56 protein-coding genes and 6 pseudogenes (2 of these 62 running past the window's edge) are annotated in these 55721 nt (G+C 62.5%); 37 read left to right on the top strand and 25 right to left on the bottom strand.

Features of this window, described 5'->3' with window-relative positions; translation table 11 throughout:
- The 4 genes and pseudogenes from LPA45_RS32425 to LPA45_RS32410 all read right to left on the bottom strand — a co-directional run.
- Positions 1–294, bottom strand: the start of a protein-coding gene (locus LPA45_RS32425; protein WP_116323492.1) for a BON domain-containing protein. The gene continues 360 nt to the left of window position 1, outside the view; only the first 294 of its 654 coding nucleotides appear in the window; it begins with the start codon at positions 292–294; its stop codon lies beyond the left edge, outside the window.
- Positions 295–388: 94 nt separating this feature from the next.
- A pseudogene (locus tag LPA45_RS32420) lies at positions 389–1035 on the bottom strand (BON domain-containing protein).
- A 68-nt stretch (positions 1036–1103) separates the two neighbouring features.
- Positions 1104–1568 (bottom strand): cyclic nucleotide-binding/CBS domain-containing protein, encoded by a 465-nt coding sequence (locus LPA45_RS32415; RefSeq protein ID WP_317922312.1) that lies wholly within the window; start codon positions 1566–1568, stop codon positions 1104–1106.
- Between the two features lie 26 nt (positions 1569–1594).
- Positions 1595–2017, bottom strand: coding sequence for an Hsp20/alpha crystallin family protein (locus LPA45_RS32410; RefSeq protein ID WP_116323490.1), 423 nt, complete (start codon positions 2015–2017; stop codon positions 1595–1597).
- Between the two features lie 361 nt (positions 2018–2378).
- Between LPA45_RS32410 and LPA45_RS32405 the strand changes: the two genes are divergently transcribed.
- The 4 genes from LPA45_RS32405 to LPA45_RS32385 all read left to right on the top strand — a co-directional run bounded on the left by LPA45_RS32405 (position 2379) and on the right by LPA45_RS32385 (position 5971).
- Entirely contained in the window at positions 2379–3173 is a 795-nt protein-coding gene (locus LPA45_RS32405; protein ID WP_116323489.1) for a helix-turn-helix domain-containing protein, read from the top strand.
- Between the two features lie 78 nt (positions 3174–3251).
- Positions 3252–4766, top strand: coding sequence for a thymidine phosphorylase family protein (locus LPA45_RS32400; protein WP_317922317.1), 1515 nt, complete (start codon positions 3252–3254; stop codon positions 4764–4766).
- 203 nt (positions 4767–4969) lie between these two features.
- Positions 4970–5434 carry a universal stress protein gene (locus LPA45_RS32390; RefSeq protein WP_116323487.1) on the top strand — a complete coding sequence of 155 codons (465 nt, stop codon included), beginning with the start codon at positions 4970–4972 and terminating at the stop codon, positions 5432–5434.
- Positions 5435–5485: 51 nt separating this feature from the next.
- On the top strand, positions 5486–5971 hold the full coding sequence (locus tag LPA45_RS32385; RefSeq protein WP_116323486.1) for a carboxypeptidase regulatory-like domain-containing protein: 486 nt from the start codon (positions 5486–5488) through the stop codon (positions 5969–5971).
- 97 nt (positions 5972–6068) lie between these two features.
- On the opposite strand, the gene LPA45_RS32380 is transcribed toward LPA45_RS32385, so the two are convergent.
- On the bottom strand, positions 6069–6608 hold the full coding sequence (locus tag LPA45_RS32380) for a flavodoxin family protein (RefSeq protein WP_116323485.1): 540 nt from the start codon (positions 6606–6608) through the stop codon (positions 6069–6071).
- 233 nt (positions 6609–6841) lie between these two features.
- Between LPA45_RS32380 and LPA45_RS32375 the strand changes: the two genes are divergently transcribed.
- The 8 genes from LPA45_RS32375 to LPA45_RS32340 all read left to right on the top strand — a co-directional run bounded on the left by LPA45_RS32375 (position 6842) and on the right by LPA45_RS32340 (position 12869).
- On the top strand, positions 6842–7294 hold the full coding sequence (locus LPA45_RS32375; RefSeq protein ID WP_116323484.1) for a universal stress protein: 453 nt from the start codon (positions 6842–6844) through the stop codon (positions 7292–7294).
- Between the two features lie 39 nt (positions 7295–7333).
- Positions 7334–7612 carry a DUF1488 domain-containing protein gene (locus tag LPA45_RS32370; protein ID WP_317922322.1) on the top strand — a complete coding sequence of 93 codons (279 nt, stop codon included), beginning with the start codon at positions 7334–7336 and terminating at the stop codon, positions 7610–7612.
- Positions 7613–8083: 471 nt separating this feature from the next.
- The gene (locus tag LPA45_RS32365; protein ID WP_317922324.1) at positions 8084–8923 is read left to right on the top strand and encodes a universal stress protein; all 840 of its coding nucleotides are present in this window, start codon (positions 8084–8086) and stop codon (positions 8921–8923) included.
- A gap of 1052 nt (positions 8924–9975) precedes the next feature.
- Positions 9976–10329: a hypothetical protein gene (locus LPA45_RS32360; protein WP_317922325.1), complete on the top strand. Its 354-nt coding sequence runs from the start codon at positions 9976–9978 to the stop codon at positions 10327–10329.
- Between the two features lie 71 nt (positions 10330–10400).
- The gene (locus tag LPA45_RS32355) at positions 10401–11087 is read left to right on the top strand and encodes a dienelactone hydrolase family protein (RefSeq protein ID WP_317922326.1); all 687 of its coding nucleotides are present in this window, start codon (positions 10401–10403) and stop codon (positions 11085–11087) included.
- Between the two features lie 106 nt (positions 11088–11193).
- Positions 11194–11526 (top strand): YqjD family protein, encoded by a 333-nt coding sequence (locus tag LPA45_RS32350; protein ID WP_116323479.1) that lies wholly within the window; start codon positions 11194–11196, stop codon positions 11524–11526.
- Positions 11527–11570: 44 nt separating this feature from the next.
- The gene (locus LPA45_RS32345; RefSeq protein ID WP_158577757.1) at positions 11571–12035 is read left to right on the top strand and encodes a ribose-phosphate pyrophosphokinase-like domain-containing protein; all 465 of its coding nucleotides are present in this window, start codon (positions 11571–11573) and stop codon (positions 12033–12035) included.
- 18 nt (positions 12036–12053) lie between these two features.
- Complete coding sequence (locus LPA45_RS32340) at positions 12054–12869, top strand: TraR/DksA C4-type zinc finger protein (RefSeq protein WP_317922329.1); 816 nt, start codon at positions 12054–12056, stop codon at positions 12867–12869.
- Between the two features lie 72 nt (positions 12870–12941).
- Here the strand turns inward: LPA45_RS32340 and LPA45_RS32335 are convergent, their stop codons facing one another.
- From LPA45_RS32335 to LPA45_RS32315, 5 genes and pseudogenes are all read right to left on the bottom strand, one after another.
- Positions 12942–13184, bottom strand: a complete 243-nt coding sequence (locus LPA45_RS32335) for a hypothetical protein (protein ID WP_116323476.1) — start codon at positions 13182–13184, stop codon at positions 12942–12944.
- 43 nt (positions 13185–13227) lie between these two features.
- A complete protein-coding gene (locus LPA45_RS32330) occupies positions 13228–13893 on the bottom strand; it encodes a SagB/ThcOx family dehydrogenase (RefSeq protein ID WP_116323475.1) in 666 nt (221 codons plus the stop codon).
- A gap of 184 nt (positions 13894–14077) precedes the next feature.
- Complete coding sequence (locus LPA45_RS32325; protein ID WP_116323474.1) at positions 14078–15607, bottom strand: bifunctional aminoglycoside phosphotransferase/ATP-binding protein; 1530 nt, start codon at positions 15605–15607, stop codon at positions 14078–14080.
- Between the two features lie 95 nt (positions 15608–15702).
- Positions 15703–15930 (bottom strand): annotated as a pseudogene (locus LPA45_RS32320) (lecithin retinol acyltransferase family protein); the annotation flags it as partial.
- A gap of 92 nt (positions 15931–16022) precedes the next feature.
- Positions 16023–18323, bottom strand: coding sequence for a heavy metal translocating P-type ATPase (locus tag LPA45_RS32315; protein WP_116323473.1), 2301 nt, complete (start codon positions 18321–18323; stop codon positions 16023–16025).
- A 482-nt stretch (positions 18324–18805) separates the two neighbouring features.
- On the opposite strand from LPA45_RS32315, the gene LPA45_RS32310 reads away from it, so the two are divergent.
- From LPA45_RS32310 to LPA45_RS32295, 4 genes are read left to right on the top strand one after another with little or no spacing between them, the layout of a single operon-like run.
- Positions 18806–19246 (top strand): universal stress protein, encoded by a 441-nt coding sequence (locus LPA45_RS32310; protein ID WP_116323472.1) that lies wholly within the window; start codon positions 18806–18808, stop codon positions 19244–19246.
- A 6-nt stretch (positions 19247–19252) separates the two neighbouring features.
- Entirely contained in the window at positions 19253–20005 is a 753-nt protein-coding gene (locus LPA45_RS32305; RefSeq protein ID WP_116323471.1) for an ABC transporter ATP-binding protein, read from the top strand.
- On the top strand, positions 19999–22365 hold the full coding sequence (locus tag LPA45_RS32300; RefSeq protein WP_317922335.1) for an ABC transporter permease: 2367 nt from the start codon (positions 19999–20001) through the stop codon (positions 22363–22365). The genes LPA45_RS32305 and LPA45_RS32300 overlap by 7 nt, the downstream gene beginning before the upstream one ends.
- A gap of 6 nt (positions 22366–22371) precedes the next feature.
- A complete protein-coding gene (locus tag LPA45_RS32295; protein WP_116323469.1) occupies positions 22372–23559 on the top strand; it encodes an efflux RND transporter periplasmic adaptor subunit in 1188 nt (395 codons plus the stop codon).
- A 3-nt stretch (positions 23560–23562) separates the two neighbouring features.
- On the opposite strand, the gene LPA45_RS32290 is transcribed toward LPA45_RS32295, so the two are convergent.
- Positions 23563–24684 (bottom strand): Xaa-Pro peptidase family protein, encoded by a 1122-nt coding sequence (locus tag LPA45_RS32290; RefSeq protein WP_233528444.1) that lies wholly within the window; start codon positions 24682–24684, stop codon positions 23563–23565.
- Between the two features lie 226 nt (positions 24685–24910).
- Positions 24911–25441 (bottom strand): hypothetical protein, encoded by a 531-nt coding sequence (locus LPA45_RS32285; protein ID WP_116323468.1) that lies wholly within the window; start codon positions 25439–25441, stop codon positions 24911–24913.
- A gap of 429 nt (positions 25442–25870) precedes the next feature.
- Here LPA45_RS32285 and LPA45_RS32280 point away from each other — a divergent pair, with 429 nt between their 5' ends.
- The gene (locus LPA45_RS32280; RefSeq protein ID WP_367395124.1) at positions 25871–26158 is read left to right on the top strand and encodes a methionine adenosyltransferase; all 288 of its coding nucleotides are present in this window, start codon (positions 25871–25873) and stop codon (positions 26156–26158) included.
- A 223-nt stretch (positions 26159–26381) separates the two neighbouring features.
- Here LPA45_RS32280 and LPA45_RS32275 read toward each other — a convergent pair whose 3' ends face one another.
- A complete protein-coding gene (locus LPA45_RS32275; protein ID WP_116323465.1) occupies positions 26382–26711 on the bottom strand; it encodes a hypothetical protein in 330 nt (109 codons plus the stop codon).
- A 170-nt stretch (positions 26712–26881) separates the two neighbouring features.
- Here LPA45_RS32275 and LPA45_RS32270 point away from each other — a divergent pair.
- Positions 26882–28020 (top strand): annotated as a pseudogene (locus tag LPA45_RS32270) (IS3 family transposase); the annotation flags it as partial.
- 381 nt (positions 28021–28401) lie between these two features.
- On the opposite strand, the gene LPA45_RS32265 reads toward LPA45_RS32270, so the two are convergent.
- From LPA45_RS32265 to LPA45_RS32255, 3 genes are read right to left on the bottom strand one after another with little or no spacing between them, the layout of a single operon-like run.
- Positions 28402–28833, bottom strand: a complete 432-nt coding sequence (locus LPA45_RS32265; RefSeq protein WP_022534825.1) for a DUF6691 family protein — start codon at positions 28831–28833, stop codon at positions 28402–28404.
- A 1-nt stretch (position 28834) separates the two neighbouring features.
- Positions 28835–29269 (bottom strand): YeeE/YedE family protein, encoded by a 435-nt coding sequence (locus tag LPA45_RS32260; protein ID WP_116323768.1) that lies wholly within the window; start codon positions 29267–29269, stop codon positions 28835–28837.
- On the bottom strand, positions 29263–29601 hold the full coding sequence (locus LPA45_RS32255) for a metalloregulator ArsR/SmtB family transcription factor (RefSeq protein ID WP_022534827.1): 339 nt from the start codon (positions 29599–29601) through the stop codon (positions 29263–29265). Before LPA45_RS32255 ends, LPA45_RS32260 begins: the two co-directional genes overlap by 7 nt.
- Before the next feature lie 84 nt (positions 29602–29685).
- Here LPA45_RS32255 and LPA45_RS32250 point away from each other — a divergent pair, with 84 nt between their 5' ends.
- The 6 genes from LPA45_RS32250 (at position 29686) to LPA45_RS32225 (ending at position 37260) form a co-directional block, all read left to right on the top strand.
- Positions 29686–30546 (top strand): MBL fold metallo-hydrolase, encoded by an 861-nt coding sequence (locus tag LPA45_RS32250; protein WP_116323769.1) that lies wholly within the window; start codon positions 29686–29688, stop codon positions 30544–30546.
- 249 nt (positions 30547–30795) lie between these two features.
- Complete coding sequence (locus LPA45_RS32245; protein WP_116323770.1) at positions 30796–31281, top strand: hypothetical protein; 486 nt, start codon at positions 30796–30798, stop codon at positions 31279–31281.
- A 1015-nt stretch (positions 31282–32296) separates the two neighbouring features.
- Positions 32297–32791, top strand: a complete 495-nt coding sequence (locus tag LPA45_RS32240) for a hypothetical protein (protein WP_116323772.1) — start codon at positions 32297–32299, stop codon at positions 32789–32791.
- 517 nt (positions 32792–33308) lie between these two features.
- A complete protein-coding gene (locus LPA45_RS32235) occupies positions 33309–34169 on the top strand; it encodes a c-type cytochrome (protein WP_116323773.1) in 861 nt (286 codons plus the stop codon).
- A 311-nt stretch (positions 34170–34480) separates the two neighbouring features.
- The gene (locus LPA45_RS32230; protein ID WP_116323774.1) at positions 34481–34948 is read left to right on the top strand and encodes a (2Fe-2S)-binding protein; all 468 of its coding nucleotides are present in this window, start codon (positions 34481–34483) and stop codon (positions 34946–34948) included.
- Complete coding sequence (locus tag LPA45_RS32225) at positions 34945–37260, top strand: xanthine dehydrogenase family protein molybdopterin-binding subunit (protein ID WP_116323775.1); 2316 nt, start codon at positions 34945–34947, stop codon at positions 37258–37260. Before LPA45_RS32230 ends, LPA45_RS32225 begins: the two co-directional genes overlap by 4 nt.
- Before the next feature lie 211 nt (positions 37261–37471).
- Here LPA45_RS32225 and LPA45_RS32220 read toward each other — a convergent pair whose 3' ends face one another.
- The 9 genes from LPA45_RS32220 to LPA45_RS32180 all read right to left on the bottom strand — a co-directional run bounded on the left by LPA45_RS32220 (position 37472) and on the right by LPA45_RS32180 (position 46273).
- On the bottom strand, positions 37472–37690 hold the full coding sequence (locus tag LPA45_RS32220) for a transposase (protein ID WP_116323776.1): 219 nt from the start codon (positions 37688–37690) through the stop codon (positions 37472–37474).
- Positions 37680–38483 carry a polyphosphate kinase 2 gene (gene ppk2, locus LPA45_RS32215; protein WP_116323777.1) on the bottom strand — a complete coding sequence of 268 codons (804 nt, stop codon included), beginning with the start codon at positions 38481–38483 and terminating at the stop codon, positions 37680–37682. The genes LPA45_RS32220 and ppk2 overlap by 11 nt, the downstream gene beginning before the upstream one ends.
- Positions 38464–40404, bottom strand: a complete 1941-nt coding sequence (ftsH, locus tag LPA45_RS32210; RefSeq protein WP_116323778.1) for an ATP-dependent zinc metalloprotease FtsH — start codon at positions 40402–40404, stop codon at positions 38464–38466. The genes ppk2 and ftsH overlap by 20 nt, the downstream gene beginning before the upstream one ends.
- Positions 40405–40564: 160 nt before the next feature.
- Complete coding sequence (locus LPA45_RS32205) at positions 40565–40831, bottom strand: DUF5676 family membrane protein (RefSeq protein ID WP_116323779.1); 267 nt, start codon at positions 40829–40831, stop codon at positions 40565–40567.
- A gap of 36 nt (positions 40832–40867) precedes the next feature.
- A complete protein-coding gene (locus LPA45_RS32200) occupies positions 40868–41533 on the bottom strand; it encodes an isoprenylcysteine carboxylmethyltransferase family protein (protein WP_116323780.1) in 666 nt (221 codons plus the stop codon).
- A complete protein-coding gene (locus LPA45_RS32195) occupies positions 41533–41799 on the bottom strand; it encodes a DUF2933 domain-containing protein (RefSeq protein ID WP_116323781.1) in 267 nt (88 codons plus the stop codon). The genes LPA45_RS32200 and LPA45_RS32195 overlap by 1 nt, the downstream gene beginning before the upstream one ends.
- Positions 41800–42143: 344 nt before the next feature.
- Entirely contained in the window at positions 42144–42359 is a 216-nt protein-coding gene (locus LPA45_RS32190; RefSeq protein ID WP_116323783.1) for a hypothetical protein, read from the bottom strand.
- An 8-nt stretch (positions 42360–42367) separates the two neighbouring features.
- On the bottom strand, positions 42368–44776 hold the full coding sequence (locus LPA45_RS32185; protein WP_116323798.1) for a heavy metal translocating P-type ATPase: 2409 nt from the start codon (positions 44774–44776) through the stop codon (positions 42368–42370).
- Between the two features lie 312 nt (positions 44777–45088).
- Positions 45089–46273, bottom strand: a complete 1185-nt coding sequence (locus LPA45_RS32180; RefSeq protein WP_116323799.1) for a methionine adenosyltransferase — start codon at positions 46271–46273, stop codon at positions 45089–45091.
- Positions 46274–46772: 499 nt separating this feature from the next.
- Between LPA45_RS32180 and LPA45_RS32170 the strand changes: the two are divergent.
- The 13 genes and pseudogenes from LPA45_RS32170 to LPA45_RS34275 form a co-directional block, all read left to right on the top strand.
- Positions 46773–47087: pseudogene (locus tag LPA45_RS32170) on the top strand (LemA family protein); the annotation flags it as partial.
- Positions 47088–47110: 23 nt separating this feature from the next.
- Positions 47111–47929, top strand: a complete 819-nt coding sequence (locus tag LPA45_RS32165; RefSeq protein ID WP_376790714.1) for a TPM domain-containing protein — start codon at positions 47111–47113, stop codon at positions 47927–47929.
- Entirely contained in the window at positions 47929–48429 is a 501-nt protein-coding gene (locus tag LPA45_RS32160) for a TPM domain-containing protein (protein WP_116323800.1), read from the top strand. Before LPA45_RS32165 ends, LPA45_RS32160 begins: the two co-directional genes overlap by 1 nt.
- Before the next feature lie 740 nt (positions 48430–49169).
- Positions 49170–49736, top strand: coding sequence for a helix-turn-helix transcriptional regulator (locus LPA45_RS32155; protein WP_233528470.1), 567 nt, complete (start codon positions 49170–49172; stop codon positions 49734–49736).
- Between the two features lie 592 nt (positions 49737–50328).
- On the top strand, positions 50329–50769 hold the full coding sequence (locus LPA45_RS32150) for an Hsp20/alpha crystallin family protein (protein WP_116323801.1): 441 nt from the start codon (positions 50329–50331) through the stop codon (positions 50767–50769).
- Between the two features lie 15 nt (positions 50770–50784).
- Positions 50785–51204, top strand: coding sequence for an Hsp20/alpha crystallin family protein (locus tag LPA45_RS32145; protein WP_116323787.1), 420 nt, complete (start codon positions 50785–50787; stop codon positions 51202–51204).
- 1032 nt (positions 51205–52236) lie between these two features.
- Positions 52237–53091: a glycine zipper domain-containing protein gene (locus tag LPA45_RS32140; protein ID WP_158577775.1), complete on the top strand. Its 855-nt coding sequence runs from the start codon at positions 52237–52239 to the stop codon at positions 53089–53091.
- The gene (locus LPA45_RS32135; protein WP_116323789.1) at positions 53066–53797 is read left to right on the top strand and encodes a hypothetical protein; all 732 of its coding nucleotides are present in this window, start codon (positions 53066–53068) and stop codon (positions 53795–53797) included. The genes LPA45_RS32140 and LPA45_RS32135 overlap by 26 nt, the downstream gene beginning before the upstream one ends.
- Positions 53798–53933: 136 nt before the next feature.
- Complete coding sequence (locus LPA45_RS32130) at positions 53934–54065, top strand: hypothetical protein (RefSeq protein WP_271816225.1); 132 nt, start codon at positions 53934–53936, stop codon at positions 54063–54065.
- 4 nt (positions 54066–54069) lie between these two features.
- A complete protein-coding gene (locus LPA45_RS32125; protein WP_116323790.1) occupies positions 54070–54399 on the top strand; it encodes a hypothetical protein in 330 nt (109 codons plus the stop codon).
- Between the two features lie 18 nt (positions 54400–54417).
- On the top strand, positions 54418–55026 hold the full coding sequence (locus LPA45_RS32120; protein ID WP_116323791.1) for a plasmid pRiA4b ORF-3 family protein: 609 nt from the start codon (positions 54418–54420) through the stop codon (positions 55024–55026).
- Positions 55027–55062: 36 nt separating this feature from the next.
- Positions 55063–55586, top strand: a pseudogene (locus tag LPA45_RS34280) (ISKra4 family transposase); the annotation flags it as partial.
- Between the two features lie 74 nt (positions 55587–55660).
- A pseudogene (locus tag LPA45_RS34275) lies at positions 55661–55721 on the top strand (ISKra4 family transposase) (its annotated part continues 210 nt past the right edge of the window); the annotation flags it as partial.

Here is a 55721-nt window from a genome sequence, read left to right as displayed (position 1 = left end):
CGCGGGCAGCACCGAGGTCCACGCCAGGATGTTGCTCGCGGCGCGTGCGATGTCGGCGTCCGTGCGCTGCGCGTCATCGGGCAGGCGCACATCGATTTCGACGGCCAGGCCTTTCACACCGGGCACGCGCCTGACGGCCTCTTCGGCGGCGTACTTGGCGGCATGGCTGGTGAGATGGCCGGTCAGCGTCACCACGCCGTCGTTGACCTGGACGCCGACCTCCGCGGCATCGACGGCCGGGTCCCAGGCCAGTTCCTCGACCACGTGCTGCTTGAGCTGGATATCGCCTTTCATGTCGGTTGCCTCCTGTTTGCCTTGCGCCCTCGGGCGCGATGGCGGCGCGTGCCGCCTGCTCCGTGCGTGCCGGCGCGGACACGCGGCATCGGCGTCACGGCCGCGTTTCCAGCTGATCGATGACCGCCGAGATGCCCGGCGCCGACCATACGGCACCGATGGCCGCGCGGCGGTCGGCCAGGGAATCCACGTGGCCGCTCAGCGTGGCGGTGCCATTCTCGACCTTGACGCTGATATGGTGGGCCTCGCGCACGGCATGGCGGCGCAGCGCCTCTTCGATGCGACTCTCCACATCGGGGGGCGCGGTCTTCTCATTCATCCGGATGTTGTTGACGACGCCGATCACGCACGTAACTGGCTGACCGTGCGTTCGGCCAGGTTCTTCTGGTAGCCCCATTCGACGTTGCCCGACAGCGTGACCCAGCCGCGCTCGACGCGAACCTTGATGACATCCGAGGGCACATGTACGTGCCATTGCAACGCCTCGCGAGCCGCCTCGGCAATGGCTTCGTCGAGGAAGGCGCCGGGCGGATGCACGTCGAGCTTGACGACGACCGCGCGTACGCCTGAGACGCGTTCCGTGGCGCGCTCGGCGGCGAGCTTCTCCGCATAGCTGGACAGGTGCCCGTTCAGCGTGACGATCCCCTCATGGACCTCGACGCCGATGGACGCCGCATCAATCGCCGGGTCCCAGTCGAGTTCCTCGGCGACGTCCTTCTGGATCTGATGATCTGATTTCATGCTTTACCTCTGCATGAGCCCGGCGCCGAAAAGGGCACCGGGTGCGGGGTCAAAAAACGCATTGGTGGTCAAGTGTGTAACCGGGTCGGCGCGCTGCCGGAACGCTCTCGCTCCTGCTCCTTGCGCACGAGCGAAAACAGCATGCCCCAGTCGGTTGCGAGGGCGGCGAACAGGTCATCGAGCGCAATCACCCCGATCACTGCCTCGCCATCCAGCACCGCCAGGCGCCTTACGCCGTGCGTCAGCATCAACTGCATTGCGTCGGCGACGACGGCATCCCGTTGGATCCCCACCAGACCACGGGTCATCACCTCGACCACGTCGGTCTGGCATGGGTCCGCACTGGTGGCCGTCGCACCGATGACGATGTCCCGGTCCGTGACCATGCCGACCGCGCGCGTCCCGGCCGGTGAATTCTCTGTCACGATCAGCGCACCGACGTGGCGGTCCCGCATCTGTACGGCAGCTTCCTGCAGGGTGCAGGACAGCGGGACATGCACGGCTTTCGCTGAGCAGATATCCTGGACTAGCATCCCGGTCTCCTTTTCGGCGCACTCGCCTAACGTACGGTAATGCGTTGCTGGGTCGAGCTTTCCTTCTTGGGCAGCACCAGGCGCAGCACGCCGTCCTGGAAGCTGGCATCGATCTTTTCCGTGTCGATGTTCCCGTCCAGCGTAAAGGCGCGCTGCACCGAGCCGCTGTAGCGCTCCTGGCGGATCACGCGGTCGCCTTCCTTCACCTCGGAAGCCTTCTCGAGCTTGGCGGAGATCATCACGGTCCCACGGTCTACGCTGACGTTGATGTCTTCCTTCTTCACGCCCGGCAGGTCGGCGGTAATGGTGAAGCTGCTCTCGGACTCGGCCACGTCGACCTTGAACGGCAGTTCTGTGTCAGGCGCAATCCGCCAGTTGCGTAGCATGCTCTGCAGCAGATCGCCGAGCGGTTCGATTGAAAACGGGTCGTAGCGCTTGATGTTGGTCATCACGGTCTCCAGGGAGGGCGGCGCGCGGTGCGCACCGGATGTTCTTACTGTGGCAAGCCGGGCCAATTGCGGTTTGTTTTGCATCAAACGGCCCCAGATTGTCTCGGGTGTGTGCGCCAGATACCGGTGTTGCATCACATGCGCCTGCGCGGAAAGCCAGGGCGTACGGAATGACCGGTGTCAGGGAACCCTGACAAGCGACGCTGCATTCCTGACACGCAACTCAGCGCAGCCTTCTAGGCGTGGAACCCGTGCCGTCCAATACTTCAGTCAAACATAGCGGCGTGCATGCAGATGCGGTCCGCCATGCGATGTGCGAACGCGGGTCGGGACCAGGAAGGCCGGCGGAACGGAGACAACCATGTTTGACTTGCATACTGAGGTTGATGCCGTTTGTGACGCGACCGACATGTCCGGTGCGCTCGACAGGCGCGAAGATGGGATGCCTGCAGCGAAGGTGCCGAGCGATGGTCGGGCCCGATGCACGACCTGCATGATGCGGAATATCTGCATGGCGGCCGCCAGCCTGGAGGCCGGCGAAATGGCCCGCCTGGACTCCGTCGTGCAAGGCTGGCGTTCGGTCAAGCAGGGCGAACGGCTGTACCGCGCCGGCGATCCGTTCCGCAGCCTCTATGCGGTCCGCGTCGGCTCGTTCAAGACCGTGGTGGCGCCGGAGCGGGGCAAGGAGACCATCTCGGGCTTCTTTATGGCCGGGGACGCCATCGGCATGGACGGCGTCTGCCAGGAAACCCATAACGGCGATGCGATTGCCCTGGAAGACAGCGTGGTCTGCGTGATCCCGTTTCACTTGCTTGAGGCGCTTTGCCGCGAGATCAAACCGCTGCAACGCCAGTTGCATAAGATGTTCAGTGCCGAGATCGTCAGGGAATCGCGCCAGATGATGCTGTTGGGCAACATGTCCGCCGAGCAACGCGTGGCGGCATTCCTGTTGAATGTCTCGGCACGCTACCGCGAGCGGGGCTATTCGGCCACGTCCTTTGTGCTGCGCATGACGCGTGAGGACATCGGCAGCTTCCTCGGCATGACCCTGGAAACCGTGAGCCGAATCTTGTCTAAGTTCCAACAGGAAGGGCTGCTCACCGTGCAGGGCAAGACCATCGAGTTGCTCAACCTGGACGCCCTCGATGCTCGCTAGCAGCGTCATACCCCGGCAAGGCATGACGTGAACGATCCCAGTTTTGATCCCGTAATTTCCGGCCGACACGGCGATGTCGTGGCCGCCGCCGCGTCCCGCGAAGTTGGGGCGCTGGTGTTCCGGCCGCTCGAGATCGATACGTGGCAGGAGCATGTCATCTACATGCATCCGGATTGCCCCATCTGCCGCGCCGAGGGCTTTTCCGCGCAGGCGCGCGTGCGCGTGCAGATCGGCGACAGGTCGTTGATCGCCACGCTGACGCTGCTGGGCGCGCCGCTGTTGAGCATGGGCGAAGCGAGCCTGTCGGTGAGCGCGGCACGGACGCTGGCGGCACGCGCCGGCGATGTCGTGCATGTCACCCATGCGCCCGCGCTGGAGTCGGTGCAGGCACTGCGTGCCAAGATCTATGGCTGCCACCTGGACAGCGTCCAGCTCGACGGCATCATCGGCGACATCAGTGCAGGGCGGTACGCCGACGTGCATATTGCCGCATTCCTCACCGCTTGCGCGGACGGTCGCATGAGCCTGCGCGAGACCGTCGACCTGACCCGGGCCATGGTCCGGTCCGGCCAGCGCCTGAGCTGGGACCGCGCGGTGATTGCGGACAAGCATTGCGTTGGCGGGCTGCCGGGCAATCGCACCACGCCGATCGTGGTGGCCATTGCGGCAGCGGCAGGGCTGCTGCTGCCCAAGACCTCGTCGCGCGCGATCACTTCGCCCGCCGGCACCGCCGATACGATGGAAGCCCTGACCCGCGTGACGCTGGATGCGGCGGAACTGCGGCGCGTGGTGGAGCAGGTCGGGGCGGCGCTGGTGTGGGGCGGCGGCGCGCTGAGCCTGAGTCCCGCGGACGACGTGCTGATCCGCGTGGAGCGCGCCCTGGATATCGACAGCGATGCTCAGTTGGTGGCCTCTATCCTGTCGAAGAAGATTGCCGCCGGCTCCACCCATGTGCTGATCGACGTGCCGGTTGGACTGACGGCGAAGATCCGCGACGACAGCGAACTGGAGCGCCTGCATATCGCCATGACCAAAGTCGCGGACGCTTTCGGATTGAAAATCCGGATTCTGCGCACCGACGGCTCGCAGCCGGTGGGCCGGGGCGTCGGGCCCGCGCTCGAGGCGCTCGACGTGCTGGCGGTGTTGCAGTGCCAGCCAACGGCGCCCGCCGACCTGCGCGAACGCTCGCTGCTGTTGACGGGCGAGCTCCTGGAATTCTGCGGCGCGATACCGGTCGGACAGGGACGGCCGCAGGCCAGCAGTCTGCTCGACAGCGGTGCCGCCTGGGCCCGGTTCCAGGCGATTTGTGAAGCGCAAGGGGGGCTGCGCACCCCGGGGCAAGCGGTGTTCCGGCGCGACGTGCTCGCAGCTCGCAGCGGCATCGTGACCTCCATCGACAACCGGCACGTCGCGCGCGCGGCGAAGCTGGCCGGGGCTCCGCGCCGGCAGGTGGCCGGGCTGGAGCTGCATGTCCTCGCCGGCGACGAGGTTGTAGCCGGCGCTCCGCTCTGTACGCTGCATGCCCAGGCGTCCGGTGAACTGGACTATGCGTTCAGCTACGCCCTGGCGCATGACCTTTTCCGCATCGAATAGCCCGCCACACCCGGCCCTCCCGCCCAGCGGAGCGCCTTGCCACCATCCACGAAGCCTTCCTGAACATCACCTGTTGCATCCTTTGCTGGCGGCATCTCAGAAAGTTATTCTGTTAGGCCCGCTTAGGGCTTCGTTGACTGGCATCAACCCGCATGTGCTTGCGACCGCTACTTTGGAAAGAACCAGCCGGAGCCGAGGTCGCCATGTACCGCCGCATTCTCCTAGCCATCGATGGCAGCCGCTCGTCCTTAAATGCCCTGGAGCAAGCCGTGTCCATGGCGTTGGCGACCCACGCCGAGGTCAGTGCAATGTTCGTCGTCGACGACAGCGACCTGTTCTTCGAGATCAGGCCGGGTTACCGGCCCTGGCTGATGGCTGACATCATTGCCTATGGCAAGCAGGTGCTGGCACGCGCCGGCGAGCGCCTGAGTGCCGCCGGCGTGCGCTGGAGCAGCAGGTTGGCCGAGACGCCTGGCACCCCTGCGAAGGTTGCCGAAGCGATCGTCGTGGAAGCGGACCACTGGAGTGCAGACCTGATCGTCATGGGCACACATGGCCATCGCGGCTTGCGGCGCATGGTGCTGGGCTCGGTCTCGGAGCACGTCGTCAGCAAGACGGTTCGCCCCGTACTGCTCGTTAGGCAGCAGTCGGGCAACGATACGCCCTGACCGTTCGGTTCCAGTCCGCGGACACCCAACAATTCGTTCGGAGTAACGCAAATGCAGGTTTCAAGAAGCCTTGGCGTCGGCCTGTCGTCGCTGGCGATTGCCGTTGCGGCGGTCGGTTGCGCCGCTCGCGCTACGCCCGCTGGCGCTGACGTGCAGATCATGGAGCAGCACGGCGTCTCCTACGTTTCGGGTGGAGACGATGACGCTGGCTTTCAAAGCATGCTGGCCATCGCCGCGCGTTTCAATGTACGGCTGACGATGGTGGATGCCGGGCGCGGCAACCCGCTGGACGGTGCCACGGTGGTCGTGGCCAGCCAGGAGGGTCGCGCCGTGCTGCAAACTACCGCCAGCGGGCCGCTGTTCTACATGCGACTCAAGCCAGGTACCTATCGGGTCGCGGTGAGCTACCAAGGGCGGAACCAGATGCGCGACATCGTCGTCGCTGGCGAGCCGCTCGACATGACGTTCCGGCTGCAGGTCAATACGCTCGAGGACGACTGGCTGCTCTGCGGCACAACACCCTGTCCGCGTCGCTGAGCCCGCAGCCTGACAGTGTCGCCGCGGGCCGAAAACGCGCAAGTTCGCGGCGGTTCAGGACGCCTCGAAAGAGGAGCGACCGAGCCGCAAGAAGCGCTCACGTCTGGTTCGGGGACAACCAGGCGGGACGCTCGGCGTGGGCAGGCCTGGAGTCCGCGAACCGCAACGCCTGCACGAAGTCATCGATCTCGGCGGCGGTATCGCCGCTCAGCACGTCTCGTTCGAGCAGCACGAGTGCCGGCGCGGGTGTCTTTCCCGTGAGTTTGCCTATCTCCGCCTCTGCCTGGAAGCCCCCGAGCGATGCCATGACACAGATTGCCGACACGCGCGCGGCTAGCGGCGGCTTGGCGACGCTGGCGGCCAGAAAGCTGCGCATCGGGGCCGCCAGCCTGCCCATCCATACCGGTGCCAGGACCACGATATGCTCGCAGCGATCGAGGGTCGGGCCGTCGTAGCGGTACTCGACCTGGCGGTGAAAGAGGTTATCGATAACGGACCGGATGTCGCCAAGGATCCCGGCGCGGCTTTTCACGTCGGCGACCTCGGCCAGTGGCCATCCGGTCCGCGCGGCAACGGCCTCTGCCACCTGGCGTACGGTGCCGGTGCGGGAGTAATAAACAATTGCGGTTTGGGTCATCACGGGGCTCCGGTCAAGTTGGCAGCGGACGTCGCTGCTTCTGCAGCGTAGGTCTTGCGTGGCGGCCGCCATTGATGCGTATCAACTGGGACATATGCCCGCCCGCCGCGGCGGTTGGAGCATCGTGCAGCGGCTTTGACACGTATCAACAGCAGTTGCGCCGGTTGCTCTACGCTGCATTAGACAAGTCCAGACCCGAGCCACCACAGACTCCTATCACCGGAGAAGCCGCTATGTACCAGCGCATCCTTGTCGCCATGGACGGCGGCGCCGCATCGGAGCTTGCCCTGGAACAGGCCATGATCATCGCGCTCGCCGCCAACGCGGAAGTGGAGGTGGTCCATGTGGTCGATGACCGCAGCCCGTTCCTGGATGTCAGCAACCTGGATCCGGTGAGATTGATAGAGGACCTCACGACGGCGGGCGAAAGCGTCCTCGCGGCTGCCGCCAGCAGGCTTGCCGCGGCGGGCATTCGCCACGTAACGCGGCTGCTGGGCAAGCCGATGGCCGAGGGCGACGTTGCTACCACGATCGCGGCCGAAGCCAATGGCTGGGACGCCGATCTCGTTGTGATGGGTACGCACGGCCGCCGGGGAGTGCGGCGACTCGTCATGGGCAGCGTCGCGCGAAGCGTGATCACCCTCGCCGTCGCGCCCGTCCTGCTTGTTCGCGCCGAGGAGGCGTAGCAGGCGAACAGACTTTGGAGGGCATTACCCCAGAGAGCTATGCATAAAATCGACTTTGCCGGCGAGATGCCGGGTTATTGCCCGACCGGACCAAGCCTGCAGTGTGCCGCGAAGGTGGACGGCTTGCCAGCAACCTATAAGATCACTGCCGAGGCGCTTGAGGATCATTTCGGCGCGCGCTCGTACCGCAGTGAAGATTTGCTGCCGGCATTCATGAGCAACCGCAACGACATTGAACGCGTTGCGGGAGCGCTGTTCGAGATGACAGGTGAGCAGCACATCGTGCTGCACAGCGGTCATGTCCGCTTCGCGGTGTGAAGCGCACGTGGTGGCCGGCGGCGGCCGGTGCGCGCCCCACAGGAGGTCACCCATGAAAAATCGCTTGCAGTCATGCACCCCGGCAAGACGGCCAGGATGGCGCAGGCTTGCCGCCTGCGCGTTGGTGCCGTTATGCGCAGCGTGTAGCGCCGTACCGGACCCGTTGCGGCCACCGAAGCCGCGCACGCTCGCGTTGGCGTCAGGCGGCCCGGTGCAACCCGTACCTGATGTGCCCGCCAATGGCCTCTCATGCTCGCCTGGCCGCCCCGCTCAGTCGTAGCGCAGGTCAATGCCAACCGGCGCTCGCTCTATGGGAATCATAGTGGCGCGCACCAGAGCGGTAGTGGTGGTGCCAGCGGTATCGCCTATGGCGCGGACAGGAAGGTGGCTTGATGCACGACAAATCCGGGGCGGGGTGGCGATATAGATTTAAGCAAAGCCCCGTTCGGGGCTGCCTGATGGAGACAATCCATGGACTACGCAACGATCCTGGTTCATCTCGACGCCAGCCGCCGTGTGTACGACCGGCTGAACCTCGCCACCCAGCTGGCGCTGGAGTTCCAATCCACGCTGGTCGGCCTGCTTGCCGTCGGCAAGCCGGATCCCACCGCCGTGCGCTACCTAGTGGACGGCGACCGCTATCTCGCCTCCTACAACGAATGGCAGCATCAGGTCGGCGAGGGGGCCCGCCATGCCCTGATGGGCGCGACGGACGAGATAGCCGTCAATACGGAATGGCGGGCGCCGGACTGGGCCACGGCGGCGACGGTCCAGGCAGAGGCACATCGGGCCGATCTTGTCATCCTCGGACAGCACGATCCCACTGATGATGCCGCCTACGCTGAGCCCGGCTTTGTTGAATCCATCGTGCTGCAATGTGGGCGGCCGGTGCTGGTGGTCCCGTATGCGGGCCGGTTCCCGAGCGTTGGCAAGAACGTCATGGTGGCGTGGAACGGCAGCCGCGAGTCGGCGCGCGCCATCCGCGATGCGCTCCCGCTTCTGCAGCGCGCAGGCACCGTGGAAGTGGTTTCGTGGACACCATCGAGCGTTCTGAAGGGGCCTTGGGTGTCGCCCCCTCAGTATGCCGTGGACTGGCTGGCTCGGTATGGCGTGGAAGCGCAGCTGTGCACGCTTTCGGCGGGAGACGGCGATGACGTGGGCCAGATGTTGCTCTCACACGCCGCAGACCGAAATGCTGACCTGATCGTCATGGGCGCCTACGGGCACAGCCGGGTGCATGAGCTGGTCCTTGGCGGTGTCACCCGCACGCTGCTCGAGTCGATGACAGTGCCGGTACTGATGTCGCACTGATTTTTCCGCAGCGCCTCGGCGATGCGATGAAGGGAAGTGCGGTGCGGCGGCTGCTACGGAGCGGGATGGTAGGGCAAGTGCGGGAACGGAATCGGAGTAGCCTCAGGCCTACTAGCGGGACAGAGAGCCAGACAGGGCAGCAAGGTACCGGCCGTTCGCTGTCAATACTGAGGAGCGTGTCGCTCAATGGAATCCGATGAACGATGACAACGGAACACTCCGCCAGCTTGCGCAGGGTTTCTGGAGTGAGTTTCTTAGGCGTCGGCCGGCATTTCCCGTGTCCGACGGCATGTTTCCATTCGAGCCGGCTACCCGTGTCCGGTACATCGAAGTTCACGCCAGGACTTATTCTGTCTGGCGAGCTCGGGCGATAAAGGCCAGCTTTTCTACCGAGGATTTCTTCCGCGCGTGCATTCGCGTACGCGCGGCGATGTACTGATCGCTCCCCAATGGTACGGTGTGCCGGTCCGTGCCCCCCAGGTTCTGTCTTCCGGAGACACACTTCAACGCAATTGGCAGTGGTCGACCAGAAACTGTCCGCCGCCACCTCTTTTATCCGGCAGTTTGCCCGGTCGCAAAGTGCTAGGCGCAGCGCTGTGAACAAGACGACTAGCCAGTCATGCACGCCGGCCACCAGGAACCGTCGCGGTACTCAGCCATGCTGAGGAATTGCTCCGGGTGGGCCCGTTGCCGGTATTGTGCAGCGTGCTGCGGCGACCCATGTAGCCGGCATCATCCGCGGATGTCTTGCGATTGTTTGATCCAGCCCAAGTTGATAGCCGCACCAGCGCATAGCTTTAACAGTGTAGGCAAGTCGGGTTTTGCCGGGGCCAGGACGTGGAATGGTGGAAAGGAGTAGGGACGCCGCACACGCTGCAACTGGCCGTCAACCGGCATGCAGGTCAATGGCTACCGAGGCATCATGATGACAGTCCGAACGCAATCAACCAAGGTCCGACCAGTCCGCTGGAATCCGTTCCCCGTCGAGCATATGCCCGACCGCTACAAGCAGCCGGTGGCTGCCCCCGTGGTGGCGAGTTGCCCGGTCTGTCATGCCGTATTCATGCGCGGGCACCGGCAATGGCGCGCCGTACCACCGGGCGCCGCCAACTTGGTCTGCTCTGCCTGCCTGCCAGCGCATCGCTGACAAGATTCCGGCCGGTAGGTTGGCGCTGGGCGGCGCCTTCGAGGCCGCGCATCGGGCCGAGCTACTGGCGTTGGTGCGGCACCGTGAAGCCCAACTGCGGGCACAGCATCCGATGGAGCGGGTGATTGCGATCGATCGTGAGCGTCCCGCGGCATGGTTGACGGCGTTGCCGATGTCCCGCGCCAAAGGCAGCCTCGTCGTGGTGACCACGGTGCCCTGCTCCCCCGAATCGATTTCGGCAACGCCGAGACCGAACTGAACGTGCATTGGCAGAGAGCGTGACGGTGGCGAGGCCACCGGCAAGGACGGGAAGAGGGAAGGGGAAGTCTCATGGAGCACATCACCACCGAACAGGTGCGGATCCATATCGGCGATATCGCACTGCTGGGCAACCTTGCCTTGCCGGAAGCGGCATCCGGCCTGGTCCTGTTTGCACATGGCAGCGGCAGTTCGCGCCATAGTGTGCGCAGCCGTGAAGTCGCATCGATGCTGAACCGTATGGGCCTGGGCACGCTGCTGTTTGACCTGCTGACGACCGGGGAGGCCGTCTGGATGTCGAGGCGGTTCGACATCGCACTGCTTGGCGAGCGGCTTAAGGCTGCCACGGTGGCTGTAGCGCTCCTGGCGCGCGAGCGCCACCTGCGGCTCGGGTACTTCGGCGCCAGCATGGGAGCTGCCGCGGCCATCCGTGCCGCCGCTGAGCCGCCGCCGCACATGCGGATCGACGCGGTGGTATCGCGCGGCGGCCGGGTCGACCTGGCCGGCCACGAGGCGCTATGCCGAATGCAGGCGCCGACCCTGATGATCGTTGGCGAAGCGGATCCGGTGGTGCTGAAGCTCAGCGCGCACGCCACCGCGTGGATGCCATGCGAGAAGCGGCTGGAGGTGATTCCCGGCGCTTCTCACCTGTTCGAGGAGCCGGGTGCGCTGGAACAGGTCGGCAAGCTCGCCGGCAAATGGTTCTGCCAGCATTTTTCAGCGGCAGCGCAGACCGCGCCGCGTGGCCAGGTACGCTAACTGCCTGGCTGCCCCGCTGGCAGCGGACTGCGGTAACTTGAAGTTCGACTGGATTTCCATGGTGCCGTGTGATGCACGGCGATGACTCAGTGAAAAGGAGAATGACATGAACGATATTCGCGCCGAGCTCTTGCTGCACAAAGATGCACTAGCCCGTGATGCCAACACGCTGCTGGCGGATGTACAGGCGTTGTTGCGGGATGTCGCCGACGAAGCCGGCCTGGAGGCCACCCAGGCACGCGCGCAGTTGGGCGCACGCCTGCACGCGCTCCAGGAGCGCCTCGCCGAGCAACGCCAGGCGGCGCAGATGCGTGCCTCGCAATGGGTCGACACCACGGATCGTTACGTCCACGCGCATCCCTGGGAGAGCATCGGCTCCGTCGCCGCGGTCGCGGCCGTGGCCGGCGCTCTGGTCGCACTGGCCGTCACCCGCCGCTAACGCGGGCACGGCATGCCTGGATGCGAGCCTGCAAGGACGCCGTCATGGCCCCGATCGTATTCGCCATGCCCGGCAATGAACGGCAGGCCGGGCCATCGCAGCCTGCCTGCCCGGCCGCCCGGCCGGGCGAGGCCGAGGTTCGGTGCTTTCACGACGGCGAGTCCTACGTCAGGCTGCTGCAGCCTGCGGCCGGTTGCGAAGCCGTGGTGGTGTGCACGCTGGACCGTCCGGATGCCAAGCTGGTGCCGCTGCTGTGGCTCGCCGCCGCTGCCAGGGAAGGCGGCGCCGTGCGGGTTGGACTGGTGGCGCCATACCTGGCGTACATGCGCCAGGACAAGGTCTTTCGGACAGGGGAGATCGTGTCGGCACGCCATTTTGCGGCGCTGCTGGGAGCCAGCTTCGACTGGCTGGTCACAGTGGACCCGCACCTTCACCGGATCAGCAGTCTGGGCGAGATCTTCACCAGGCCGGCGATCGCCGTGCATGCCGCCCCGGCGATCGCGTCATGAATCGGCCAGGCGGTGCGCGTGCCATTGCTCGTCGGCCCCTACGAGGAGAGTCAGCAGTGGGTCGATGACATCGCCAGCCACTGTGGCGCGGACAGCATTGTCCTGGCCAAGCAGCGCTTCGGCGACCACGAGGTCAGCATCGACGCGAACGGTCTGCCCACGCCCGCTGGCCATACGCCGGTACTGGTCGACGACATGGTCTCCACCGCGCGCACCATGCTGGCGTCGGCGCGCCTGCTGCTTGAACACGGTTGCCCGGCGCCGATCTGTGTCGCCGTCCACACGCTGTTCGCAGAGGCAGCCTACTCCGACCTGCAAGCGGTCGCGGCCGACATTTTCACTAGCGACACCGTTGCGCACCATCCAACCGCATTCCCTTGGCAGAGCGCCTGGCAGCCGGCAGCCGCTGCAGGTGCCACCAGGCCCAGGAGATCCATCATGAGCAAGCTCAAAGCACAGGAAACCATCTCGCTGGCAGAGCAGCTTGACGCAGAAGAAGCGCACATCCATGCCGCCGTTGGTTCCGCCGACACGCCGATGACACCGTTGGCGCAGCGTGAGGCGCGGGACGAGGCTGACCTTGCCGACGAAGAAATCACGCAGCGGCAGGACGACGCGATGCTGGACCACTACCGCATGCAACTGGCCGACATCGCCGCTGCGCGGGCGCGGATGCAGCACGGTCAGTACGGCACCTGCATCGATTGCCAGCAGCCGATCCCGTTCTCGCGCCTGCAGGCGTACCCGACCGCGAAGCGCTGTACCGCATGCCAGCGTCGCATGAGCAACTTTATGCGTGACAGTTGGAGGATACCGGGCACCGAGGGCAACTGAGCACCTGGCGGGCTGCCGCCGTGGAAACGATGGTCGCCCCCCGGCAGCGGCCGGGAGGCTGGCGATGACCGGTTAGCGCAGGTCGTACTCGCGCATCATCTCGGTGGTGACTGCCTTGACCGTGGCCAGGCATGCCGGCGGGACTGCGGGGAAGGCTTCGATGGCCCAGTTGCAGCCGCCGTTGGCAGCTGCGTCGATACGTTGCGGCAACGGGATGTCGCAGTTGCGGCAGGCGTCGCCGAGGTCGGTATTTTCCTGCAGGCGCCGCAGAATTTCATTGCGGATCTGTTCCGCACTGCCGAGGTTCTTGATCATGTCGGTGTCTCCTGTTCTGGTAGTGGCGATCCGGCCAAGATCTCTAGACCGGCGCGCTGTCGCGCGGGGCCGGGTGCCCGATGGTCTGGGACAGGATCGGTTCCTCGTCCTCGTTCAGCGACATATGCTCGGCTAGCAGGCGCCGGTTGAGCCAGCCACGCACCACTGCTCCCAGGCCGGCCGAGGCGCAGTAGAGATAGACGTTCTGGACCATTGCGCCGGCCGCGGCGGCAGCGAAGGTCTCGCGCAGCTTGGGCGGGACGTCTTGCATCCTGCCATGGTTGGCGACGTAGACCAGGTCCAGCGGCGCCATGCCGACAAAGTCCTGGTAACCGGTCATGCTGCGCACGTCTGCCGCGCGCTTCAGCGCCAGGCAATGGTGTACCGGGTCGTAGCGGTAGAGGCCGGCGGGCAGCGCCGCGTAGACGTCGATCACCGCTTCGCCGTGTGGCGAAGGGGCCGTGCGGCCGCCGCCCTGGGAGCGGTTGACGCCCGCAGCGGCCCACAGCAGCTCGCTCAGCTGCTGCAGCGGCAGCGGCTGCTCGTCGAACTCACGGGTGCTCATGCGCTGCCACAGCGCCCCCATCAGCGGCAGGCCATTGGTGCGGTCCGGCTGTGGCAGGGCGATGACCCGCTCGCTCGTGCCGGAGGCGGGGCGTGGCAGCAGGTCTTTGATGGGGTGGTAGGGGATGCGCTTCAGTTCGTCCATGAGATGCTCGCATTTGTTGCAAAGAGCGGCGCCAGCGCTCCGCGCATGGCACCCGTATGGACGAATGTAGGCGCTGCCCCCGGCCGTGGGTTGCGCTCCGTCAAGCCGGGTCCACGGGGCGTGCCGGGAGTGGGATGCAAGCGATCCCGGGACGGCTTCGGATGATGCGGGCCGGGCCCTGGCGTCAGCCGCGGCCGGGCACAGCGCGGCACACGAAGCTGCCCGGCACGGCTATGCAAGCGCGCTCGGCTTCGGTCAGCGGATCCTGGATGCGCATCTGCCACGCCAGCACGCCGTCATCGGCATCCGACAGGTCTCCGCCCACCCGGGCACGGGCGGCGATGCGGGCGCGCAGCGTTTCAGGGCTGGCTTCGCAGGGGACGATCGTGAAGGGCACGCCAAGGCGGAGGGCTTGGGCCGCAAAGCGCTCGCGCTCGGCGCGGGCAAGGAAGGTGGCGTCGGCAATCATCGGGAAGCCCGCGCGGCAACCGAGCCGGCAGATTGCGAGCAGGCGGCGGTAGGTCCGTGCCGTTTCGCTGGCGGCATACCAGCCACCCGCGGGCATCACGCCGCGGTGCAGGCACTTGCGTACCGCGTCGGAGCGCACGCGTACCATCGCCCCGGCCTCGCTCATCTGTGCAGCTACCGTGGACTTGCCGCTGCCGGACAGCCCATGCATCAGCACCATTGGCCCGCGACGGCGGCTGAGAGACCGCCATGCCAGCGCCAGCAGCCTGCCTGCCTCGGCCTGCGCCGGCGCCATGGACGCGCCCGCGGCGTGCTGCTGGCAGGCGCGCTCCAGCAGCACGCGCGCGCGCACCAGGGCCCGCATGGCGAGATAGAAGGGCAACACAGCCAGCGCGCCGTAGTCTCCCGATTGCTCCAGGTAGCCGTTGAGCAGCCGGTAGGCCAGCGCCGGTCGGCGATAGTGCAGCAGGTCCATGACCGGGAAGGCCAGGTCGCTGATGGTGTCGGTCCAGCGCAGCGCGGCGTCGAACTCCAGGCAGTCGAATGGCGTCGGCACGCCGTCCAGCAGCACGACGTTGCCCAGGTGCAGATCGCCATGGCACTCGCGCACATGGCCGTTGCACAGGCGGGCCCGAAAAGCGCCTGTTAGCCGGGTGGCCTCGCTGCGCGCCCGCAGGGCCACGCGGCTGGTCAGATGGGAGGCCCACGCCAGCCGCCCGATGCCGTCCAGGCACTCCGCAAGCGTCGCGTCGATGCGGCCCGGCGTGCCAAAACCATTGGCTAGGGCCGCGGGCGGCTGCGCCTGGTGAAAGGCCGCAATGCTGCGCGCCAGCGCATCGATATGGCCCGGCTCCAGCCGGTCCGCAGGGATCCTTGCGCTGAGCAGGTCTTGCTGGTCGAAGCGCCGCATCCGGACCGCATGCTCGATCGGCATGCCGCTGCCGCCGATGCGCACCGAGCCGGGCGTGGGGCCCGTCACGATCGGCACCACATCCAGATACAGGGCAGGTGCGAACCGGCGGTTCAGGCGCAGCTCGGTCTCACAGTCGTCGCGGCGGGCTTGCGCGGTGGAGAAGTCGACAAAGTCGAACCGCACCGGCTTGCGCACCTTGTAGGCAAAGTCCCCGGCCAGAAAGACACGGGAGATATGTGTCTCGATGACCTGTACTGCCGGCGCTGGGTTGGGGTAGGCGTCCGGCTGCTGCAAGGCGGCCGTCAACGCCGCGTCGTCCCATTGACTCTCCATGTCCCTTGCCGCCTGCTCCCTTCCGCTGTTGTGAGTGCCACCTCAACTGCAGCCTCGGCACGCAAACTCTGACTGCCAGCTCCCCCCGCTGCGCCCTAGGCCATCACGCGTGCGGCCAGATCCTGGCCCACGATGCCAGCCGCACTACAGAGTACACCCACGATAGCCGGCAGCGCGCGCCACGGGTGGCTCAGCAACGCCTCCACTTGCTCGCTGCGGTTCTCGCCAGACGGGTACCACGTACAGAAGTGCTCGCAGTTGTTGGTAAGAAGGCGGTAATCGTCCTCTCCCAGCCGCGCAGTCGCACGCCGTACGATCTCCGCCCGGGAGTCCATGTCATTACTTTGGTTCAGCCGGAGTATCGCGCGCCGGGTAGGATTCAGCCAGGTAACATATGCGCGGTGCAGTCGCGCGCTCACTCCATCGGCGCGTCCTCGCGCAGCGCATGGAACAGCTCGTCTTCCTGCGCGCAGTGTAGCCGCAACACGGCGTCGAGCCCGTAGAGCAGCCGCTGATACTCCCTGATGCGGCTTGCGTCCGGCCCGTCCGGCGGCGAATCGTCGGCCATGTGCTGCAGCAACCGGATTACGCGGAATAGCTCGCGGTGCATCCCGCTCATCGCCGCCAGCGGATCATCGCCCCCGACCAGCCGCGCGAGCTGTGGATAGAGTTGCGCGTCATCGTGCTGTTCGTGGGGCAAAAGCGTCCCGCTGAGGGATGCGCACAAGCGGCGCAGTTCCGTGCCCGCTGCCTCGCCAGGCATGGCTGGCAACCTGTCCGCGAGGCTGCGAATCTGCTCCATCAGCGGAGCCAGCGCGGAGTGCTCCTGATTCAGGCGCTCAGCGTCGGCCGTGGACAGGCGTTCTGCCGGCACCGACGGGTCGGCGCGCAGGGCGCGCAGCGCATTTGCGATGACCAGCACATCGATGACCTCCTGCAGCAAGGCGCCGGCCAGTGGCGGCAGGTAGCCGAACGCGGCCACCGCCATCGCGACGAACGACAGGCCCATTCCGGCCATGGCGCTTTGCACGGCCAGCCGGCGCGACCGGCGGGCGGTGCGCACCGCGTCAACCAGCCGGTCAAGTCGGTCCACCAGCAGCACGACATCCGCGGCTTCCGACGATGCCGCGGCGCCGCGTGCGCCCATGGCCACGCCGACGTCCGCGGCGGCCAGCGCCGGTGCATCGTTCACGCCGTCGCCTACCATCAGCACGGTGCCGTCGTGCCGCGCTGCCTCGATCTCGGCAAGCTTCTGCGAGGGGGTGAGATTGGCATGGACCTCGGTCACGCCAAGCATCGCGCCGACCGTCTCGGCGACGTCGGGCCGGTCTCCCGTGAGCATGGCCAGCCGCCGTATTCCCGCTTTGCGCAGCAAGCGCAACGCACGCGGGGTGTCCATGCGAATCAGGTCCACGAACTGCAGTGCCCCGACCAGCACGCCGTCGACCGTGACCAGCGAGACCGAGGCGCCCTCGTAGGCCGCGCGTTGCAGCATGGCTTGGCACCAGGGCGGCCCGGCATCGCCGCCGCCGGTAAAAGCGGGCGATCCCACTGCCACCGCATGCTCGCCGACCCGCCCGGCAACGCCAGCACCGGCAGTCTCGGTCACGCCCGATGGCAGGTCCAGAGCCAGGCCTCGCTCGCGCGCCGCGGTCGTGATGGCCTCGGCGACAACATGGCCGGAGGCTTGCGCCAGCGAAGCGGCGGCGCGCAGCACGTCCGGCGCCGGCCATCCGGGCGCGCTCTCGATGGCCGCCAGGCGGGCCCTGCCGCCCGTCAGTGTCCCGGTCTTGTCGAAGAAGAGGATGCTCGCCTGCGACAACCTCTCAAGCGCGCCGCCACCTTTGACCAGCACGCCGCGGCCGGCGCAACGCGAGACCCCCGACACGATCGCCACCGGCACGGCCAGGATCAGCGGACAAGGGGTGGCGACCACCAGCACCGCCAGCGCCCGCGCGAGCTCACCGCTGGCAAGCCAGGCAACCCCGGCGACGAGCAGGGTGACAGGCACCAGCCACAGTGCATAGCGGTCGGCCAGCCGCGCCGCGGGCGGGCGCTCCGCGCGGGCGGTGCGCACCAGCCTGGCGATGCCGGCGAAGGTGCTGTCCGCCGCGGTGGTCGCCGCCACCATCTCGAACGGGGTGCCGGCGTTTAGCACACTGCTGCGCACAGCCTCGCCAGGGAGGCGCTGCCGTGGCAGCGACTCGCCAGTCAGAGCAGATTCGTCAAGCGTCGCCTGGCCCAGCAGTGCGCCGTCCACGGGCACGACTTCGCCATGCCGGACCAACAGGCGATCCCCCGGACTAACCGCATCAAGGGGAACCGCGCGCCATTCGCCGTCCTCCAAGCGGTTGGCCGACTGCGGGGCACGGCTGAGTAGGGCGGACATCTCCCGTTCGGAGCGGGCCTGCGCATAGTTCTCAATGGCCCTGCCGCTCTCGATCATCAGGGCCAGTACGGCAGCCGCGAGGAACTCGCCAAGCGCCAGGGCCAGCCCAATCGCCAGCAGCGCCAGGACATCGACGCCCGCCTTCTTTCGGCGCAGCGACTGCACGATCGCGAAGATCAGCGCGCCGGCGACGACCAGTGCGCCAGCCGCCCAGGCGAGCCTCGCGGCAACCGCTTCGCCGAAGGCAAAGAGCAGCAAGCCGCCCCCCAGCGTGCCGGCCGCGACTGGCAGCAAGCCGAGGTCGAACTTGCGAAATCCGAAATGCATGGCGAACTCGCCTCCCCAGCTGGCTCCGTTTGCTGGCCGATTCCTGCAGATGCCTCCAGATGACCGCAGATCCTGCCGCGCCGGCGGGCGGCGTGGTCCAGGCTGCACGCCCAAACGGGCACTGTGCCTGGTAACAGGGATGTTAGCCCAACAGGCACAAGGGCGATAACAGCCTTGGCCGTCGGCAAGTAGGCGGGCCCAGCCGTGGGTGGGATCGCGGTTGGTCTGCGCGACGGCTACGCCCTAGATGCGATTGACGCGGCGATCGTGGCATAAGCGACGGCCTTCATGGTGCCACGCGACCCTTACCTGATGTACTGAAAAGCTTCGATAGCAGCTGCAAATGCTGATGTGAATCAAGGCCTGCCTGCGCAACACATATACGTTAGAAGCGCGTGCTAAAGCGCGAGCGCGTCATGTAAGAGGCCGAATAGGGATTCATACCATGACGTCTTCGACAGTCATGTAATGCGGAGGATGCGATGCAGAATATTGTCCTGGCGACCGACGGATCGGCCTATAGCGATGCGGCTGCGCAATGCGTGGCGGGCCGGAAACTGTTCAGAGAAGACGTGTGCGTGCATGTCGTGCACTGCATGCCCGACGTGTCCGGCGAGGTCAAGTCTTACATCAACAAGCAGGACATCGAAGCCTGGCATGCCGACGAAAACGCCAGGGTCATGAAATCCGTGATCGATATCCTGCAGGCAGGTGGGGTGCAAACGGTCTGGCACGGCCTCGTCGGGTTTGCCCCCGAGCGCATCGTGGCATATGCCCAGTCGGTCAACGCCGAGGCCATCATCATGGGCACACACGGACGGGGTGCGTTTCTCGACGCCATCATGGGCTCGGTTGCGAGCCGCGTGATTGCACATGCGCCGTGCCCGGTGGTGCTGGTCAAGCCGAAGGCCACGCCAGCGTAGGCGCGGATGAACGCCGTCATCCCGACAGCCTGTGGCAGCGGCCCCGCGAACGGCCGCGAGCCGCTGTTTCGGCTGCGGAACGTCGGCAAGACCTACGACATGGGCGAGATCCAGGTCCGCGCGCTGGCTGGCATCGACCTTGACCTGTTCGGTGGCGAATTCGTGGTGCTGCTGGGTGCCTCGGGGAGCGGGAAGTCGACGCTGCTGAACATCCTCGGCGGCCTGGACCGGCCCAGCACCGGGACGGTGGTGTACCGCGATCACGACCTTACCGAGGCAAGTGATACGGGCCTGACCCGCTACCGGCGTGAGCACGTTGGCTTTGTCTTCCAGTTCTATAACCTGATCCCCAGTCTCACCGCGCTGGAAAACGTCGCCCTGGTCACGGAGATCGCCCTGCACCCGTTGGAGCCGCTGCGTGCGCTCGGCATGGTGGGCCTGGCGCAGCGCAAGGATCACTTTCCGGCGCAACTCTCCGGCGGCGAACAACAACGAGTGGCCATCGCGCGCGCTGTGGCCAAGCGCCCGGACATCCTACTGTGTGATGAGCCAACCGGCGCGCTCGACTACTGCACGGGGAAACTGGTGCTTGAGGTGCTGGAACGGGTGAACCGCGAGTTGGGCGCTATTACTGTGGTCATCACGCACAATGCAGCGATCTCGGCAATGGCCGACCGTGTCGTACATATCAGCAGCGGGAGCATCACCGGCATCGAGCACCATGCCACGCGCGCCAGCCCCTCGGAGCTGTCATGGTAAGCGCCCGCATGAAAATGCTGGGGCGCGACCTGTGGCGGCTGCGCGGGCAGGTGATCGCCGCCGCGCTGGTGGTTGCCTGCGGCATCGCCGTCCTGGTCGGGATGCAAAGCGCCTGGCAGTCACTGGCGATCGCGCAGGAGCGCTACTATGCCAGCCACCGATTTGCTGATGTGTTCGCCAATGTCAAGCGTGCGCCGGGAGGTGTCGCCGACCAGATTCGTGCCCTGCCAGGCGTCAGGGGCGTCGAGACGCGAATCGTGCGGGACGTGACCGGCGATGTGCCAGGCTTCAGCGAGCCTGCCACGCTACGGCTGGTTTCCTTGCCGGCTACCGGCGTGCCGGTGGCAAACGCGCTCTTCCTGTTGTACGGCAACTATCCGAGCCCGGCCCGGGAGGGCGAGGTCGTGGCCAGCGCCGCATTTGCTGCCGCGAACGGTCTGGAGGTGGGCTCCCGGGTCACAGCCGTCCTTAACGGGCGCGAACGGCAGTTGGAAGTGGTCGGCATCGGAATGTCCCCCGAATATGTCTATGAAGTCGGCCCGGGCATGGTGTTCCCGGATAACCGCCGCTTCGGCGTGCTGTGGATGGGCCGGGATGCGATCGCAACGGCGTTCGGCATGGAGGGCGCGTTCAACGATGTGGCGCTGACGCTCGACGCAGGCGCGGATGCGCGCCAGGTCATCGGCCCGCTCGACCGCCTGCTGGCGCACTACGGCAGCCTCGGCGCCTACGGCAGGGAGGACCAGCTGTCCCATCGGTTCCTGACCGACGAGCTAGCCGAGATCGGCATCACCGCCACCTACGTGCCGGCGATGTTTCTCGCGGTGTCCTCATTTCTCCTGTATGCCCTGCTAAGCCGACTCGTAACCGTCCAGCGCGCCGAGATCGGCTTGCTCAAGGCGTTCGGTTATGCAGGTCGCACTGTCGCCCTCCAGTACCTGCGGTTCGGGCTTGTCACCGTCGGGGTCGGCATCGCAGCCGGGATACCGGCGGGGCTCTATTTGGGGCAACTGCTGGTGGCCCTGTATCGCCAGTACTTCCACTTTCCGCAACTGCAGGCCGAGCTCAGCCCGCGCTCGCTGGTGCTGGCCGTGCTGGCGAGCACAGCGGCGGCGATGGTTGGGGCCGGCGCCTCGGTGTGGCGCGCGACCAGGTTGCCGCCCGCCGAAGCCATGCGACCGGAGTTGCCCGCGGGTTTCCGCGCGGGCCTGCTGGATCGCATCGGTCTACTGCGCGCGATGCCGATCCCGTTGCGCCTGATCCTCCGCAACCTTGCCCGGCGGCCGGGCAAGGCCGCGCTTTCGATGATGGGGATCGCCCTGGCCGTCGGTTTAATGGTGGTCGGCAGGTTCGGGCTGGACGGGGTGAACCAGATTCTCGCATTGCAGTTCGGCCGGGCCCAGCACGACGACGTGACGCTGATCTTCACCGACGCACAACCCGCCGCCGCCGTCTTCGACGCGGTGCAGCTGCCCGGCATCCTGCGAGCCGAAGGCTTTCGGGTTGCGCCGGTCTGGCTACGCCACGGCCACCGCGCGAAGCGGGTGGAACTCACGGGCCTTGACGCCGATTCGGACCTGCGCGAGGTGGTCGGCCATGCCATGGGGCGCCGGCAGGTCAGCGCGGAGGGACTGGTCATCTCCGCCAGGCTGGCAGCGGCCTTGCACCTGCAAGTCGGCGACCGGGTCGAGGTGGCGTTGCTGGAGGGACGGCGCAACGTTTTCACCCTGCCGGTGACAGCGACCGTTGACGACCTGTTAGGCCTTGGCGCCTATGTGGAGCGGCAGGCATTGTCGCGGCACCTCGGCGAAAGCGCCGCCATCAGTGGCGTTCATCTGCGCATCGATACGCGGATGGCGGAGCCGTTGTATAGGAGGCTGAAGCGCCTGCCGGCGATCAGTTCCGTCATCGTGCGCAGTGCGGTGCTGGAAAGCATCGGCAATACGCTGGATCGTACCTTCGTTATTTCAAGCCTGGTCCTGGCGGGGTTTGCCTCGGTCATCGTCGCCGGCGTGGTCTACAACAATATCCGCATTGCGCGTTCCGAGCGCGGCAACGAGCTGGCGAGCCTGCGAGTGCTGGGCTTCTCGCTGGGCGAAGTCGCAACCATCCTGATTGGCGAACAGGCGCTGCTGACGGCCGCGGCATTGCCGTTCGGCATCGCCGTAGGCTATGGCCTTTGCGCACTGCTGGTGCCGGTGTTCGACCGGGATGCCTTCCGGATTCCGCTTGTGCTGGAGCGGACCACGCTCATCTTCGCCATGGTGCCCGCAGTGTGCGCCGCGCTCGTGGCAGGCCTGCTTGTCTTGCGGCGCCTCCAGCACCTTGACCTGGTCGCGGTGCTGAAGACGCGGGAGTAGCACGCCATGCGCCTGTCGGGCGGTACGGCCGCCATCGTCCTCGCCGCCATCGGGCTGATCGCTGGATCCGCCTACCTACTAACGCCAGCCCCGTTGGTGGTTGACACGGTGCAGGCCGTGCGCGGCCCGCTCGAGGTCACAACCAGCGAGGAGGGCGAGACCCGAAGCAAGGAGCGCTTTGTCGTGACGGCGCCGGTCAGCGGCAGACTGATGCGCATCGGACTGCGTGAAGGTGATCTGGTCGAGGCCGGGCAGGTCCTCGCCGAACTGGCGCCATTGCCGCTGAGTGCGCAGGAGCAGGAAGAGGTGCGGGCCAGGGTGGCCGCCGCGCGGGCGATGCATCGGGAGGCGCTGGAACGGGTCCGGCACGCTGCCGAGGACTATGCGCAAGCCCAGCGCGAGCGGCAGCGGATCGACCGCCTGGTGCGCGAGCGCTTCCTGTCGCCGCAAGCGGGCGAGCAAGCCGCCAATCTTGGCATTACCGCGGGCAATGAACTGGCAGCGGCGCAGGCACGGGCCAGCGCCGCGCTGGAGGAGGTCCGGGTGGCCGAGGCCGGCATGCTGGCATTGCGCGAGCTCAAGGGCGGGTCCCCTTCCATGATCGCGGTGACGGCCCCTGTCGCAGGGGCCGTGCTGGAACTGCCCGAACGCAGTGAACGGATCGTGAGCGCAGGCACGCCGTTGCTGACGCTCGGCGATCCGCACGACCTGGAGATCGTGGCGGCACTGCTGTCCACCGAAGCGGTGAAGGTGCAAGCGGGGATGCCTGTGCATATTGACGGCTGGGGCGGCGAAGCGCAGGTCCGCGGTATCGTGCGGCGGGTCGAGCCGCATGCCTTCACCAAGATCTCGGTCCTCGGCATCGAGGAAAAACGGACCAATGTGATTATTGACGTGATCGAACCGCCTGCACAGCTTGGCGATGGCTTTCGGGTGATCGCCAGGATCCGCCTATGGCGGGCAGAGATTGCGCTCAAGATCCCGGTCAGTTCGATCTTCCGGTGCGACACGGCGTCATGGTGCGTGTTCTCGGTCGTGAATGGCCGCGCGGCACGGCGCGAAGTGCGAATCGGTCACAGGAATGCGGAGGAGGCCGAATTGCTTGACCCGCTGCCCGACGGCCTCCAGTTGATCCGCTATCCATCGAATAACCTGGCGGACGGCCAGCGCGTGATCGAACGCAGCATTCCGTAGCCTTCAGTTAATGAGCTTCGGATAGCATGTCAGGGGAACCGGACCTTCTTCGCTTACCCAAATCGTGTCCTCGACCCGTACACCGTAGTCTTCGCGATAGATGCCGCAGTTTCCGACGCCGAGTACCATACCCGCCATCACATGATCGATTTTTTGCTCGCCATGGACAACTGCGTGACCGCCGGGGATGGGCGCTTCTTCATGTTCGATCCCGATACCATGGAACACAGGGCGTAGGAACTTATCCCCATAACCTTCGTGTTCGAGCGAGGCGGCCATCGCACCGTCAATGCCCATCAGTTCCGCCCCGGGGACTGCCGCGGCAATTCCACGCTCCTGCGCCATAACGTAGGCTCTCAATGCGTTCGCCGCGTCAGTAGCTATCGGCTCGACAAGAAAAGTCCTGCATAGGTCTGCAGTGTATCCGTCCACAACTGGAGCAACGTGGACCTGAACGACTTCTCCGGGTGCGATGGTTTTCAGGGATGCAGGACCGTGAGCCATCGCCGCTCTCCAGCCGGAGGCGACATACGTTACCGATGCCCATCCCTCGGCGCCAGCCTTTCGCATGGCGAATTCTGCTTCACCGGCGATCTCGATTTCCCGAATCCCCGACCGCAGCGCACGCGAAACCGCATCCATCCCCAAGTCTGCTACTTTGGCAGCAGCCTTTATGCTTGCCATTTCGGCCACGCCCTTCAACATGCGGAGTTGCGAAACAATGGGTGTAGCGGATACGACATGGGCTTTCGGTAGGATGTGGGCAACAAAGACTTCATATAAGGCGGCGTCGAAAAAATTCTTCTCGATGGCTATCGTGGCCTGTGTAAGGTCGAGTTCCTTTAATACATCGCGGAAGCCGTGGAACATCTCGACTTCGCTCTGGAAAGAGCGAAGCTCGGTTGCGACGGAAGTGCGACGAATGCTGGCCAGATCACAAGCCGGCACGGCAACAACACAATGTAGCGTGCGAGTCAGCAGCGCCAGGGCGCAAGGTCGACCGTCGCCAGTGAAATATGCAAGGTTTGCCGGTTTCATCAGCAGCAGCGCGTCGACGTCCTCCTGCTCCATCAAAGCCGCGGCGCGCTGCCAACGGGCCGCATAGTCGAATACCGGCTTGTCCATGATGTGACCCTCACTTCGGGCATACCCGCACGCTTCGGCGCCGGCGACGCTACGCCGAAAGATTCGCAGGCGCTTGCTCCATTCTGCTGCAGCGGAACTGCCGTCGCAAGCGCGCACGAATACGTCCACTTACCCGCCGAGGAGGTCCTGGTCTGATCCGGACGGCAAGTGGCTGGCAGGTCTCCGGTCCGACGGGATTGTTCCGCACGAGGGCCAGACCTTACGGCTACTTACCCATCATCCTTCCTGGCGCCATCGTTCCACCCATGCCCGGACCCATGCCCGGACCCATGACTTGGTCGTTGGCCATCGTCTGCATCATTTCCTGCATGAACGCCATGTGACTACCCGCCATATCGTGGCACATCTGCATTTGATTTGATGGGGCGTTTCCCTTGGCGACTCCTTTGCCAGGAGCCATACCACCAGGGCCGCCCATTTTCACCATGTCCTTTTGCATGATGGCCATTGCATCTTGCATGACCTGATGGCGTTCAACCAAGAGGGCCTGGCGCTCTTCCGGCGTTTTGGCCCGCGAAAGCCGCTCTCTGATGGCACGCAGGTGGGCAACCTGGGCGTCCAGCCTTGCATCGCTGGAAACGCCGGGGGCTACGACCGGAGGCTTATCTTGCCGTTTTTCAGGATGGTGCTGCTCATGCTCCGTGCCGGTAGCCGGCGACGCCGGGAAAGCTGCTGGCGCCCAAGCGAGCACGGTGGCGGCAGTGATAAGGGTAGAGAGGCGATGGTTGGTGGACATGGGAGATCCTCCTATGAAAACATGCAGTTCCTAGTCCAAGGTATGCGGCAGTCAGGGATTTGAGTTGATTGGGATCAACGAAGCGATGGGTGTACCGGGTGTTTAGTCCCATCGATGTGCCGGTCTGCGCGCCGGTGCAATCTGCGCAGACCATTTTGCTGATGCCCTCAGCAGCAATGCTCCGGTGTGCCAGGAAACGGTTGGCCAGGAACAAATCCGGGGGCGGAATACCTAGAATTTGACTATGATGGCGGCAAGTCAGGGAGATCCGTGCAGAGCGCCACAAAATTTCGTTCCATCCGTACCCGAAGGATCGTCACGGTGCGTGAGTCGACAGAGATGGTCGAGCACAAAGGCGTCGGACCCCGAACTTCCCGCCGGTAAGGCTGAGCAGATCGTCGAGGAAGCCATCCGCTAATACCTCGAGACGTGCCTTGGGGCGATTGGCGGCACAATTCAGATATAGCCCATATTTCGCCCGTCGGCGCCAGCCCTGCGGCGGATTGCTTGTTCCTCTGCTACGCCACTACCAACGACACTTCGTTCGGCGTTGGCTCCGCCTCGTTCTCCCCTGTGGTCGTGGCGGTTCTTTCAGCGTCCCGTGTTTCGCGCGATAGCGTCTACCGGGGCGCTTTCAAGGCAGCAGGCATGGATTTCAAGATCATGGGGAGCCCGGCGAGTCCCACCAGGCCCCCCGGGAAACCGTTGAAGAAGTGACCCACCTCAGCGGCGAACGAGCACTACCGGAAGCCTGCTTTGGCCGACAAGTCCTTCGGCGACACTGCCCAGCAGTATTCGACGCATGCCATGGCACGATCTTCCTGTACATGACGCGTCCCCTGCTTCGGGAATGGCGAACTATCACCTTCTTGCATCACCGCAGACGTCGCGAGCGCGCGCCGAAGCGCGCGAGCTCACGCCAGATAGTAAAAGGCGGCAATTAGCAGCGCCCCGGAAACGCGACGCCTCCGAGAGCAATGACCGCGACGGCCATCGGATGCCTTTGCAGCAGCGCGAGACCCAAAATGACGAATGCCAGCACGTCCAGCAGGCTATGGGTGATCCAGTAATGCCCAGTGGCTGCCTTCATCCAGGCGAGTACAGTTTGCTCGTTTGTCTCCTTGAGTATCACCAGTAATGCGCTGAGCACCGAGGTGATGCCTAGCGACAACCCGAAGGATGTAGTCAGCTTGCCCAGCCTGACTTCACCTTGCTCATTTAGACGAACGCCGCTTTGCGTGGTGGCGCCCGACCAGACGGTTCCAGTCATTTCTTGCCCCTCTCTCAGCTGACACTCGCAAGAATGATCCAGATCAAAGGAGTGTTTGACTACGGAAGCATCACAAGAGAGGCAAAGGAACAGCGCTCTCCCGCTTTCCCGATTGGAGATGACCCGTTTTTTCGGACAGCACCTATCTTGAACCAAAGGAGGTGCTCACCATGGCTAAACATCACATGCCGTATGCCGCGGCCTTCCGGCAGCAAATGGTTGACCTGGTCCATGCAGGTCGTCGACCGGAGGATCTGGCCAAGGAGTTCGAGCCCTCGGCTCAGACCATCTACGGCTGGGTCGCCCAGGCCGAACGTGACGCAGGCACACGTCATGACGGCCTGACCAGTGCCGAGCACCAGGAACTCACGCGGCTACGCCGTGAGAACCGGCAGCTCAAAATGGAGAGGGAGATATTGGCAAAAGCCGCGGCCTGGTTTGCCCGGGAGACCGACTCGCTGCCCGACAAGGGTACGAATTCATGAAGGCGAACCAGGCTCGCTATCCGTTGTCCACCATGGCCCGGCTGCTTGAGGTCTCGCGCAGTGGCTTCCATGCGTGGAACGGGCGCTGCCCCAGCCCCCGTGTCGTGCGCGACAAGCTGCTGCTGGTGCAGATCCGCGCGATCCACTCCCGCTCCTATGGCACCTATGGCGTGCCCCGCATACACGCAGCGCTGCTGCGTCAGGGGATCCGGGTGGGGCGCAAGCGCGTGGCCAGACTGATGCGTGAGGCCGGGCTGCGCGGGGCATGCCGGCCTCACTTCATCTGCACGACGCGCCGCGCAGCGTGGGCCAGACCCGCTGCCGATCTGGTGCAGCGGCACTTCCGTGCCGAGGCCCCCAACCAGTTGTGGGTTGCCGATGCGACATACATTCCGACCAGGGCCGGCTTTTACTATCTCGCTGTCGTCCTCGACGTGTACAGCCGACGCATCGTGGGCTGGGCCATGGGCAACCACCTCCGCACTGCGCTGATGCTGCAGGCGCTGGACATGGCCCTGGCACAACGTCGTCCCACCGAGGTGATCCATCATTCGGATCAAGGCTGCCAATACACGTCTGTGGCGTTTGGCCAGCGCTGCCGGGAGGCCGGGGTGCGGCCGTCCATGGGCTCGGTCGGCGATGCCTACGACAACGCGATGTGCGAGGCCTTCTTCGCCACGCTCGAATGTGAGCTGCTCAACCGTTCGCACTTCGCGACGCACGACGACGCCCGGCGCGGACTCTTCACCTGGATCGAAGGCTGGTACAACCCACATCGCCTGCACAGTGCGCTCGGATATCGCTCCCCGCAGGAATTTGAACAGCTACCGCCCGGGATCAGACATCCGTCGCTACACCGGGCCTACACTGCCCCATCACAAGGAGACAACCCATCGAACTAAGATTCCAATGCAAATCTGTTCGATAAAACGGAGTAACCCCAGATCCCATATGGGTGGTGGGCCCGGTGCGGATCCCTGCGCCCGGTTCGACCAAAATCACCGGTGGTGCGCGTGCGCTTTAACAATTATCACGGGAGCGGCGGATGGTGCTTCGGGAATGAGGGCGCATATCGGTATGGTCGCGAACGGGTCTCGTGCCAAAAGTCATCGGCACGGCGGGAAATGTGCACGACACTTTGCCGGCTGGTACACGGCTGCATGTGGGGGCGACGTACGTGGACATCGCTGCCAATGCTGGCGTGCCTACGCGCGTTGCATGCTTGATTTGGCGCGCTCCGCGACCTCGAACACGAGCATGCCAGCAACCATTGCCGCCACAAAGCCAATGGCCTTCGGATAGCCAGCGCCCAGGGCAACCAGCGCGGGACCAGGGCAGAAGCCGGCCAGACCCCAGCCGACGCCGAAAGCGGCGCTGCCCAGTACCAGCCGTAGCGTTACGGTCGTGCTTGCCGGCAGTTGCACAGGCAGCCCCAGGAAGGAGTGCTTGCGGTGTTTGGCAATGAGGAAGGCGAGCGAGCCAATGGCAATGGCACCGACCATCACCAAAGCGAGGGAGGGGTCCCAGGGTCCTGCAAGGTCAAGAAAGCCCAGCACCTTGGCCGGGTTGGCCATGCCGGAGACCATCAGGCCAATACCGAATAGCAGGCCTGCGAGGAGTGCGGTAATGGCGGTCATATCAGCCTCCAATCAGGTGCCGTTGCACGAAGACAGTCAAGAATCCCGCCACCATGAAGGTCAGGGTGGCGACCAGCGAGCGGATGGAACCGCGCGAGATGCCGCACACGCCATGGCCGCTGGTGCAGCCGCTGGCGTAGCGAGTGCCAAGGCCTACCAGGAAGCCGGCGACCAGGATTTCGCCCCAGCTTGCCTGGATATCCGCAATGGCCGGCTTGCCGAGCAGGCTCGCAATGACAGGAGCGCCAACCAGGCCGGCGAGGAAGGTCAGGCGCCAAGGCATGTCGTTGCGGGGCAGGCTGAGCAGGCCGCCGAAGATGCCGCTGATGCCGGCAATGCGGCCGTTGAACAGCACCAGCACGGCGGCCGCCGCGCCGATGATGAGTCCGCCGACCAACGACAGGCCGGGGGTGAAGTTAGCTAGGTCAATCAGCATGTCGCGTCCTCTGATGTATCGGCACAGAACTGTTGATAAAGCACGGCCATGACGGCAAGCGCCTGAGGGCTTGCCACCGAATAGAAGATGTTCTTGCCGTCGCGGCGCGTCGCCACCAGACCGCTTTCACGGAGCACAGCGAGTTGCTGGGACAGCGTCGGCTGCCGGATGCCGAGCTGTTCCTCCAGTTCACCGACAGACAACTCGCCTTGGGACAGGCGGCACATCAGCAGCAGGCGGTCCGGATTGGCAAGCACCTTGAGCAAGGCGCAGGCGTTCGCTGCGGCAGCTTGCATGGTGGCGAGGTCGATGGTGGGGTGGGGCTGATCCATAGGTCGTCTACACTTTGCTTGTTAATATTATATTTGATAATAGAATGTATGTGAATAGAATGTACTGCACCCAAGGAGGCGAGCATGCATCCGACTATCCAGCCGTTCTTCGACCCTGCGACCTTTACTGTGACGTACGTGGTCTTTCAGGAGGGGCGCTCCGAGTGCGCCATCATCGACTCAGTGCTGGACTACGAGCCCAAGGCGGGACGGACATCGACGGCAAGCGCTGATAAGGTCGTTGCGTTTGTGCGCGCGCATGAACTGCGAGTCGAGTGGATTCTCGAGACGCACGCGCATGCCGACCACCTGTCTGCCGCGCCGTACCTGAAGCGACACCTGGGTGGCCAGATAGCAATAGGCCAGAACATCCGCAACGTACAGGGGGTCTTCAAGAAGCTCTTCAACCTGGGGCCTGAGTTCCGGCTCGACGGGTCGCAGTTCGACCACCTGTTTGACGACGGAGCGACGTTTGCCATCGGCGGCCTGACCGGCAGGGCGATTCATGTGCCAGGACATACACCCGCTGACATGGCTTACCAGATTGGGGACGCGGTCTTTGTCGGCGATACGCTGTTCATGCCGGACGTCGGCACGGCTCGCTGCGATTTCCCGGGCGGCGACGCGCACGAGTTGTATCGCTCCATCCGCAAGCTGCTGGACCTGCCGAGCAATACACGGCTCTTCATGTGTCACGACTATCCGCCCGAGGGGCGCGAGCCTGCATGGGAAACGACGGTGCGCGCTCAGCGCGAAGGCAACATCCAAGTGCATGACGGCGTGAACGAGGAACAGTTCGTGGCCATGCGCCAGGCGCGCGATGCGACGCTGGCGATGCCCACGCTGCTGCTGCCGTCGGTGCAAGTCAATATCCGAGCCGGGGAGTTGCCGCCGCCCGATGCGAATGGCGTTCGCTATCTAAAAATCCCTCTTAACGTCATCTGAGTCAGGTTAGTGACCGACCTTACCGATGCGTGGCGGATGAGAGCTGGGCCTCGATTGGCGTGGACCAGTCCGCGTTGAGGCAGGCTGTTTTCAATTGTTGTCTTGCATCAACTCTCTTCACCTGAGGAGCATTATCTTTTGGATAGGAGAAGGGACGGGCAAACGCATATGTTTGTTTTTCCTGACTTCGAATCAGTAGCCTTGAGACTGACCGTCGACTGGGGTAGAAAGGCCAATAGGAGAGGCACGATGAAGAAGGAACTCATAGGGGCAGCATTATCCGCAATCATGCTTTGCGTAACTCCTGCGCTAGCTCAACAAAGTAAACCTGCTGCCAAGAGTGCTCCAGCGAAACAGGAGCAACCCAACGTCGCCGAGTTCGACAAGCAGGCGGCGCAGGTTCAGGAAAACATGCGGAAGATGCAGGAGCAGATGGACAAAATCCGCCAAACGCAGGACCCGCAAGAGCGCCAGAAGTTACTTCAGGAACACTGGACGGCCATGCAGAGTACGATGGGCATGATGCACGGCATGTGGGGGCCTGGGATGATGGGCGGGCACATGAGGGGCGGGCACATGATGGGGTGGGGACAGATGGGCGGCTACTATTCGAAGCTCACCCCTGAGCAAATGAAGCAGCGGCAGTACATGACGGACCAGTACATGGGCATGCAGCAGATGATGATGAACCACATGATGATGCACCAGAACTGGATGCAGCCGCGCCAACCTTGAGGACTGCCGCGGGCGATTACGCTTTCATTTCTGCAAATGACCGGCCGCCAGCATCTCGCCACTGCGGCAAACGGGGGCATTGTCGCTGCCCTGATTGGGTCAGAGCTTGGCGCGACCCTGTTTCGGGTTGACGGCGTCAGTCCGCAGGCCGAAGGCTGGCTCGCCGTGTTTGCAGGCACCCTGGTCATATCCTGCACCTGGCAATGGTTGGGCACGGCAAGGCAATAGCCCGCGAGATTGGCTCGTGCAGGTGCCCGAGAAGAATGCTCTCTGCCCCTGGGGTTACCCCGTTTTATCGAACAGATTTGCATTGGAATTTTAGTTCGATGGGTTGCCTCCTTGTGATGGGGCAGTGTAGGCCCGGTGTAGCGACGGATGCCTGATCCCGGGCGGTAGCTGTTCAAATTCCCGCACGAGCGCCTTCTCAATTGCATCGCGCGCCGCAGGCAACGCGACTATCCTTCGAGGCTTGCCTGTTTTTGCTTGGTAGCACAGACCGACCTCAACGGCGCGGTGTCACCTACAGAACTGCCGCAAGCGGCAATTGAGGGCAATCCGGCAACCAACGCAGCCACTCGAAGCATTGCAGTCAAGGCCAGTTTTGGCGTGCTGGCTATCAGCTTCGCGACACGGGCAAGACGGTCACCGATGAATCCTTGGTCGCTGCCGCCCACGCATCGCTTTATGACGCCAAGAAGTCCGGACGCAACACGATCAGGGTTAAGGAATGGTCGGATGAATCAGCCATTCGGAGGATGAATATGACAGGATCTGCGAGATATGATGTCAGCGGCGTGGCTTGAATGTGGATGTGGTTAACGACAAAGTGGGGAGCACCTTCCCCATGTTCCGTGGGGGCGGACAAGGGTTGCCACGTACCTGATTACATACTTAAATCTGATCGTAGTGTTGTGAAAGTCAGGCGGGGGAAGCAACGAAGCAGGGGGTCCTTGGTCAAGTTGGCGGCTAAGCACCGCAGAAGGCCAAGGAATCCAATAAGCGGACGGGGAGCAGCATGACGGACAACAAGGAGCCAAGCCCAGTGTGGCCGCCTCTGCATGACCAAGTCGAGTACACAGGTTGGCAGGACACTATTGCAGCCGCAGACCTTGCAATAGGGGAAGCGACCCGCATTCAGCGCGGCGTCCAGGACAATCTGAAGCTCCATCAACAGGTACGACAACTCCGAGAAGAGCTAGAGAAGGCGTATGCTGATCTGGCCCGCTACTGTCAGACGCATGCAAGAGCCGTGACCAACCTGCGCCAGCTCGAACGCGAGACTACAACGCAGATCAGCACACTGCAAGCACAGGCCGACAGTCTGCTGCTTCGTCATCGCATCTACAAACTGATGACGGATCACTACGCGCTAGCGGCCTTGGGCTTGGATCGGACGACGCTGGTCACGCATCGTAATCGGGTGGCGCAGCATGTCCTGTTTCAGAAAAAAAAGGGAATCCCAGTTTCTGAAATCGGCTTGGGTGACGTGGGACTAGAAATTCTACAGTGATTCTCCTAAAAAGCTCACCTGCAACGGGCGCTGACTGCAGCTAATGTCAGCGGAGCAGTTCGCTGCCTGTCGGACAGCTTTCCGAATTCGCCGAACTGGACGCTGCTATTGGAGTGCTGAAGGCAATCAGCCCGTTGGTATCATACAGTTACAACGGCTCGCAAACCTAATCGGATTCTTGGCCGTCGAGCATACCTTATTGATTTTCTGAGATTTTTGTTCACCTTGGCTTGACGTATCGTGTTTGGCCCGCGGGAGGCGCACCGGAGGTCCGAGTGAACTCCGCAGGTTCGAATTGCAGGCGTTTTTCACATACAGCTGCGCCGTGCACGAACTAACCGGGCGACGACGACGCACAATGATGAAGCTGGGTTTATACATCCAATCACCGGTGATACATTCGCCATTTTACGAAACATGATCCCCTGTTTGGGGGATTCCATTCAGGCGGGAATTGGTGATACACGAGTAGAGGCTCGCAGCGCGGGTTAGCTATCGCCTATAGGCAGGGGTAATCATGGGGACGTTCTTCCAAGTGGCCACAGGCGTGCTTCTGATGGCTCAAATTGGTACAAGCAGCGGCCAAGATGAAGCGCGCATCGCGCGGGGCAAATACCTAATGGAGGGCGTGGTGGCTTGCGGCAATTGCCATATCGCTCGAGGTGAGAAGGGCGAGCCGATTTTCTCCAAGGGCCTGTCTGGAGGCATGGTCTTCGATGAGCCCCCGTTTAAGGCCTTCGCGCCAAACATCACGCCAGACCCTGAGACAGGGATCGGCAAATGGACTGATGCTCAGCTCGGCAAGGCGATCCGCGAAGGCATTCGGCCGGACGGGAGCATCATCGGTCCGCCTATGCCCATCGAGTTCTACCGGCGTATATCTGACGCCGATTTGGAAGCGATCATTGCGTATTTGAGGGTGCAGCCACCCGTGAAGAACGCCGTCGAGAAGTCCAAGTACAACATCCCATTGCCGCCGAACTACGGCCAGACCGTGAAAGACATTCGTGCTCCGTCCCCTAAGGAAACGATCAAGTACGGGGAGTACCTCGCCAATATCGGGCATTGCATGGAATGTCACACGCCGCGCGATGAGAAGGGAATGCTGCGACTCACGCGTCTAGGCGCCGGTGGCCAAGTGTTCAAAGGACCTTGGGGCGAAAGTGTTGCGCGAAATCTGACTCCGCATGAGAGCGGCCTAAAGGGTTGGACCAATTCGGAGATCGCCCTAGCCATTCGCGGCACAGACAAGAACGGCGTTCACTACAAACCGCCCATGGCGTTCGATTGGTACAAAAACATCAACGCCGCCGACATGAACGCGCTGATCGCCTACCTTGGATCGCTCAAACCACAGCCATTCGCCGGCAGAGAGTAGCCCCTCCTCGCAGGTCCACTCGAGGAGCTTCTGTGGAGATATATTGATGAGGCAAACTTCCCAATGGTTAGGGGAAGGGCTGATTTAATCTGTGTGCCAGCATCGACGAGTGGCTTGGAAACGCAGTGATGTAGGTATTTGAATATGGCAGATAAGGCGCTTTCGCAGACTTCAAGCCAAAGCGAGCTGTTGAACCCGGCGGTTATGGGCTGGACAGTCAGTACCCTTGGTCGCATTGGCCGTCCACTCATGGTGTCAGGTGCGGCGCTGCATCGCAGAGTTCCTCATCGTCGAATAGGAGTCGTAGTTGCATGCTGAACCTAGAAGTCAACGGCCAGTCGCACGTGGTCGACTTACCAGGCGAAACCCCACTACTGTGGACACTTCGGGATGAGCTGGGAATGTCAGGAACCAAGTTCGGTTGCGGGGCAGGGCTTTGTGGCGCCTGTACGGTGCATCTGGATGGCACGCCCGTGCGTTCCTGCATCACGCCCATCTCGGCAGTCGAGGGAAAGACGATATGGACGATCGAAGGCCTCGGGCAGGCCGAGATTGGCGCCGCACTGCAGGCAGCCTGGATTGCGCTGGGTGTCCCCCAGTGTGGCTACTGCCAGTGCGGGCAACTGATGTCGGCTGCGGCGCTGCTTGCCGAGCATCCACGGCCCAGTGATGAGCAGATCGACCAGGCGATGAGTGGAAACCTTTGCCGGTGTGGCACCTATAGCCGTATCCACGCCGCGATCAAAAGGGCTGCCGCAGCGCTGCGAGGTAAGGCATGAGCGCAACACGGAAAGAAGCTGTCCAGTACGCCAGCAGCGCTGCATCGATTTCGCGTCGGCAATGGTTGAAGATGGCTTTAGCATCTGGCCTGGCAATTGCGGTGTCGCTGGAAGGTGTAGTGATAGCCCGACGATTTAGATCAGGCAAGTTCGGCGGCGATGGCATGGCAGGGGGGCTGGTGGATAGCCCTCTCATCTTTGTTTCGATCACCCCGGACGGCGTAGTGTCCGTGGTCTGCCATAGATCAGAGATGGGGCAGGGGGTGCGCTCCAGCATCCCTCTCATCGTAGCCGAGGAGCTTGAGGCCGATTTGACCCGTGTTCGGGTAGTACAGGCGGACGGCGATGAGCAGCGCTACGGCAACCAGAATACCGACGGCTCGCGTAGCATCCGGCATTGGCTGATGCCTGGGCGTCGCGTTGGGGCAGCGGCAAGGAGAATGCTGGAAGTTGCTGCGGCAGCGCGCTGGAATGTGCCGATTGCCGACGTGCGCGCGCGCAATCACATGCTCGTGCATGTGCCGACTGGCCGGACGCTGGGTTTTGGTGATGTCGCTGCCGACGCCATGCGGCAGCCGGTTCCGGCGGCCAGCGAACTCACACTCAAGTCGGATGCCCAGTTCCGCTATATCGGCAAAGAGAATACCTGGCTGATCGACGGCCACGATATGGTACATGGACGCGCGGCCTATGGCATCGACACTCGCCTTGAAGGAATGGTCTACGCCGTGGTGGCCCGGCCTCCGGTGTTGGGTGGAAGGGTGAAGCGCTACGATGCTACCAGGGCGCTGCAGGTGGCAGGCGTTCTGCGCGTGATAGAAATCGAGCCAAGTCCGCCACCGGCCGGTTTCAATCCTCTTGGTGGAATCGCGGTCATCGCCCGCAATACCTGGGCGGCCATGAAAGGTCGGGAAGCGCTTGTGCTGGAATGGGATGACGGCCGCAACGCCGCCTATGACTCCGAGGCCTACAAGAGTACGCTCGAGAAGGCCGCACGTGCGCCCGCGAAGGTCATGCGCAATGACGGCGACACCACGCAGGCATTGGCACAGGCGAATCGGCGCGTGGAGGCCGAGTACTATCTCCCTCACCTGGCGCATGCCAGTATGGAGCCTCCGGTTGCAACGGCCCGGATTGTGGATGGTAAATGCGAGGTGTGGGCTCCTGTACAGGCACCACAATCGGCTCGCGACGCCGTCGCTGCGCGGCTGGCAATGAAGAAGGATCAGGTCGCCGTACATGTGACGCTGCTCGGTGGAGGTTTCGGTCGCAAATCCAAGCCCGATTTTGCTGTCGAAGCCGCTCTGTTGTCGCAAGCCATGGGCGGTAAGCCGGTCAAGCTGCAATGGACCCGCGAGGACGATATTCACCATGACTACTTCCATGCCGTGGCTCTTGAGCGGTTCGAAGCCGCACTGGGCGAAGACGGCAAGCCGGTGGCCTGGCTGCACCGCTCTTCGGCGCCAACCATAGGGTCAACGTTCACGGCCGGACAGAAGGGGCTAAGCCCAGGGGAGATGGGGCAAAGCGCAATCAACATTCCCTTCCAGATTCCGAATATTCGCATCGAGACCACCGAGGTGGATGCGCATACGCGTATCGGCTGGTTTCGATCCGTGTCCAACATTCCCCACGCCTTCGGGGTTCAATCCTTCGTTGCGGAACTTGCCGCCGCCGCCGGGCGGGATCATAAGGACTATTTGCTGGAGTTGATCGGTCCGGCACGACGGATTTCGCCACGCGAGCTTTCCGACGATACCAACTACGGCGAGGACCCCGAGCGCTATCCCTTCGACACGGGGCGCCTGCGTGGCGTGATCGAGATGGCGGCGAAAGCCGCCCGTTGGGGCCGCACGACACCGGAGGGAAGGGGCATCGGTATTGCAGCGTCCTATTCGTTCATGAGCTATACCGCTGCCGTAATCGAAGTCACCGTCGATAAAAGGGGCGCGCTGCGTATCGAGAGCGTCGACATGGCGATCGATTGCGGCCCGCAGGTGAATCCGGACCGCATCCGCTCGCAACTGGAAGGCGCCTGCATCATGGGGTTGAGCCTGGCTTTGTACGGCGAAATTGGCTTCAAGCACGGGCGGGCCGTGCAGTCCAATTTCCACAACTACCAGGTGTTACGGCACCATGAAACTCCGCGGTCGCTGCGCGTTCACCTTGCGCCGCCGGATATGTCGGTGGCGCCGGGTGGCGTCGGGGAGCCGGGCCTTCCTCCCATTGCACCTGCACTATGCAATGCAATTTTTGCTGCAACTGGACGACGAATCCGGAATCTGCCAATTGGGCAGCAGCTTTCGGCCTAGCTGCTAAGCGCCAAACGGGACCGCCGCCGAACCCAATGGCGCAATCCCCCAAGCGGAAACAACGCCGTGAATCGAGCCAGCGTGCTTTCGCAGTGCTCGACCTATGTCACTCAGAGATTAGCCGTTCCTCCATCCATCCCACAACTCCGCCTTCTGCGCAGCAGACACCTCGGTCCCATTTGAGCTATTCAGAACACCTTCCAGGTCGACATTAGAACTGCGTCGGCCGGTTGAACCCAACGTGGACCTTTTCTGGGATGTCAGCGCCTTGCGGCCCACGCCAGCGGCGAAGCGCCGTCTCACTAATACCAAGGGCCTGAGCGGCCTTGCTCACGCTATAACCCTGCTCCAAGACCAGGCTCACTGCATCGGTCTTGAATTCGTCGGAATTGTCCTTGCGTCTTGTTGAGCTACCACACTCACGTCGCAATTGCCCTACTCAGCAGATGTTCCTCGGCATAAGGAAACACGACTCCCGGGTTAGGGCGAATCAGCGCTTCGTCTTTGTTCGCATAGTGCAGACGGGTCAGCAAATCTTTGATGACACTGAGGCGCGCGACACGTTTGTCGTCGGCGCGTACCACGTTCCATGGCATGATGTCGCTGGTCAGGGAAAACATCTGATTTCGCGCCTTGCTGTACTTCTTCCACAGCGACACCGCCTGCTCGTCAATGGGACTGACTTTCCACTGCTTGAGCGGGTCTCGACGGCGCTCTTCGATGCGCCTCTTCTGTTCGGCTTTGCTGATGTCCAGGTAGTACTTGATAAGGCGAATCCCGGAGCGCACGAGCATCCTTTCGAACTCTAGGACGCTTGCCATGAACTCCTCATACTCATCATCAGTGCAGAAGCCCATCACGTGTTCCACGCCCGCCCGGTTATACCAGCTACGATTGAAGAGGGCGAACTCGCCAGCGGCTGGCAGTTCCGCCGCGTAGCGCTGGAAGTACCAAGAGTCTCGGTCGCGGTCAGACGGCTTGCCAAGCGCGACGACGCGAGTTTCACGCGGGCTCAGGTGTTCGACAATACGTTTGATGGTGCCGTCCTTTCCTGCGGCGTCTCTGCCTTCAAAAATCACCAGAATCCGGTCGCCGCAGGAAATGAAGTGCTTCTGTAGTTTGACCAACTCAATTTGAAGCAGGTGGAGGTCCGCCTCGTAGTCCTCACGGGAAATTGCGCTTACCTCGGACGTATCCCTCTTGCTACTTGCCTTCAATTTCATGGTTCCACCTCCGCGAATCGGGCGCATCGGGCGTGGCTGAGTGGGGCTTACCGGGTGTCAAGGGGGTGACTTTTTCCGAGAGCAATAGCTCCAAGACAGGTCGGTCGACAACCTCCTGTTCGAGCAGTAACTTCGCAAGCGCGTCCAGCTTGTGCCGATTTCCCAGCAAGGTCTGCTTCACTCGCTCGCTCGCGTCGCCCAGAATCTTGCGGACTTCTGCATCAATGAGTTGCGCAGTACTCTCGCTGTATTCCTTGCGTTCTCGAGGCACCAGTCCGGGCGCGCTAAAAAGCGGGTTGGGCATGTCCTCGTAGGTCGCAAGTCCGAGTTGCTCGCTCATGCCGAACTGCGTAATCATCTGGCGCGCCATGTCTGTTGCCCGCTGCAGGTCATTCTGGGCGCCGGTGGATACGTCGCCGAAAACGATTTGCTCGGCCATGCGGCCGCCGAGCAGGACATCGAGCCGGTCTAGCAACTCGCTCTGCTTGAGCAGATAGCGGTCCTCAGTCGGCGTCTGCTGCGTGTACCCCAACGCTGCGACGCCTCTGGGAATGATGGAGACCTTGGAAACTCTGTCAGCATGTGGCCGCGACTCGGCCACGATGGCATGACCTGCCTCATGGTAGGCAATGGTTTCCTTCTCCTGTGAATTCATCACGCGGTTTTTCTTTTCCAAGCCTCCAATAATGCGGTCGAGCGCCTCATCGAAATCTGTCATGCCAACCGCGTCCTTACCCTTTCTGGCAGCGAGAAGAGCCGCTTCATTGACGAGATTGGCCAGGTCCGCACCAGCGAACCCCGGAGTACGCGCGGCAAGCTTGGTAAGGTCTACGTCCGGAGTAAGAATGACGTTCTTAATGTGCACCTTTAGAATCTGCTCACGGCCCTTCAGGTCCGGCCGGTCCAGGGCGATATGGCGGTCAAAGCGTCCCGGGCGCAACAGTGCAAGGTCGAGGATTTCGGGACGGTTGGTGGCCGCCATGATGATGACGCCCTTGTTGGTATCAAAGCCGTCCATCTCAACCAGCAACTGGTTCAGGGTCTGTTCTCGTTCGTCATTGCCAGTCACTGCACCGAGGGCTCGGGTTTTGCCTAACGCGTCGAGTTCGTCGATGAAGATGATACAGGGTGCCTTGGTTTCGGCTTGGTTGAACAGGTCGCGTACCCGCGCAGCGCCAACGCCCACAAACATCTCAACGAACTCCGAACCGCTCATGCTGAAGAACGGCACACCAGCTTCGCCTGCTACTGCCTTTGCCAAGAGGGTCTTACCGGTGCCCGGCGCTCCGAGAAGCAACACTCCCTTGGGAATCTTGCCACCCAGGCGCCGGTAGCGCTGGGGGTCTTTCAGGAAGTTGACGATCTCGGCGAGTTCTTCCTTGGCCTCATCGATGCCGGCGACGTCGGCGAATGTCACGCCGGTTTCCTTCTGCATGTAGACCTTTGCCTTGCTCTTGCCTATTTCCATCATCCCGCCGGCGACACCGCCCACCCGCTTGATGAGGAAGCTCCAGACGGCAAAGAAGAGCAATGCAGGTACCACCCAGGATAGCAGTGCGCCAATCCACTTGTTGTCGGGCTGACCAACAAAGCGCACTTTAGCGGCTTCAAGATCATGTACCAGATTGGGGTCATTGACCCGGAGCGTGGAGAACGGGTGGTCCCCCTTGCCCTGGCGCAGCAGTTGTTCGACCTGTTGCGTGGGGAGCAGCTTCTCAATGCCATTGGTGCTGAGCGTCCCGGTGATGGCGCCTTCGCCAAGTGCTATGTCCTTAAGCTTGCCTGCCTTGAGTAAAACCTTGAAATCGCTGTACGGCAGCGTCTCGACATGGGGCGAAAACAGAACGCTCTGAATGATGAGCATCGCCGAGACTGCCAGGAGCACATACCATAGCGAAAACTGCTGTTGACGCGGTTCCATGAGGTCTCCTCTTGTCGGAAGACAGAATAAATCGACGGCCGGTGCTCTTCACAGCCGGCTGTCGATTCACCGGCGCTGCGGTTGGAGTAAAGTGACCCGGCGACATTCAAGGCGCTCAAGCCGCTACGCCTTGTAGGCAATATCGGCAGTCCAGATTAGGTCAGTTCTCTTCCCTGAGATTGTTGTGTAACCACGCAAAGAATGCACCGGCAGCAAAGAACCAGACCGCAAACACCAAGGCCGGGTAGATGATGGACCACCACGAAAACGCCTGGCCCGTTTGAAGGCGTCGGAAATCGAGTCCGTGAAAAAGCGCATTCATGAAGTTCATGAAAGACTCGGGAAGTGCCATCCATACGAGCGTGCAGAGAGCGTAGAAGAGCACGACGGTGGCAGATAGCGTCACACCGGTTTTGAAGGGCTTCATGTCAGCCTCCGCATGCAGGGGAGATTACGATTGAGTTCAATGAGGCCGCGTCCGAGGAACATCTCCGCCTGAGATGTGGGGAATGAACGCTGGTGTCTTTCGGCGATATTCCTCATATTCCTGCCCGAACTCGGCCAAAGCGTCCTGCTCCTCCGCCTTGGCCAGCCGAACGTACATCCAGACCAAGATAGGGAACATCACCAGAGTGAGTATGGTTGGCCATTGGAGCAGGAAGCCGAACATAATCAGGATGAATGCGACGTACTGAGGGTGCCTCATGCGTGTGTAAAGCCCGCTCGTCGCGAGGCTGTGCTTCTGCTGGGCCAGGTACAGGACCCTCCAGGCGGAAGACAGCATGATGAAGCCGCCAAAAATCAGAATGTCGCTCGCGAGGTGAAACGGCCCCAGGTGTGGGTTGCCGCGCCATCCGAAAATCATCTCCGGAAGATGTCCGGCATCGTGGGAGAGAAAATCGATACCCGGGAACTTCGCCGACAGCCACGGCATCAGGAGATAGATGGTCAGTGGAATGCCATACATCTCCGTAAAGAGTGCCACAATGAATGCCGAGAAAGCTCCGAAGGAGCGCCAGTCACGCGTGGTCTTAGGCTTGGTGAAGCTGAAGGCAAACATGATGAAAACGACGGAGTTGATAATCACCAACGACCACAGACCGTAGCTGGATTGCGTATCGGGTTGCATTATCGTTCTCCTTTGGTGTTCACATCCTTGGTCCCCTCATCTCGTTCACGACCGTGGCCGTGCCCATGTGCACTGTGCATAAACATGTGCATCAGCGGGCAAGCGGCCAGCAGGACGAAGGGCAGGAACTGAATGACGTGCGCCTGATGTTCAGTCCAGAGGAAGTAGCCAATCACCAGAAGAAAGCCAATCATGACCAGTTTGGACCTGGACACCGATCGCCGCGCGTCTTCCGGCCGCTCATGATTGAGGTGATCGTGATTCATAGTCTCCTCCGATGGCGAGACCACTGTGGAAGCTGTTTTGCTAGCAGCAGCCGTGATGGTGATGACGCCGGTGTAGGTATCTCGCGGGGTCTTGCTGAAAGACGGTGCGGGAAGCTTCGGATTCGAAGAAGAACGTCCTGCCTTCGAAATTAGCCATAATGGCGTGCGCTATATCGACCTTCTTGCGGGTGACGGGGTAGCGAGCAGTGGAGTCGTGCTCCTGGTTGCCTGCGGTCCGGATTGGTTCTGAATCGTTGCCACGCTATCAGCGCGACGAGGCTCGCTCCGCTAAGCAGGACCCAATTGAGGTTTTGTGATAGCCAGTTCATCGTTAGGCCCTCTCTTCAACGTTTGTCCTGGAGCTCACGCTCGACGGCGTTTCGAATATCGCGCTCGCACTGTCGCGAAAGGCGAAAGCTGACCCACACCACAATGACTGGACAGGACAGCAGGAGTAGGCCAACCAGTATGGTGAGCGGTGTCAGCCCGAACCGGTAGACGATAGCGGCCGCGAGCAGCGTCGCGAGTGCAGCGCATGTCCATGCCAGTGCGTGTTTCATCTCGCCTCCTAGCCGGCAACGCCGGAGCCAAGCCGTTCACGTTTGAGGAGCGCCGAGTTGGCAACTACACTCAATGACGACAACGCCATCGCTGCGGCCGCCAGGATGGGATTAAGGAGTCCGAGGGCTGCCACCGGGATGCCGATGGTGTTGTAAATGAAAGCCCAGAAGAGGTTCTGCTTGATTTTGCGCATCGTCGCCCGTGACAGTTGGATGGAGGCGACCACATCACGCACGTCATCGCGGATGAGAATGATGCTGCCAGTCTCCTTAGCGACGTCCGAGCCGGACCCGATGGCAATGCCGATGTCCGCTGCAGCAAGCGCCGGTGCGTCATTGACGCCGTCTCCCACCATGGCCACGACCTCACCTTGTTCTTGCAAGGCGTGAATAGTCTCGACTTTGTCTTCTGGCATCACCTCGGCAATGATGTGCTCAATACCAACCTGCCGGCCGATTGCCTCGGCGGTACGACGGTTATCACCGCTCAGCATCACAACCTTGATGGCGCGCGCCTTCAATGCCTCGACCGCCTCGGTCGCTTCGGGTTTCACTGTGTCGGCCACAGCCACCAGGCCGAGCAGTTGTGTACCCGCGCCGACCAGCATGGCCGTTTTGCCATCGGCTTCGAGCTTCCTCAGTAGGGGTTCGGCCGCGTCAGTCGGGATGCCTTGACGCGCAAATAGGCGCCGATTGCCTAGCCAGGCCTGCTGACCGTCGACCTGACCTTGAATACCCATGCCTGACAGGGCCACGATACTGTTGGCTTTCGGGATGGTCAGGCCGCGATGTTGCGCGGCGCGGACGATGGCTTCGCCCAGCGGATGCTCTGACCCACTCTCGACGGCAGCAGCCAAGGTCAATAGCGTTGATTCCTCATGGTTCGACAGCGAGATGACATCAGTGACGGTGGGCTCTCCGCGTGTAATCGTTCCTGTCTTGTCAAAGACGACCGTCGTGAGCTTTTCGGCGCGCTCAAGCACCTCGCCGCCGCGAATCAGAATGCCATTGTCTGCGCCCTTGCCGACACCGACCATCAGTGCTGCCGGTGTTGCAACACCTAGAGCGCACGGACACGAAATGATCAGCACCGCCACAAACGCGAGGAGCCCATGGGGGAAGTGACCTGCTACCGACCATCCAACCAGCGCCAGCACGGCCACCGAGACAACGGCCGGCACAAAGTATCCGGTGACCTGGTCGGCAATCCGCTGAATCTGCGCAGTACTGGCCTGAGCGTCCTCGACCATCCTGATTATCTGCGCCAGCGCGGTGTCGGCGCCGATTTTTGTGGCCTGGAAGGTGAAGGCCCCGCTGCGATTGAGGGTGCCGCCGATGACTGCCGTACCTGGTTTCTTCTCAACGGGCATTGACTCACCGGTCAGCATCGATTCGTCAACGCTGGTCTCACCCTCGATAATCTTGCCGTCGGTAGGAATCTTTTCCCCCGGGCGCACGACGACCGCTTCGCCCACCATGATGCTCTCCGCCGGGATTTCCACTTCCTTCCCATCACGCAGTACATGCGCGAGGGCGGGGCGTAGGTCGAGCAATCGCCGTACTGCGGCCGACGATTTCTTCTTGATAATTTCCTCCATGTACTTGCCCAGTAGCACGAAGGCAATGATTACTGCCGACACCTCGAAGTAGACATCCCGCTCCTCAACCTCTACCGGCAGCCAGGTCGGGAAGAACAGAACTACCACGCTATAGAAGTACGCGACGGACGTCCCCAGGGCGATGAGAAAGTCCATGTTGATGTTGCGCGTTTGGACGGCGTTCCACGCCCCCTTGTAGAAGCTCCAGCCGCCAACGAACTGCACTGGCGTGACGAGGAGAAATAGCCACATCCCCCAGGTGAACCACGGCAAGGCCGGAATTGGCGCCCATGTCAGGAGGGTTGCGCCAGCCGCCAACGCCAGGAAAGCTCCGGCCCGCAGCACCGCCAGCGCGAGGACGCCCGTGAGGGCAATCGTCACGCGCGTCTTCATGGCTTTCAACTCGCTCTCTGGCGACTCGAAGGTCCGAAGGCAGCTTTCGCTGCAGAAATAATACTTGCGGTTGCCACGCTCGGCAGACAGGGCCGTAGCCTTGTCCACCATCATTCCACAGATGGGGTCCTTGGCGAGTTGCTTGGCGGCGCTGGACGCAAGCGCGGACGTTGCCGCCGTAGGTGTAGGAGTGCTGACCGGTGACTTAGCACTACCCGAGGGTTCGGATGAACTGCGTGCATCAACGGGATGAGGGATATATTTCGCCGGGTTGGCGAGGAAGGCCCGTTCACAGTGCGGAGAGCAGAACCAATACCGCCTCTGGTCAACTTCCGTGCTGGCAGTGGCCTCCTGTGGAGGAATCTCCATGCCACAAACGGGGTCACGTACGAGTTGCGTGGAGGCAACCGGGTCCTCGGTCGTCATTGGGACTGTCTGGGCGTCGGTAGCTCCGTTATTCCCGGCAAATGGGGTAGCAGACCTGGTCGGCATTCCATCCTCTCATTTGGGGCGATTAGGAGGACCTGCAGCTGGCAATTTCTCTTGTTATGGTGCGCGACCAAGCGATTTGCTCCTTGATGTAAGTCAAGTACTCCACAGCCCGCTAACGGCGCTGTGGGCGTCGGCTTTGGAATGAACTTAGAACGGCACACGCAGCCGCTAGGTGAGCGCATGTTGCTGGCCAGCGGTGAATCTGGCGAGGCGCCGCGTAGCTTCCTGCGGCCCGAGATCGGGGACCTAGAAGACCGTTACCGTGCCGTGGACTAGCTCATCGACCAAGGCAGGGAGCTCGGCAAGCCGTTGCGTGGCGAGTTCACGAATCTGGTGCTCCTGAGCGGGGGAAAGGGTATGCTCGGCCACGATATCGACGGCAACCAGTTGGGGCTGGTCGATGGGACGTCCAATTCCAGAGAGAAGCCGGACGACAACTTCATCCGCGCCATCAATGCTTGCATGGATCTGCGCGGCCAACCGGTGGGCGAGCACGTTGTAGAGCTTGCCGACATGTGACGCCGGGTTCTTTCCCGCTGCCGCCTCCAGAGACATTGGCCGATAGGGTGTTATCAGGCCGTTGACTCGGTTCCCACGTCCGACCTGGCCGTCATCCCCATGCTCAGCGCTTAAGCCGGTGACGGTCAGGTAAATCCCGCTTTCGTCGACAGCATCTCGATTATCCAGAGTATTGATGACAATCTCAGACTCAATGCCGATGTGCGCGGCTAGATGCGACCCAATCTCCTCCTTGTGCGTGAAATACTCAGGGACGCCGCGCACGCATCGATCCACAAACGCCAGTGCAATGGTGAGGCGCTGATGCTCGTCCAGGCGACTCCCCATCACCTTGTAATCGAGTCCCGCTGCCTCAAACTTTCTGCTATTGGCGAGCGAGCGCAGAAGGTGTGCAGCCAAGAGCACCGCTCTTTCAAGCGAGGAGTGTGGCGCATAGCCAACGCCAAAGGATGTGTCATTAGACAGGGGAAGAGACGCGGACTCAGTCACCCGCCGGAGGTTTGGAGCTGACGGTCGCAAAATTGGCTCAATGCGTATGTCATTGCCGACACCACCCAAGCACGTTGCCAGGTACTCCCGAATAGCTTGCTCGACAACTTGCTCGGCGTTGGCCGACGGAAGTTCAGTAACCGGGCCGGACACCAACAATCGCATTGGGCGCAGCACTTTTCCCCCGCCAAACTTTGGTGCGCTCACTCCGCCGATAAGCAGCGCCTTGTCTAGATTGAAGTGCTGGACTGCTCCATAGGCCTCAAGGTAGGCACGACACAACGCGCGAGCTGCAGCTTCGACAGCCCCGTCACAGAGGCTGTCCGGATGTCCGATGCCTTTGTGCTCGCACATCTCGGTTTGCTCTCTCGACCGCGATGGCACGCTGGCAATGGCCAACGCAATTTTTTCCGTGGCGGGCATCACAACCTCCTGCATGCGGTCGGCATGCAGACATTCTAGGCATCGATTTCGAACAAGCTGCCAAGCACTTGCTTTCGGCGAAAATCTCGAATTTATGCTCATTGGTGCACGTGAACGGAAGGCTAAGCGAGAGCGCGCACGCCGATTTGCAGCGCCCGACCCCGTCGGCCTTGAGGCAAATCAAGAGAGTGGCCGTCGACGCCGCCTACGATAAATGGCGAACCGAACTTCGACGGCGGTGCGGCATTTTCGGGCTGGCTTTGAGGCGAGTTATTAGGCTGTACGGCTGCCGTTTGGAGGCTGCATCAGAACGGAGGTGTCTTGTGTGCAAAGTATGGTTGGCTTTTTACGTCGTTGATCGCAGTCAGCCTCACAGGGTGTGGATAGTTCTAAGAGACCACCAGGAGCCTAGCAAGGTCCCCGACAACTGCTGCTGAGCGGCCTGGAATTGGGCAACTGCCTTCGGATCGTTCAGAGTCTCGGGAGTGACCTGGATGGCACCAACACGCACTCGCGCCTCCGTCACAGCTTTCAAAACCGCTCCCCCCAACTGAAAGCCGACGCGGGATTCAGGGACCTCCAGTCCCAACTAGAGGGCACAGAGAATCGGATAGCTGTCGCGAGAAATCGATATATTCAATCGGTGCAGGCTTACAACGTAACTGTTCGGTCGTTTCCCTCAAACCTGACAGCAATGGCCCTTGGTTACAAGGAGAAGCCAAATTTCACGGTAGCTAGCGAATCGACTATTGCCAAGCCGCCAAGAGTTGAATTCGGTGCCGCGCCGGCAAGCGCGCCTGGGAGTGCCAAGTGAAGTGGCATTTGTCCGTAAGAGGGTTGCTTCTTATCCTTCTGGCCTGTGTATCTGTGGGGGCCACTGCGGATGTCGCCGTTCCTTCGCTGACAGCACGTGTGACTGACCTGACCGGCACTCTCACCAGCGAGCAGCGAGCGGCGCTGGAGCAGAGGCTGCAGGCCTTTGAAGCCGAAAAAGGCAGTCAGGTTGCTGTTCTCTTGGTCCCCACCACGCAGCCCGAAGCCATTGAGCAATACTCCATCCGCGTGGCTGAGAAATGGAAACTTGGGCGCAAAGGAGCGGATGACGGAGCCCTGCTCATCATCGCGAAGGACGACCGAGCGATGCGTATCGAGGTCGGCTACGGTCTCGAAGGCGTCCTGACCGATGCCATGAGCAAACGCATCATCAGCGACGACATCGTTCCTCGATTCAGGCAAGGCGATTTCTATGCCGGTGTGACAGTCGGTGTAGAACGCATAATGGGTGTTGTCAATGGGGAGCCCTTGCCACCTCCACGGCGAGAAAGAGGTGAGCGCGACCCCGTGCGCCAACTCATGCCGGTCATTCTTGTGCTCACGGTGGTACTAGGCGGGCTACTGCGCTCGTTCCTGGGTCGAGGCCCGGGGGCCGTGGCCGCTGGCGGCGCAGTCGGCATCATCGGTTGGTTGTTATCTGGTGCCCTTGCAGTCGGGATTATGGCAGGCGCTATCGCGCTCGTCTTTACCCTGTTCGGCGGATCACATATGGGCTGGAGAGGCATTGGCGGTCGTGGCGGTTTCGGTAGCGGGTCCGGACGGGGAGGGTACGGCGGTGGTGGCGGTGGATTTGGCGGCGGTGGCGCCTCGGGCAAATGGTGATGGAAAACGTCAAGCGAATCGCAAGGCATCTGCTGATGACGCACTGGCGGGTCGGGCGTGCCTTCCCACAGGATGTACTGACGACCGTCGAACAAGCCATTGCAACGAGCGAAACCAACCATATCGGGCAGCTTTGCTTTGTTGTGGAGGGCGCACTGAGTCTGGCGAGCCTTTTCCAGGGGTTGTCGGCACGTGAGCGCGCTCTTGAGGTCTTCTCGCAGACGCGCGTCTGGGATACGGAACACAACAATGGCGTCCTGATTTACCTGTTGCTAGCAGACCGGAGCGTCGAAATTGTTGCCGACCGTGGCATCCATGCGAAGGTCGGCGATCCCGAATGGGATACCATCTGCAGAGCAATGGAAGCATCGTTCCGAGGCAGACAGTATCGACGCGGTGTCATTACCGGCATCCAGGCCATCAGCCAGCATCTGGAGCAGCATTTTCCTTGTCAGCCTAACAAACTCAACGAGCTAAGCGACAAGCCTGTTCTCCTCTGAATTGATTGCCTTGAAGAATTTGGAGTTTCGAGCTTCGGCGAAGTGGTGGAAGGGGCGCTATCGCAATGGCGAACAGCAGGACAATAAGCAGGGGGCGCCAACTAGAACCCTGAATCCGGATGACGGAAGCGATAGCAACGACAGCAATGACAGCCACCAATGAGCGGGCGGAGGCGATCGGGTGGATCCAGGATCAGATGACCGACTCTCTATACTGGTAGCGCCTGAGCCGGAACCGGAGCGCGCCATGAACGATCGAGGATTGATCACCATGAGCCTGCGCGAAAGCATCAATAAGAACGAGCTACACGAGCGCTCGGCCTGATCAGGATGGGGCGGCTTTGCCACTCAACTTCTTCTCATCCAGCCCTCTCCGGCCGGTGAGGTGCGAGGAGCGGTCATCCAGGGGGAGGCTGGCAATCAGCTCTCCCTCGGCCAAAGCAGTCGGCCACCTGCGCATCAAGGAACGGCCGAGTCTGGCTGCTGCTGTCGCTTTCCCTGCCGGACTCGCAAGCAAAGGTGAGCGGCTGGGGGGGGGCCAAAATGCACTGACGCCGGCCCGGCCAGGGCCTGGCGATAGCGAACGATAACGTTGTGCTTATAGCGCCGTCGCCAGAACTGAAACTGCTGAACGCGCAGTGCGTCGTGGTAGCGGCGGCGCGTCGGCACCTCAGGCGGCTGTCGACGTTCAGGCGCTCGGAACGGGGGCAAAGTCGAAATGGGCAGCGGCATACACGGCGTTGCAGGCCCATACCTCACGCAGCGAGCTCGTTGCGCTCATTTTCACCGAACCCGAATCGCGCGAAGGACGGATTCTGAGGGAACGCTTCAGTACAGGGATCGCATCGCTGGCCCCTGACACCTTCGCCGATCAGGCGGCGGCGATCGCCGCCGCCTATGACGCAAACGCCACTGACGGAGACCTCAGCGCCCTCGCTCGCGCAGTGATCGCAAGGCTTACCTTGGACCAGGCCTTGCCGTCCAAGCAGCTCGAAAAGCGGATCGAGCGCGCCATTGAAGTGCTGCGCGAACGGATCGGCGAGGCGGTCACGATGCCCGAGATCGCGGATGCCGTCCATCTCTCTCCCGAGCGCTTCCGCCATTTGTTCCTACAGGAAACAGGCATCCGGTTCCGGCCTTACGTACTCTGGCTGCGTCTCGAACTTGCCATCGCGTCATATGCTGCCGGCAACAACTTGACCGAAGCTTCACATGCCGGGGGCTTCGCGGACTCCGCTCATTTGTCCCGCACATTTAAGCGTATGGTCGGCGTGCTGGCCGGCGGCATTAGCGTTCAGCGCGTCTAGGCGAAATTTAGCCGTTTCGTTCAATCTGTCCGTAATCAGTGGTCGCACACTGGCGTCTCGTTTCCAACAGAAAGGACCATCGCCATGAATACCACTACCCAATCCACATGCGAATGCGCTGCTTGCCCCGGCGCCGGCTGCGTCTGCGGATGCCAGACAACTGCCGAGCATAATGCGTGCGCCTGCGGGCCACAATGTCAGTGCGGAGTTGGATGCGCCTGTGGGCCGCAATGCCAGTGCAGAGGTGCAAGCGCCCCCGTAAAGAGCTGATTCACAAACCGATGCCGTGGGGCCGGATCAGCCTTGCTCTGCGCCAGGCTTCCAGCCCCAATTTCCTTCTGTCGCGCTGGCGCGACCTCATTCATGAATTCGGCATCGCTCGGGCAGTGCCAGATAGCGGAAGTGCGGCGATGATGAGTCGCAGCGCATGCGGCTCAAGACTCTTGAAATCTTCCTGGCCCAACACTAATTAGAGGTTACCCAGTCGTCGCGACAACGCGACGCGGCGTGTTCCTATTGATTAGATAGGCCAGCGGTGGTGGCAGGCACGTACGCCTTCACTTTTCCCGCTGCAAAGAAGGAGGATCTGACCATGAGTGACTTCTTTTTCACGACTGACCCGTTCAGTGAGTTGGACCGGCTGCAACGGGAGATGGCGAACCTGTTCGGCGGATTTCCTTCGAGCTTGCGGTCCGGGCGATTGGGGGCGTATCCCCCGCTCAACCTGGGCATCACTGACGACTCGATCGAGATCGTGCTGTTCGCGCCGGGCCTAAAGGCGGACCAGTTCGATGTATCGATCGACAAGGGCCTACTGACTATCAGCGGCGAGCGAGCCCCGGTACAGCCCGAGGGCGACACCGAGGCGCGGCCCTACGCGCAGGAGCGCTTCGCGGGCAAATTCCGCCGCGTGATTGAGCTGCCACAGGCGGCCGACCCGGACAAGGTGGAAGCGCGTTACGTTAACGGCTGCCTTTCGATCAGCGTGGGCAAGCGCGAAGCGTCGCGCCCGCGTGCCATAACTGTCAGCTGAGATCAGGAGCAAGCCATGAACGGATCGAACCCCGTCGCCCAGCGCGATCAAAACCCCCAAGGCAGGCAGGGCTCCGTTGCCCAGCGCCGCGAAGACATGCAGGCACCGACGCTGGTGCCGGCGGTCGACATCTACGAGACCTCCGCCGGCGTTACGCTGTGGGCCGACCTGCCAGGCGTGCCGCGCGAGAAGCTGGAGGTCAACGTCCACGACGCCAACCTGCGCATCGAAGGCGAAGCCCTGTTGCCGACCCCGGCCGGATTGCGCGTACAACATGCAGAGATCCGGCAGCCACGTTATGCGCGGAGCTTCGCGCTCAGTCCGGATCTGGATGCAGCCCGCATTGAAGCTAACCTGCAGGATGGCGTGCTGAAGGTGACCATCCCGCGGCGCGAAGAAGCCCAACCGCAGCGGATCCAAGTCTCGGTCGGCTGACCGCTCAATTGCCAGGTAACGGCGGCGAACGGTGCCGCCGTCTTGGCTTTCTGTCTCTTTTTCAACGGCCGTTCGCGCCTTGGCCGTCTTACGGCATCAGAACCGTGATCGGAGGGAAGTCAGTGCTGCGACGCAGATCACAATAGGGATTGACTGAGGAGCCGCCGCTTGTCGGTCCACGGACTGATCAGCGGACGGGAGCGCTTTGGCGCTTTGCGCTTGGCACAAACCTTGTCGGTGCGCACGCGAACTGACGCGTCCTAGAGTTCGCCGCAAAATGGCGGTCCAACCGGGGTAAGCCGCCATGCGAGCAAGTGCCGTGCGACGTCATCTGGAGCGCCTCGGCATTCGATGCCACGGAGTAACAACCCATCCCGGTTTAGCTGGTGTGGTAGTCATTAACAATGACCTGCACGTCTGTATATTCCCCGACGGATGGATGCGCCTGGGGCAGTGGGTCGCCCCAGGTCGCTTTCGTTTCGCTCCAGCCACGCGCTCGGTGGACATGCTAGCCTGGCAGATTCGCCAACGGCTTAACGATGCAAGGCCCTGACGAGAGCCTTCCTGCTTGTGGCTATACGGCTTACTAGCGTCGCACTGTGACGCTCCGACCGTCGGGGCCGGAAGGCCGGACGAGGACCTCAACGGTCCAGCATTCATTTGGGCGAGTCTGGGCGACTTGCGCTTAGGAACCGCTTCCAAAGCGGTGGCACGGCTGCCCCTATCCGGCGTTGCGCCGATTGGAAAGCCTCGGCTGGGGTCGAAGTGGGATGGTTATGCCGTGCGCCACGCGGCGAGAGCGAAGATCCTTCAGGCCAATCGAGGGCTTTGTCTGATGTCTGAGACTTGCACTAGGGCCCCACAACTCCTAGTCTTAAGACATGTTTTGACCATCAGGTTGAATGTCGCCCAACCCGTTGGCTTTACCTCTTCCTAAGGCGCATGTCTAAAATCGCGGGCACGGCTATAAGCCGTGCCCTTTTGCGTACCTATGTGCGATGCGTACGATCCCGGGGGAGTCGAGAGCCTGTAATGCAGGCCTCGCGGGAGAGCGTGGTATGGAACAACAGCGAGCCCAACCCTGGGGCGGCACTCGAATCCGGGCCCGCGACCGATGGCCACGCCCTGACCAGCAAGAACAAAAAACGCGGGCTCCGCGACAGCGCGCCCGTACGACTGGCAGTGACGATGGAGGAAAGTATGGATAGCGCGCGTGAAGTGCAATCCTTGACCGCGAGCCAGCGGCCATTGTCGTTTTTTGCAAGCGCGGGTGCGCTAGCCCTTGGGGTTCTATTGGCTTCGGGCTGTGCGACCAATCAGCAGACCGGCGCCACGCTCGGCGCGACCCTCGGTGCAGTGACCGGTGCGGCCATCGGCGCAACGACTGGAAGCAAGAGCAGCAATAAGGCGACACGAGCCGCGATTGGCGGCGCCATCGGGGCGGGAGTCGGCCTGTTCGCCGGCTCTGCGATCGGCGCGAAGCTAGACGAGGCAGATCGACAGCGCGCTGAAGAGGCCTCCCGCCGCGCCATGGCAGAGCGCGACGCCGCGGTTCAGCAGGCACTGGCGAAGCGAAACGCGGAAATCGAGGCGCAGCGTCGTGCTGATCTCGCGGCCGCCCAAACAGCGGCGGCCCGCGCGCAGTCGGAACAACGCGCTGCCGAGGCGCGGGCAGCAGCACAACGCGACGTCACGGCAACGCCAGCGCCGACGGTCACCTGGAACGGAAAGGCCCAGGGATCCTCGCAGGCGATAGGTCCGACCCAGGTTGCCGGTCGTACCGATTGTGAGAGTGTCCGCGAGGTAGCGTACATCGCCGGGAAGGAAACAAAACAAGTCGCCACCTACTGTCGTGATAGCAATGGAACTCGCACTCGTGTCGCCTAACCAAAATGAAGCCATTCACACCTTCGGGAGATGGGTAGCTGCATGTTTGGTGACAATGCTTCTTAGCATTCCCGCCGCACAAGCAGTTTCAGTGGAGTTGATCCAGTATCAAGGTCGGAGGGTGCTTCTCGTTCGGGATGAACCGGCATCGGCAGACTTTCCCAGAGGACGGGCGATTGCCGAGGGCGACGCCGCACGCTTCGAGCGCGTGCTACGCCAATCGCAGCCCGTGAGTGAGGTCCTGCTGGACTCTCGTGGTGGCCTGGTGATTGAAGGCCTTGCGATGGGAAGAGCCATCCGGCGTGCGGGCTTGTCAACGCGGATACCGAAAGGTGCTCGTTGCGCAAGCTCGTGTGCCGACATCTTCATGGGAGGGATCGCCCGGCGGGTGGATGAAGGCGGTCGCTACGGCATCCATATGGCTACGTCGGTCAGTAGCGACGAAGCGGTTGATCGGACGCTCGCGCGAATCCTCCACGCTTACGGCACAACACCCGGACAGCCCGATAGAGAAGCGATTAAGGCTGTCATTCAGCGAATCGAGCAGTCGGCCGCGCGGGAAGCCGCCAATTGGGGCGCATACGTGCTAGAGATGGGAGGCTCTCCCAGGATCGTCGACCTTGGAACCAAGTCAAAGGCTTCAGAGATGAATTACCTATCTAGGCCCGAGATGATCGACCTGAATGTCATTAACGTTGATAACTAGTCCGAGCTTTGGCTTCTCGAATGGCCGGAACCCGCGTCGGCGCTGGGCTTTGGTCATTTTTTGCGCCTATTATGTAGCCATGTAAATTAGTGTTTTTCTAATGCGTTTCGGCGGATTTTTGCTTGAATAAGTGTTCATGTACATCGAACACGTCCCCAACCGCAACTCGCCCCCCGCCGTCCTGCTGCGCGAGTCCTATCGCGACGGCAACACGGTCAAGAAGCGCACCCTCGCCAATTCTCTCGTCGCTGCCCGCCGAGGTCATTGAAGGCTTGAAGGTGCTGCTACGCGGTGGCGTCGCGGTGTCGGCCGCCGATGAGGCCTTCGTGATCGAGCGCAGCCTGCAACACGGACACGTGGCCGCCGTGCTTGGCGCGGCGCGCGCCTGCGGCGCCGAGCAGTGGTTTGCCTCGGCACCGGCCGCGCTGCGCTCGGTGGTGATGGCACTGCTGGTGGCGCGGGTGGTGTCACCCGCTTCCAAGCTCGCCACACATCGCATGTTGCGCGACGAGACCGCGACGCACTCGGTGTCGCGGCTGCTGAAGTTGGAGAGCGCGCCAAGACGGGGGCTGACGGCCGGACCGCTACTAAGAGGCCAATGAGGCACCTACAATGCGCGCATGGCTCCCGATCCTGGACCGGCGATCTCCGTCCTTCAACTTCGAATTGCTCTGCGCGGCCTGAGCCCGCCGGTTTGGCGACGCGTCCTCGTTCCCGAGCACTTTACGCTCGGGCGATTGCACCATGTCATCCAGGTCGTCATTGGCTGGGCCGACGAACATCTGCACACGTTCAGTATTCGTGGCAGGCGTTACGGCGAGGCTCAGGAGGGCGTCTTGCAGTTCTGCGCAGTCGCCAGCGAACTGCCGCTGACCGCGTTTCATCTCCGAGAACACGAAGGCTTCGTCTATGTGTATGACTTCAACGCGTGGTGGCGCCACGAGATACGCCTGGAGCGGCGTATGCTGCGGCAGCGACCTGGCCAGTTGCCGCGTTGCGTGGCGGGTTGCGGGCCATGCCCGCCCGAGGACATTGGCGGAATCGAGAGGGATCTGGAGGCCAGGGACGAACACAGTGAATATGAGTTCGTCGATTGGATCGAGTCACTGCGCGAAGGGCCAATCGTGCTGGAAGACCTGCGCGACGAGGTCGATGGGTGGCTGATTTGGCTGGATCGTCGCTTTGATCGTCGGATCGTCAATGATCGGCTGCGAGAGCTCGAGGGGTAGACTGGTCGCCGCAGCGTCCAAGGAAGGAGGGCGGCCATGCGTATCAGCTTGCAACTCGTCGTGCAGGACGATGGAGGCGCGCCAGCCACCGTCACCGAGATAGCCCAGTTCGAGAGAGATGGCCTTGATGTGGGCTCGCTGGGGCTGCATCTGGAGGAGGCGAAATCATTGCTGGGCCGGCTGCAGCGCACGATGGTCACGGCACAGGTTGCCGAGGCAGTTGCCCGGACCAGCGTTTGTCCCACGTGCGGGGCGCAGCTGGCTTGCAAGGGCCACCGTCACTTGGTTTTCCGTAGCGCGTTCGGACGGCTGTCGATTGACAGTCCGAGGCTGTACCCCTGCCGGCAGTGCCAAGGCGACGCCCCTAGCTTCAGTCCGGTCGCTAACTGCTTGCCTAAGCGGGTCAGTCCAGAACTGCAGTATCTCGAGGTGAAGTTTGCAGCGTTGATGTCGTATGGTCTGACCGTCAACGTCCTGCAGGAAGTATTGCCGCTCGATCCTGGCAGCCAGCTCGATCCGGCGCCAGGTCACCAAGGTCGGTCGCCGGCTGGAAGCGGAGCAGGCAACCGACGTGCGGCAGCAGGCGGAGGTGGAGGCGAGCGTCCGCTCGCCCGAGATCCCCGAGCCCAGTCCGGTCCGCGCGGTTGGCATTGACGGCGGCTTCCTTCGGCGGGCTGGACACCGGCGCCGCCAGG

Source organism: Cupriavidus sp. Agwp_2 (assembly GCF_040784895.1).
Classification (GTDB): Bacteria; Pseudomonadota; Gammaproteobacteria; order Burkholderiales; family Burkholderiaceae; genus Cupriavidus.
The sequence above is the reverse complement of the archived record's forward strand: the minus strand, read 5'-3'. Positions and strand labels throughout refer to the sequence as shown.

What these genes read in the sequence shown, in the direction of transcription:
- LPA45_RS32335 (WP_116323476.1), bottom strand. Translation starts at nt 13,184, where the DNA reads ATGATCAAGAACCTCGGCAGTGCGGAACAGATCCGCAATGAAATTCTG.
- LPA45_RS32265 (WP_022534825.1), bottom strand. Translation starts at nt 28,833, where the DNA reads ATGACCGCCATTACCGCACTCCTCGCAGGCCTGCTATTCGGTATTGGC.
- LPA45_RS32145 (WP_116323787.1), top strand. Translation starts at nt 50,785, where the DNA reads ATGAACGGATCGAACCCCGTCGCCCAGCGCGATCAAAACCCCCAAGGC.
- LPA45_RS32390 (WP_116323487.1), top strand. Translation starts at nt 4,970, where the DNA reads ATGTACCGCCGCATTCTCCTAGCCATCGATGGCAGCCGCTCGTCCTTA.
- LPA45_RS32330 (WP_116323475.1), bottom strand. Translation starts at nt 13,893, where the DNA reads ATGGACGAACTGAAGCGCATCCCCTACCACCCCATCAAAGACCTGCTG.
- LPA45_RS32200 (WP_116323780.1), bottom strand. Translation starts at nt 41,533, where the DNA reads ATGCAACCCGATACGCAATCCAGCTACGGTCTGTGGTCGTTGGTGATT.
- LPA45_RS32245 (WP_116323770.1), top strand. Translation starts at nt 30,796, where the DNA reads ATGAAGAAGGAACTCATAGGGGCAGCATTATCCGCAATCATGCTTTGC.
- LPA45_RS32375 (WP_116323484.1), top strand. Translation starts at nt 6,842, where the DNA reads ATGTACCAGCGCATCCTTGTCGCCATGGACGGCGGCGCCGCATCGGAG.
- LPA45_RS32195 (WP_116323781.1), bottom strand. Translation starts at nt 41,799, where the DNA reads ATGAATCACGATCACCTCAATCATGAGCGGCCGGAAGACGCGCGGCGA.
- ppk2 (WP_116323777.1), bottom strand. Translation starts at nt 38,483, where the DNA reads ATGAAATTGAAGGCAAGTAGCAAGAGGGATACGTCCGAGGTAAGCGCA.
- LPA45_RS32325 (WP_116323474.1), bottom strand. Translation starts at nt 15,607, where the DNA reads ATGGAGAGTCAATGGGACGACGCGGCGTTGACGGCCGCCTTGCAGCAG.
- LPA45_RS32300 (WP_317922335.1), top strand. Translation starts at nt 19,999, where the DNA reads ATGGTAAGCGCCCGCATGAAAATGCTGGGGCGCGACCTGTGGCGGCTG.
- LPA45_RS32190 (WP_116323783.1), bottom strand. Translation starts at nt 42,359, where the DNA reads ATGAAACACGCACTGGCATGGACATGCGCTGCACTCGCGACGCTGCTC.
- LPA45_RS32380 (WP_116323485.1), bottom strand. Translation starts at nt 6,608, where the DNA reads ATGACCCAAACCGCAATTGTTTATTACTCCCGCACCGGCACCGTACGC.
- LPA45_RS32240 (WP_116323772.1), top strand. Translation starts at nt 32,297, where the DNA reads ATGACGGACAACAAGGAGCCAAGCCCAGTGTGGCCGCCTCTGCATGAC.
- LPA45_RS32235 (WP_116323773.1), top strand. Translation starts at nt 33,309, where the DNA reads ATGGGGACGTTCTTCCAAGTGGCCACAGGCGTGCTTCTGATGGCTCAA.
- LPA45_RS32370 (WP_317922322.1), top strand. Translation starts at nt 7,334, where the DNA reads ATGCATAAAATCGACTTTGCCGGCGAGATGCCGGGTTATTGCCCGACC.
- ftsH (WP_116323778.1), bottom strand. Translation starts at nt 40,404, where the DNA reads ATGGAACCGCGTCAACAGCAGTTTTCGCTATGGTATGTGCTCCTGGCA.
- LPA45_RS32415 (WP_317922312.1), bottom strand. Translation starts at nt 1,568, where the DNA reads ATGCTAGTCCAGGATATCTGCTCAGCGAAAGCCGTGCATGTCCCGCTG.
- LPA45_RS32120 (WP_116323791.1), top strand. Translation starts at nt 54,418, where the DNA reads ATGGCTCCCGATCCTGGACCGGCGATCTCCGTCCTTCAACTTCGAATT.
- LPA45_RS32410 (WP_116323490.1), bottom strand. Translation starts at nt 2,017, where the DNA reads ATGACCAACATCAAGCGCTACGACCCGTTTTCAATCGAACCGCTCGGC.
- LPA45_RS32255 (WP_022534827.1), bottom strand. Translation starts at nt 29,601, where the DNA reads ATGGATCAGCCCCACCCCACCATCGACCTCGCCACCATGCAAGCTGCC.
- LPA45_RS32230 (WP_116323774.1), top strand. Translation starts at nt 34,481, where the DNA reads ATGCTGAACCTAGAAGTCAACGGCCAGTCGCACGTGGTCGACTTACCA.
- LPA45_RS32150 (WP_116323801.1), top strand. Translation starts at nt 50,329, where the DNA reads ATGAGTGACTTCTTTTTCACGACTGACCCGTTCAGTGAGTTGGACCGG.
- LPA45_RS32345 (WP_158577757.1), top strand. Translation starts at nt 11,571, where the DNA reads ATGGCCCCGATCGTATTCGCCATGCCCGGCAATGAACGGCAGGCCGGG.
- LPA45_RS32275 (WP_116323465.1), bottom strand. Translation starts at nt 26,711, where the DNA reads ATGACTGGAACCGTCTGGTCGGGCGCCACCACGCAAAGCGGCGTTCGT.
- LPA45_RS32140 (WP_158577775.1), top strand. Translation starts at nt 52,237, where the DNA reads ATGCAGGCCTCGCGGGAGAGCGTGGTATGGAACAACAGCGAGCCCAAC.
- LPA45_RS32355 (WP_317922326.1), top strand. Translation starts at nt 10,401, where the DNA reads ATGGAGCACATCACCACCGAACAGGTGCGGATCCATATCGGCGATATC.
- LPA45_RS32360 (WP_317922325.1), top strand. Translation starts at nt 9,976, where the DNA reads ATGCCGTATTCATGCGCGGGCACCGGCAATGGCGCGCCGTACCACCGG.
- LPA45_RS32180 (WP_116323799.1), bottom strand. Translation starts at nt 46,273, where the DNA reads ATGCCCGCCACGGAAAAAATTGCGTTGGCCATTGCCAGCGTGCCATCG.
- LPA45_RS32385 (WP_116323486.1), top strand. Translation starts at nt 5,486, where the DNA reads ATGCAGGTTTCAAGAAGCCTTGGCGTCGGCCTGTCGTCGCTGGCGATT.
- LPA45_RS32290 (WP_233528444.1), bottom strand. Translation starts at nt 24,684, where the DNA reads ATGGACAAGCCGGTATTCGACTATGCGGCCCGTTGGCAGCGCGCCGCG.
- LPA45_RS32295 (WP_116323469.1), top strand. Translation starts at nt 22,372, where the DNA reads ATGCGCCTGTCGGGCGGTACGGCCGCCATCGTCCTCGCCGCCATCGGG.
- LPA45_RS32310 (WP_116323472.1), top strand. Translation starts at nt 18,806, where the DNA reads ATGCAGAATATTGTCCTGGCGACCGACGGATCGGCCTATAGCGATGCG.
- LPA45_RS32250 (WP_116323769.1), top strand. Translation starts at nt 29,686, where the DNA reads ATGCATCCGACTATCCAGCCGTTCTTCGACCCTGCGACCTTTACTGTG.
- LPA45_RS32350 (WP_116323479.1), top strand. Translation starts at nt 11,194, where the DNA reads ATGAACGATATTCGCGCCGAGCTCTTGCTGCACAAAGATGCACTAGCC.
- LPA45_RS32160 (WP_116323800.1), top strand. Translation starts at nt 47,929, where the DNA reads ATGGAAAACGTCAAGCGAATCGCAAGGCATCTGCTGATGACGCACTGG.
- LPA45_RS32185 (WP_116323798.1), bottom strand. Translation starts at nt 44,776, where the DNA reads ATGACGACCGAGGACCCGGTTGCCTCCACGCAACTCGTACGTGACCCC.
- LPA45_RS32130 (WP_271816225.1), top strand. Translation starts at nt 53,934, where the DNA reads ATGTACATCGAACACGTCCCCAACCGCAACTCGCCCCCCGCCGTCCTG.
- LPA45_RS32205 (WP_116323779.1), bottom strand. Translation starts at nt 40,831, where the DNA reads ATGAAGCCCTTCAAAACCGGTGTGACGCTATCTGCCACCGTCGTGCTC.
- LPA45_RS32225 (WP_116323775.1), top strand. Translation starts at nt 34,945, where the DNA reads ATGAGCGCAACACGGAAAGAAGCTGTCCAGTACGCCAGCAGCGCTGCA.
- LPA45_RS32260 (WP_116323768.1), bottom strand. Translation starts at nt 29,269, where the DNA reads ATGCTGATTGACCTAGCTAACTTCACCCCCGGCCTGTCGTTGGTCGGC.
- LPA45_RS32285 (WP_116323468.1), bottom strand. Translation starts at nt 25,441, where the DNA reads ATGTCCACCAACCATCGCCTCTCTACCCTTATCACTGCCGCCACCGTG.
- LPA45_RS32315 (WP_116323473.1), bottom strand. Translation starts at nt 18,323, where the DNA reads ATGCATTTCGGATTTCGCAAGTTCGACCTCGGCTTGCTGCCAGTCGCG.
- LPA45_RS32305 (WP_116323471.1), top strand. Translation starts at nt 19,253, where the DNA reads ATGAACGCCGTCATCCCGACAGCCTGTGGCAGCGGCCCCGCGAACGGC.
- LPA45_RS32135 (WP_116323789.1), top strand. Translation starts at nt 53,066, where the DNA reads ATGGAACTCGCACTCGTGTCGCCTAACCAAAATGAAGCCATTCACACC.
- LPA45_RS32405 (WP_116323489.1), top strand. Translation starts at nt 2,379, where the DNA reads ATGTTTGACTTGCATACTGAGGTTGATGCCGTTTGTGACGCGACCGAC.
- LPA45_RS32365 (WP_317922324.1), top strand. Translation starts at nt 8,084, where the DNA reads ATGGACTACGCAACGATCCTGGTTCATCTCGACGCCAGCCGCCGTGTG.